Source organism: Limnohabitans sp. (assembly GCF_040401495.1).
Taxonomy (GTDB): domain Bacteria; phylum Pseudomonadota; class Gammaproteobacteria; order Burkholderiales; family Burkholderiaceae_C; genus Limnohabitans.
The window spans coordinates 35,840-90,131 of the sequence record NZ_JBBAOI010000007.1; the positions used below are offsets into that span (position 1 = coordinate 35,840).

The following is a 54,292-nucleotide window of genomic DNA, read 5'->3' on the forward strand; positions in this document are numbered from 1 at the left end:
CTTCCGTGAGCGTGAAGACTTGTTTGATATGTACGAGGCCGTATCGGGTGCCCGTATGCATGCTGCCTATTTCCGCCCTGGTGGTGTGTACCGCGATTTGCCCGACGCCATGCCGCAGTACCAAGCCAACAAAATCAAAAATGCCAGAGCTATTGCGCAGTTAAATGAAAACCGCCAAGGCTCTTTGCTCGATTTCATCGAAGACTTTACAAAACGCTTTCCAAAATACGTTGACGAGTATGAAACTTTATTGACCGATAACCGCATTTGGAAGCAACGCACTGTGGGTATTGGCGTGGTCACACCTGAGCGAGCTAAAAATTTGGGTTTCACTGGCCCTATGTTGCGCGGCTCGGGCATTGCTTGGGATTTGCGTAAACACCAACCCTACGATGTCTATGACCAAATGGATTTTGATATCCCCGTGGGCAAAACGGGTGACTGCTATGACAGGTATTTGATCCGCGTAGAAGAGTTGCGTCAATCCAATCGCATCATTGCGCAATGTGTGAAATGGCTGCGCAACAACCCCGGCCCTGTCATTACCGATAACCACAAAGTAGCGCCTCCTAGCCGCGAAGACATGAAGTCCAGCATGGAGGAGTTGATTCACCACTTCAAACTCTTTACCGAAGGATTCCACGTCCCAGAGGGTGAGGCTTATGCTGCGGTAGAGCATCCCAAGGGTGAGTTTGGTATTTACTTGGTTAGTGATGGCGCAAACAAACCCTATCGCCTCAAAATCAGAGCGCCGGGGTTTGCGCATTTGTCAGCCATGGATGAGATGACGCGCGGACATATGATTTCAGATACCGTTGCCATCATTGGCACATTGGATATCGTGTTTGGTGAGATTGACCGATGAACAGCAGACTTATGCCCATCATTGAAGCCCAGGCCTTTTCTGCAGAGGTGTTGGCTCGTTTCGATAAAGAGCTTGCCAAGTACCCCGCAGACCAAAAACAGTCGGCAGTGATTGCTTGTTTGTCCATCGTGCAACAAGTTCATGGGTATGTGAGTCCTGAAGGTGAAAAAGGGGTGGCGCAGTATTTGGGCATGCCTGTGATGGCTGTTCACGAGGTCAGCACCTTCTACAACATGTTCAATTTGAAGCCAGTTGGGCGTTACAAAATCAATGTGTGCACCAATTTACCTTGCCAGTTGCGCGGTGGTCAAAAAGCGATCCATCATTTGTCTGAAAAGCTTGAAATTGAAGTGGGCGGCACCACGACCGATGGCTTGTTCACATTGCAACCAGCAGAATGCATGGGCGCTTGTGCTGATGCACCCGTGTTGCTCGTCAATGACCGATCCATGTGCAGTTATATGAGTGACGATAAGCTTGACCTAATGATTGATGGTTTGCGTGCTGCAGCAAAGGAGCTGTCATGAGCCTAGATCACGTTTTAGCCCAGTTCCAGTCAACTGGCGCGCAATCATGTTTCCATGGCAGGCATTTGCAGCCGCAAATTTATGCGGGCTTGGATGGCAAAAACTGGCGCTTGAAAGACTACGAAGCGCGTGGTGGTTACCAAGCTTTACGCACCATTCTTGGTATGGGCGGTGCTGAGGGCATGACCCAAGACCAAGTCATTTCAACCATGAAAGACTCAGGTTTGCGTGGGCGAGGTGGCGCTGGGTTTCCTACTGGCTTGAAGTGGAGCTTCATGCCGCGTCAGTTTCCAGGGCAAAAATACCTTGTTTGTAACTCCGACGAAGGCGAGCCCGGTACTTGCAAAGACAGAGATATCCTAGAGTTCAATCCTCACATTGTCATTGAAGGCATGGCTATTGCAGCCTATGCCATGGGTATCTCGGTGGGTTACAACTACATCCATGGTGAAGTTTTTCAAACCTATGAGCGTTTTGAAGAAGCCTTGGAAGAGGCTCGTGCCGCAGGTTACTTGGGCGACAAGATCATGGGCAGCCCATTCAATTTTCAGTTGCATGCGGCTCATGGATTCGGCGCCTATATTTGCGGCGAAGAGACCGCCTTGCTGGAGTCCTTAGAGGGCAAAAAGGGTCAACCACGTTTCAAGCCTCCTTTTCCCGCCAGCTTTGGTGTTTATGGAAAACCAACCACCATCAACAACACCGAAACTTTTGCGGCTGTTCCATGGATCATCCGCAACGGTGGCCCTGCCTACTTGGCCTGCGGCAAACCCAATAACGGCGGGACCAAGATCTTTTCTGTCAATGGCGACGTAGAGCTCCCTGGTAACTATGAAGTGCCTATGGGCACCTCTTTTGCAAAACTGTTGGAACTTGCTGGTGGTGTGCGTGGCGGTCGACAACTTAAAGCCGTGATTCCAGGCGGTTCCTCTGCCCCTGTGTTGCCAGCCTCCATCATGATGGACATCACCATGGACTATGACGCCATTGCCAAGGCAGGCTCTATGCTGGGTTCTGGAGCGGTCATTGTGATGGACGAGACTCGCTGCATGGTCAAGAGTTTGCAGCGCTTATCTGCGTTTTACATGCACGAGTCTTGCGGACAATGTACGCCTTGCCGTGAGGGCACGGGTTGGCTTTGGCGCATTGTTGATCGCTTAGAAAATGGTCAAGGTAAAACCGCTGACATGGACTTGCTCGACAGCGTTGCTGAAAACATCATGGGCAGAACAATTTGTGCGCTGGGCGACGCGGCAGCCATGCCTGTGCGCGGCATGCTCAAGCACTTTCGCCCAGAATTTGAACACCATATCACGCACAAGACCTGCATGGTCTCTGCGTACATCTAAGCGCGGCACATCACATGGTTGAACTTCAAATCGACGGAAAAACAGTGCAAGTCACCGAAGGCAGTGTGGTGATCCAAGCTGCCGAACAGGCGGGCACCTTCATTCCGCATTTTTGTTATCACAAGAAACTCAGCATTGCGGCCAATTGCCGCATGTGTTTGGTCGATATTGAAAAAGCACCCAAGCCCATGCCAGCTTGTGCAACGCCAGTGACGCAGGGCATGGTGGTCCATACCAAGTCTGAGCGTGCCATCAAGGCGCAGAAGTCTGTCATGGAGTTTTTGCTGATCAATCACCCGCTTGATTGCCCAATTTGCGACCAAGGTGGCGAGTGTCAGTTGCAAGACTTGGCTGTAGGTTATGGGGGCAGTGCTTCCCGCTACGACGAAGAAAAGCGTGTGGTGTTTCACAAGGATGTAGGGCCTCTCATCAGCATGGAAGAGATGAGTCGTTGCATTCATTGCACACGTTGTGTTCGGTTTGGGCAAGAAATTGCAGGCAGCATGGAATTAGGCATGTCGCACCGAGGTGAGCACTCCGAGATTGAAACCTTTGTGGGTGAAACAGTCGACTCCGAACTGTCTGGCAACATGATTGACATTTGCCCAGTAGGCGCACTCACCAGCAAGCCCTTTCGCTACCAAGCCCGCACATGGGAATTGGGTCGACGCAAATCCATCAGTCCGCACGATGCCACGGGTGCCAATCTGATCATGCAAGTCAAAAACCATCAGGTCTTGCGTGTGGTTCCGTTTGAGAATGAAGAAGTCAATGAATGCTGGATTGCCGACCGAGACCGCTACAGTTACGAAGCCCTCAATGGCTCTGAGCGTTTGACGCAACCGATGATCAAGCAGGGTGGGCAATGGCAAACGGTGGATTGGCAAGCTGCTTTGGAATATGTTGCCAATGGTTTGAATGCCATCAAGGCTGACCATGGTGCTGCTGCTATCGGATGTTTGGCCAGCCCACACAGTACTTTGGAAGAGTTGTATCTGAGCGGTAAATTGCTGCGTGGCTTGGGCAGTGACCACATCGATTCACGCTTGCGTGCAGCCGATTTCCACCACGATGGTCATGTCAGGTGGTTAGGTACAAGCCTAGCCTCGCTTTCGCAGTTGCAAAGAGCTTGGGTGATTGGCAGTGATGTTCGCAAAGACCAACCTTTGCTTGCCTTGCGTTTGCGTCATGCTGCTCGGCATGGTGCTCAAGTACATGCCTTGACAGATGCCACACCAGATTGGGCCATGTCTTTGGCTCAGGTGCAGGTGTTGCCTCCCTCGGATTGGCTGCAAGCCATGGCCGATGTGGCCTGTGTGGTGGCTCAGCACACTGGCATAGTTTCTCCTCTGCCAGGTAATGCGCAATCATCGATTGCAATAGCTATTGCCTCTTCACTCTTATCAGGCGAACGTAAGGCTATTTTGTTGGGCAATGCAGTTGCCCACCATGCACATTGTTCTGCTTTGCTGACGCTGTCCAATTGGATTGCAAAGCAAACATCTGCCACCGTGGGTTTTTTGGGGGAGGCAGCCAACACCGTGGGTGCACAAGTTGCTGGTGCTTTGCCTCTGAAGGGTGGTCTGAACGCCCAAGCCATGTTGCATGCTTCTCAAGTCAAAGCAATGGTGTTGCTCAACACCGAGCCTGCTCATGACTGTGCCCAAGGGCTAGAAGCAGAGAAATCCTTGGCTACCAAAGACATGGTGATTACCTTGTCGCCCTTCAAGGCTAATATGGATATCAGCGATGTGCTCCTGCCTGTTTCCCCCTTCTCCGAGACAGCCGGCACTTTCATCAATACAGAGGGCAGGGCGCAAAGTTTTCATGGTGTGGTGCGTCCTTTGGGCGAGACACGCCCAGCTTGGAAGGTGTTGCGAGTTTTGGCCAATATGTTGGGCGTGAGTGGTTTTGATTACGACACTGTGGAGCAAATCCGCACTGACGTGTTGTTGCCCGACTGGTCTTCACGCTTGAGCAATGCTTGTGACCAAACCATGACCGAGTTGCCATTGATGGCCCACGCTCCAGTAACAGCGCGTATCTACCAGTTAGATGGCCTTGTGCGCCGTTCACCCTCGTTGCAACAAACCGCAGATGCACAAGCGAAGAAAGCCTCGCATGTCTGAATGGCTTTATCAGGCAGGGTTTAAATTGTTGGATGCTCCTTGGTGGCAGGCCATGGCTTGGCCTGTGGTTTGGATTTTGCTCAAGATTGTGGGCGTGGTGTTGCCTTTGCTTTTGTGCGTGGCCTATTTGACGCTTTGGGAACGCAAGGCCATTGGCTTTACCCAAATTCGATTTGGCCCTAACCGCGTGGGACCCTTAGGACTGTTGCAGCCGATTGCAGATGCACTCAAGGTCTTCACCAAGGAAATCATTCAACCCACACAGGCAAGCAAAGGCTTGTTCTTCATGGGGCCTGTGATGACCATGATGCCAGTGCTTGCTGCGTGGGCGGTGGTGCCATTTGGACCTGAAGTGGCCTTGGCCAACATCAATGCAGGCTTGCTGTTTTTAATGGCTATTACATCTTTAGAGGTTTACGGCATCATCATTGCGGGTTGGGCATCGAATTCCAAATACGCTTTACTGGGTGCATTGAGAGCTTCAGCCCAAATGGTCAGTTATGAAATCGCTATGGGCTTTGCCTTGGTCGTGGTGTTGATGGTGTCAGGCAGTTTGAATTTGACAGATATTGTGATGGGCCAAGGCAAGGGCATGTTTGCTGACATGGGCTTGACATTTTTGTCTTGGAATTGGTTGCCTCTGCTGCCAATTTTCTTGGTCTACTTTATCTCCAGTTTGGCTGAGACCAACCGTCATCCTTTCGATGTGGTCGAGGGCGAATCCGAGATCGTGGCGGGGCACATGATTGAATACTCCGGAATGTCGTTTGCGTTGTTCTTTCTTGGCGAATACGCCAATATGATTTTGGTGTCCACCATTGCTGTGTTGATGTTTTTGGGCGGATGGTTGCCCCCGATTGACAGTGTTTGGTTGACGTGGATACCCGGTTGGATTTGGTTGGCCATCAAAACTTTTGTAGTTGTCACCATGTTTTTGTGGGTGAGGGCAACCTTTCCACGCTTTCGTTACGACCAAATCATGCGCTTGGGTTGGAAAATCTTCATCCCCATCACTTTGGTGTGGTTGGTTGTGGTGGGTATTTGGATGCAAACACCATGGAATATTTGGTCATGAAGCGGAGACTTAAATGACAACGCTTGAGTCAAGCACCTACCGTACAGCTTTCTCTTGGAAAGACTTCTTCTCCAGCTTTTTGCTTTTGGAGATGTTCAAAGGCATGGCCATCACTGGCAAATACATGTTTGCCAAGAAGATCACGGTGCAGTTTCCTGAAGAGAAAACTCCTCTGAGTCCGCGATTCCGAGGTTTGCATGCTCTGCGAAGATATGAAAATGGAGAAGAGCGTTGCATTGCTTGCAAGTTGTGTGAAGCAGTGTGCCCTGCCATGGCCATCACCATTGAATCAGATGTCAGGGAGGATGGTTCAAGGCGCACATCCCGTTATGACATCGATTTAACCAAATGTATTTTTTGTGGCTTTTGCGAAGAAAGCTGCCCTGTCGACTCCATTGTCGAAACCCATATTTTCGAGTACCACGGAGAAAAGCGCGGAGATTTGTATTTCACCAAAGAGATGTTGCTGGCTGTGGGTGACAGGTATGAACCGCAAATTGCGGCAAGCAAGGCGGCTGACGCCAAATACCGCTGAGCACAGGACATCTACATCCCTATGGACATCATCTCCATCTTTTTTTATACCTTTTCAGCCGTCATGTTATTTGCGGCGTTCAAGGTCATTACGTCTCGCAACCCAGTACACAGCGCCTTGTATTTGGTGTTGTGTTTTTTTCAGGCTTCTGCTATTTGGATGCTGTTGCAAGCAGAATTTTTGTCCATCACGCTGATATTGGTCTATGTGGGCGCAGTCATGGTGTTGTTCCTCTTTGTGGTGATGATGCTTGATATCAATATCGAAGCGATGCGTAAAGGTTTTTGGAGCCACTTCCCATTGGCTGCATCTATTGGCGCGGTGTTGGCCTTGGAGTTGGCGTCTGTGCTCTTAGGTGGTTTCAGGCTGACGCAGGCACCAGCAAGTGCTGTTCTGCCAGAGGGGCAGCAGTACTCCAACACCAAAGAATTGGGTGTGGTTTTGTACACCGAGTATTTATACCCGTTAGAAATTGCTGCGGTGATTTTGCTGGTGGCTATTGTTGCGGCCATTGCGTTGACACTGCGTGAGCGCAAAGACAGCAAAGCACAAAACCCCTCTGATCAAGTCAGGGTCAAGGCTGCAGATCGAATGCAGTTGGTCAAAATGGCGCCCGTTCATCAGCCCTTGGTCGTTGAACCTGAGGAGGGCAAAACGCCATGAATGTCACGCTGGGTCACTACCTCACTTTAGGTGCTATTTTGTTTTCCTTATCGGTGATTGGTATTTTCTTAAACCGCAAAAACTTGATTGTGTTGTTAATGGCTATCGAGTTAATGCTGCTGGCGGTCAACATCAACTTCGTCGCGTTCTCGCATTACCTTGGCGATATTCATGGTCAGATTTTTGTGTTTTTTATCCTCACAGTAGCTGCTGCGGAGTCTGCCATTGGCTTGGCCATATTGGTCTTGTTGTTTCGCAATCGTGCAAGTGTTCAAGCTGATGAACTTAATACGCTCAAGGGTTGATGGATAAGCAATGAACACAACGCTTCAAGCCTCTACTTTGCTCACCATTGCGCTAGCACCTTTGGCTGGCGCCATGCTTGCGGGTATTTTTGGTACCGCTTTGGGTGGCGCATGGATGAGTCGCAAATTCAGTCATGGCCTGACCATCTTTGGCGTCTTGCTTTCTTTTGTTTTGTCTGCTCAAACATTGGTGCAAGTGGTACAAGAGGGCGCTCGATTCAATGAAACCATTTACACATGGATGGTCATTGGCGACTTGAAAATGGAAGTGGGTTTCTTGGTGGATGGTTTAACCGCCATGATGATGTGCGTGGTCACCTTTGTTTCGCTGATGGTGCACATCTACACCATCGGGTACATGGAAGAGGACGAGGGCTACAACCGCTTTTTCGCCTACATCTCCTTGTTTACTTTCGCTATGTTGATGCTGGTGATGAGCAACAACTTGCTGCAACTCTTTTTTGGTTGGGAAGCGGTGGGTTTGGTTTCTTATTTGTTGATTGGTTTTTGGTTTAACAAACCCAGCGCCATCTTCGCCAACATGAAAGCTTTTTTGGTCAACCGCGTCGGTGACTTTGGCTTCATCTTAGGTATTGGTCTCATTGCAGCTTTTGCTGGCACTTTGAATTACACCGAGGTTTTTGCCAAAGCCACTGACTTGGGGGCGCTCACCTTGCCTGGCACTTCTTGGATGTTGGTGACAGTGATTTGTATTTGCCTCTTCATTGGTGCCATGGGCAAGTCTGCACAGTTTCCTTTGCATGTTTGGTTGCCAGACTCCATGGAAGGTCCTACGCCGATTTCAGCCTTGATTCATGCGGCCACCATGGTCACCGCGGGCATTTTCATGGTGGCGCGTATGTCACCCTTGTTTGAGTTGTCTGATACCGCTTTGAACCTCATCATGGTGGTGGGTTCTATCACTGCCTTGTTCATGGGTTTTTTAGGCATTGTGCAAAACGACATCAAGCGGGTGGTGGCTTATTCCACCTTGTCTCAGTTAGGCTATATGACGGTGGCCTTGGGCGCTTCCGCTTACTCGGTTGCTGTATTCCATCTGATGACCCATGCTTTCTTTAAAGCTCTGCTGTTTTTGGCTGCAGGGTCGGTCATCATGGGTTTGCACCATAACCAAGACATTCGCTACATGGGTGGCGTTCGTAAATACATGCCCATTACCTGGATCACCTCTTTACTGGGTTCCTTGGCGCTTATTGGAACACCGCTTTTCTCTGGTTTTTATTCCAAGGACAGCATCATTGAGGCTGTCGCTGCCAGTCACTTACCCGCGTCAGGCTGGGCTTACTTTGCTGTTTTGGCTGGTGTCTTCATTACCTCTTTTTATTCTTTCCGAATGTATTTCTTGGTCTTTCACGGAAAAGAGCGGTTTACCAAAAATCCTGACGCACACCATGGCCACCATACCCACCACAAGCCCCATGAGTCGCCTTGGGTGGTCACTTTACCCTTGGTGTTACTGGCTATTCCCTCGGTGCTGATCGGCTACTTCACGATCGATCCCATGCTCTTTGGTGACTTCTTCAAAGGTGCCATCTACGTTAACGCTGATCTTCATCCTGCCATGCGTGAGTTGCAGGATGAATTCCATGGTGCTTTGGCCATGGCCTTGCATTCCTTGTCTTCTGTGCCATTACTTTTGGCGATGAGCGGATTGACTCTGTCTTATTACATGTACATGGTCAATCCTGCTTTACCTGCTGCTATTCTTCGTACCTTTGCGCCTTTGCACACTTTGTTGGTCAATAAATACTATTTAGACGACTTCAATGAAAAGGTGCTTGCCCGCGGTTCTCGTGCATTGGCATCAGTATTGTGGAAGCATGGGGACCAAGGCTTGATAGACGGCCTGTTAGTCAACGGCTCATGGAAGGTGGTGGCCTTTTTTTCTCGCTTGAGCCGCCAACTTCAAACAGGTTTTCTGTACCACTACGCCTTGGTGATGATTTTGGGCATGTTTGGCCTCATCACTTGGTTTGTTTGGTTAAACCCCTGATCTGATTGATATGCCTATCCAAACTTTACAAAGAGACACGCTATGGGGATGTTGAGTCTGGCCATTTGGACACCCATTGTGTTGGGCGTTCTTATTTTTGCATTGGGTCGGGATGAACATGCAGGCTTGGTGCGCTGGGCTGCCTTGTTTTCAGCACTCTTGAGTTTTTTTCTTTGCGTGCCTTTGTATACCGATTTTGACAATAGCAGCGCCTCTATGCAGTTTGTAGAAAACATGCCTTGGGTTTTACGCTTTAATATGTCCTACCATTTAGGTGTTGACGGGATTTCTCTTTGGTTTGTCTTGTTGACGTCTTTCATTACATTGGTAGTAATCATCTCTGCATGGGAAGTCATTACAGAGCGTGTGCATCAATACATGGGCGCTTTTTTGGTCTTAAGCGGCGTTATGACAGGCGTTTTTTGCGCACTCGACGGCATGTTGTTTTACGTGTTCTTCGAGGCTACCTTGATTCCCATGTACCTCATCATTGGCATATGGGGTGGGCCTAACAAGATTTACGCTGCCTTCAAGTTCTTCCTCTACACTTTGATGGGCTCATTATTGATGTTGGTGGCTTTGATTTACCTCTACATCCAATCGGGTGGAAGTTTTGATTTAGATGTCTGGCAAGCGCTCCCCCTGTCTTCTCGCGCTCAGACACTTCTGTTTTTTGCTTTTTTTGCTGCCTTTGCTGTCAAAGTTCCCATGTGGCCGGTGCATACATGGCTGCCAGACGTTCACGTTGAAGCACCTACGGGGGGATCGGCTGTTTTGGCGGCCATCATGCTGAAGTTGGGTGCTTATGGTTTTTTGCGTTTTTCATTGCCCATCACCCCAGACGCCTCGCATGAATGGGCTTGGTTGTTGATTGCTTTGTCAGTCATAGCTGTGGTCTATGTGGGCTTGGTTGCTGTTGTTCAGCAAGACATGAAGAAGTTGGTGGCCTATTCTTCTGTGGCACACATGGGCTTTGTCACTTTGGGCTTTTTCATGTTCAGCCCCTTGGGCATCAGCGGTGGCATTGTGCAAATGATCGCTCATGGTTTTGTATCTGCGGCCATGTTTCTGTGTATTGGCGTCTTGTACGACAGGGTGCATTCCCGTGAAATTGCCAGCTACGGTGGTGTGGTCAATACCATGCCTAAGTTTGCAGCGTTTTCCATGTTGTTTGCCATGGCCAATTGCGGCTTGCCAGGAACAGCAGGTTTTGTCGGCGAATGGATGGTCATCTTGGCCGCCGTGAAATTTAATTTTTGGATTGGCTTGGCTGCTGCCTCGGCGCTCATCTTCGGCGCAGCCTACACCTTGTGGATGGTCAAGCGTGTCTATTTAGGCCCTGTTGTGAATGAGGATGTCAGGCAACTGTCTGATATCAATGCCCGCGAATTCCTGATGCTTAGCATTTTGGCCATTGCTGTGATGGTCATGGGTCTGTACCCCAAGCCTTTCACCGACGTGATGAATGCCTCTGTCGATCAGTTGATTCAGCAAGCTTCTTTGAGTAAGTTGCCACTATGAAACCCCTCGCTCTGTACCAAGGGATGAACACATGATTGACAACTTCAGTTGGGTGGCTGTTTACCCAGAAATCGTTTTGCTCATCATGGCATGTGTCATTGCCATGGTGGACTTGTGGGTGACCTCGCCAAGGCGAGACTTGACCTACGGCTTATCGCTACTGACTTTGGCCAGTGTGGCCATTATCCAAGCCCTTTATGCCAGCAGCGGCACTACGCTTTACAGCTTTGGCAATATGGTTGTGTCCGACGCCATGGGCAATTGGCTCAAATGTTTTGCAACCTTGGCCATGATGGTGACGCTGATATACGGCAGGCCCTATGTGGCTGACAGGCAAATGCTCAAAGGCGGTGAGTGGTTTGTTCTCTCATTGTTTGCTTTGCTGGGAATGTTCGTCATGATTTCCGGTAACAATTTCTTGGTCATTTATTTGGGTCTTGAGTTGCTCACGCTCTCCAGCTATGCATTGGTGGCCTTGCGCCGGGACGACGGTAATTCAACTGAAGCGGCCATGAAATATTTTGTGTTGGGCGCTTTGGCCAGTGGCTTCTTGCTGTATGGATTGTCTATGCTTTATGGCGCAACAGGAAGTCTGGACCTCAACTCGGTCTTCAAGGCGGTGGCGACAGGTCATGTGAAGCATCAGGTGTTGGTCTTAGGTGTGGTGTTTGTGGTTAGTGGCCTTGCTTTTAAGTTAGGTGCTGCGCCTTTTCACATGTGGGTACCTGATGTTTACCAAGGCGCACCGACGGCAGTTACGCTGATGATTGGTGGCGCACCCAAGTTGGCCGCCTTTGCCATGATGATGCGCTTGCTGGTCGATGGCTTGCTGCCCTTGGCCATCGATTGGCAACAAATGCTGATGGTGTTGGCTGTGTTGACTTTGCTCATTGGCAATCTGTCTGCTATCGCGCAAACCAACTTTAAGCGCATGTTGGCTTTTTCAGCTATTGCGCAAATGGGTTTTGTTCTCATCGGTATGTTGTCGGGTGTGGTTAATGGCAACACTCTCACTGCAGCCAACGCTTACAGCTCTGCCATGTTCTACATGATCAGCTATGTCTTAACGACGCTGGGTGTATTCGGTGTGATTTTGTTGTTAGCCCGAGAAGGTTTCGAGAGCGAAGAAATTTCAGACTTGGCAGGTCTCAACCAACGCAGCCCCTTGTTTGCCGGCGTCATGGCCATTTGTTTGTTCTCGCTGGCAGGTGTGCCGCCTCTGGTTGGGTTTTTTGCAAAGTTATCAGTGATTCAAGCCTTGGTGGCGACGGCTCAGCCCGCGGCGATAGTACTGGCTATTTTTGCGGTTGTCATGTCGTTGATTGGTGCTTTTTACTATCTGCGGGTCATCAAGGTCATGTATTTTGATCCGCCTTTGACTGCGACCACTGTGTCTGCCGGTGCCGATGTGCGCTTTGTATTGGCCCTGAATGGTGGTTTGGTTCTGGTTTTAGGCCTTTTGCCTGGTGGACTAATGGCTTTGTGTGCCAATGCAGTGGTTCAAGCGCTTGGAAGTTGAGTCTTTGACATAATGGTGTCATGAAAGTTCTCGATCTCCAATGTCAACACAACCATAGCTTTGAGGGCTGGTTTGGGTCTGAGGGCGATTTTCAGTCGCAAAATGCCCGTTTATTGGTGGAGTGCCCTTTTTGCGGCGACCACCACATCACCAAGATGCTGAGTGCACCAAGGCTGAATTTGTCTGGCGCTTCTTCTTCTGAACATCTTGAGCAAAACACTCAGACAGTTCCAACAACCACGGCCGTTTCCGCCTCTGCTTCCTCTGCTGCTTTGATGCCCGTAGAGGCTCAACAAGCATGGATGCACATGGTTCAACATGTGTTAAGTAACACCGAAGATGTGGGTGGGCAATTCGCCGAAGAGGCTCGCAAAATGCACTACGGCGAAACGCCTGAGCGAGCCATACGCGGGCAAGTGTCGCGCGAAGAAACCAGCGCCTTGCTGGAGGAGGGCATTCAAGTCATGCCCTTACCCATGCCTGCAGCCATCAAAGGCCCAGTTCAATAAGCCCCTTAGCGGGCGGCGGTGGGCTTATTTGTTTTTTAGCTTGCCTCTGGGCGCCACAAAGGTAACGGGCGGTGTAGGGCGATCACCAGGAATGATGGCCTTGGGAGGAGAGGTGTCTTTTTTGGGTTTCTTAGACATCTTGTTGCTTTTTTGATCGCCTTTTGCCATGACCTACCCCTTTGTGTTTTGACAGATATGAAAATGTAAAGGTCTATGCCTTATTTGACTTCGGTGACAAACTCGCTGAAAGGACGTCGGATTTTTTTCAAGCTCTCTAACCAATCTTGTCCTTTTAAACGGTAGCCCAGTGGCAAGAGGGCAACGCTACGCAAGCCTTTGGCGTCCAGCCCCAAGATATCGTCGACCGACTGAGGGTCAAAGCCTTCCATGGGTGTGCTGTCAACTTCTTCAAATGCCGCTGCAATCATGGATGCGCTCAGGCCAATATAGGCTTGACGAGTCGCGTGTTCGAAATTCAATTGAGCGTCACGTGCAGGGTAGCTTTTCAACAGCATTTGTCGGTAGTTTTCCCAGCCCTCGTTGGTGCCGCCACGCTCTGCGTTGGTGAAATCAAACATATGGTTGATACGCTCAGCTGTGTAAGTGTCCCATGCGGCAAAAACAAGCAGGTGTGAACCTTCGGTGATTTGCGCTTGCTTGTGTGCGACAGCTTGAATTTTGGTGCGGATATCTTTGTTGGTGACAAGGATAATTTCGAAGGGTTGCAAACCGCTTGAAGTGGGTGCCAAGCGAGCAGCTTCGATGATGCGGTTGACTTTTTCTTGAGGAACAACCTTGTTGGCGTCCATTTTTTTGGCGGCATATCGCCATTGCATTCTGTCTAGAAGTTGTGACATCTGTTTTCCTTTGATGGCTATTATCTCCTCAGCCTCGGGCCAAGGTGACGCCGCCATCCACCACCAAGGTATGACCCACCACATAGTCGCTGGCGTTGCTGGACAAATAGATGGCCGCAGCTGCCATGTCTTCGTCTTTACCAATACGCCTTGCAGGAATGGTTTGCGCAGTGGCATCCCCATGGTCCCGCGCTTCGCGGTTCATCTCAGATGCAAACGCCCCAGGCGCGATGGCGTTAACGCAAATGCCGTCTTTGATCATCTCTAACGACATGCGCTTGGTAAGGTGGATGACACCTGCTTTACTCGCGGAGTAGGAGTAGGTTTCCCATGGGTTGACCGAGATGCCGTCGATAGAGGCGATGTTGATCACCTTGGCCATATGGTTTTTGGCGGCAATACGCAACATGGGCGCCAAGGCTTGGGTGAGAAAAAAGGGGGTTTTCATGTTCAAGTCCACCACCTTGTCCCAGCCACTTTCTGGAAACTCGTCAAACGGCGCACCCCACGCAGCCCCTGCGTTGTTGACCAAGATGTCCAGATGTTTTTCTTTTTCACCCAGGCGCTTGACCAGTTCTTGTATGCCTTCTTTGTTCGAGACATCCAGGGGCATGGAGATGCATGTGCCGAAAGCGCAAAGTTCTTGCGCAGTGGCGTCGCAAGCTGCTGCTTTGCGAGCGGTGATATAGACTTTTGCGCCTTGGCACAACAAGCCTTTGGCGATCATGCGGCCAATGCCGCGCGAGCCGCCAGTCACGAGAGCGACGCGGCCTTGCAGGGAAAAGAGTTCTGTTGTGTTCATGTTATTTCCTGAAATGGGAATGGGTGTTGTCGAGCTTAAATCATTTGGATGATCAATTTTTGCCTAAGCACTGGCATCACACTTCAAGCAACTGCTGCGCTTTGTCCAACCAGATGGACAGGCTGTCGATCAACTCGGTCTGGCTGAAAGAGCAGCTCTCTTCGGTGAACAAGGCGCTGGACTCCAACCTGTCTATCAACCCCAGCCAAACCGTTTGGTAGCGCTCAGGCAAAGCGCCCAGCAACACCTCTTGGGCTTTGGCCAGGTGACAGAAGTCTCGGGTCAGCAAAGACCCATCGCGCAGTTGTTCTAGAGCGTGGTGCAGTTGGTCTAGAGCCGTGCTGATTGGTGTCACTGCTTGCCCCAACTGTCCTTCAAACCAACCGCTTGATTGAACACCAAGTGCTGTGCTGAATGGTCCACCCGGTCCGCCACAAAATAGCCCAACCGCTCAAACTGAAACTTTTGGTCTGGCGCAGCTTTCAGAAGCGAAGGTTCAACAATGGCCTGAACAACCTTTAGGCTGTCGGGGTTGAGGGCTTCCAAAAAATCTTTGCCGCCAGCGTCGGGCTGCGGGTCGCTGAACAAGCGGTCGTACAAACGCACTTCGGCTTTCACGCCATCGGCCACGCCCACCCAGGTGATCACGCCTTTGGCTTTGACGCTGTCAGAGCCTGCCGTGCCACTTTTGGTTTCAGGGAAAACTTTGGCGTGAACTTCGGTCACCACGCCTTGGGCATCCTTGGCAAAGCCTGTGCACTCCACCACATAGCCGCCTTTCAAGCGCACCACTGCGCCCGCGCTTATCGACCCGTCAGGGTTGCTTTGCGGAGGGCTCAATCGCTTGTAACCCTTGGGCGGCACTTGCGCGAAATCGTCCCGCTCAATCCACACCTGTTTGCCGATGGTGAACAGCCGCGCAGCGGGTTCGGGTTGGCCTTCGGGTGGGTGGGGCAAGGCGGGCAGGGTGCAAGGCTCTAAATGGCCAGCGCCAAACGCTTCGTCCCAGTTGGTGAGCACCAGTTTGACGGGGTCGAGCACCGCCATGGCGCGGTGGGCTTTGAGTTCCAAGTCTTCGCGCAAGCAGCCTTCCAAGGTGCTGTAGTCGATCCAACTGTCCGATTTGGTCACGCCGATGCGGTCGGCAAACAAGCGCAAGCTCTCAGGCGTGTAGCCGCGGCGGCGCAGGCCGACGATGGTGGGCATGCGCGGGTCGTCCCAGCCGCTCACCTTGCCTTCATTGACCAGTTGAGCCAGCTTGCGTTTGCTGGTGATGACATAGGTGAGGTTCAAGCGGGCAAACTCATACTGTTTGGGGCTGGGCGCGTCTAGAAGGCCTCCTTCGCACAAGCGCTCCATCAGCCAGTCGTAAAACGGGCGCTGGTCTTCAAACTCCAGCGTGCAAATGCTGTGGGTGATTTGCTCCAGCGCATCTTCAATCGGGTGGGCAAAGGTGTACATCGGGTAGATGCACCACTTGTCCCCCGTGTGGTGGTGGGTGGCGCGGCGGATGCGGTAGATGGCTGGGTCGCGCATATTGATGTTGGGCGAGGCCATGTCGATCTTGGCACGCAGCACAGCGGCGCCGTCGGCGAGCTTGCCATCACGCATTTCACGAAAGCGCGTCAGGTTGTCAGCGGGGGTGCGGTTGCGAAACGGGCTGTTCACACCGGGCTTGCCAAAGTCGCCACGGTTGTTGCGCATCTCATCCGCCGTTTGTTCGTCCACATAGGCGTGACCGGCTTCGATCAAATGCTCGGCTGCGCGGTACATGAAATCGAAATAGTCGCTGGCTTGGTAGGGCGCACTTGTTTCAGGTATTTGGCCCGATTGGCTCCAACTAAAGCCCAGCCACTTCACCGCATCGATGATGGCGTTGACGTATTCGGTGTCTTCTTTTTCCGGGTTGGTGTCGTCAAAGCGCAGGTGGCACACGCCGCCGTACTCTTGGGCCAGCCCGAAGTTGATGCAAATGCTTTTGGCGTGGCCCACATGCAAATAGCCGTTGGGCTCGGGCGGAAAACGGGTGCGGATTTTGGCAGGGTCTGGCTGGCCCTTGGCGTGGTGCACTGCATCCCCGGGGCTGCCTGCCCAGCGGCGGCTGGCATAAGTGCCTTTGTCCAAATCGGCTTCGATGATCTGGCGCAGAAAGTTACTGACTTTGTGTTCTTCGGGTGTTGCAGGGGAGGCGGGTTTGGTCATGCGGGGATTTTAGGGGGGTGTCGGGCATGATTGACAGCGACCATCGTGATATGTATCATGAGACATATCAAAAAGTAACTGAGGAAAAAATGACATCCACCGCCAAAATTTTCACCACCGGCCGCAGCCAAGCGGTGCGCTTACCCTTGGAATTCAGATTTGACGTGCCAGAAGTGTTCATCCGCCATGACCCGACCACGGGCGACGTGGTGCTGTCACGCAAACCCAGCGACTGGCAAGGTTTGTTGGATGCAGTGGCTTTGAACGCCAGCGAAGACCTGTTGATCGAACGCCGCCAAACCAGCGCTCGCCGCGATCCATTTGACACGGCGAAAAAATGACCCAGCGTTATTTGTTGGACACCAATGTCATCAGCCACATCATGCAAGGGCGAGACAGCAAATTGCTGGCGCGTTTGTCCAAACTGGGGGTGGGGCAAGCCGCCATCTCCAGTGTCACCTTGGCTGAAATTGAATATGGCATTCAGCGCAGAGGGCCGTCCCTCAAACTGAGAAACGCACTCACGCAAGTGATGCTACATATGGACGTCTTGCCATGGGATGCCGCTGCCGCGACTTGCTATGGCGAACTGTGCAGCAGCTTGGAAACACTAGGCATCAACTTGAGTGACTTTGACATGATGATTGCATCTCATGCAGTGGCCTTGAAGGCCACCTTGGTGAGTCGGGACAAGGCGTTCGCGCATATATCCAAGCAGCGTTTGAAACTTGAAGTTTGGTAAGCGTTCGCTTTAGGTTTGAATCAAGCCTACCCCAACCATTCATGCCAAACCAAGTCTAGCAATAAAACAAGCACTGGCAGCTGCGAGCAGCATCAGGGTCGTATAGGCATAGCCCATGGCGCGGTGCAGCCAAGGGCGCTGCACAGACCCCCATACGCGCCCATAGCGCAAAGGGGCCAAGGATGACCGCACCCATGGTGGCGGTCATGTGAATGGCGATCAGGGGAGTGAGTTGCATGTCAAAGTTTCCGTCCCAAGCGTTTCTCCACTTGTTGCTTTTCCCAATCCGCCCCAAACGGACTGAATCGCTCGAATACCACCAAAGCGTGAAACAACAAGCCCAAGCCCCAGCCCAATGCAGGATAAAAAGCCCAGTAGTAATCAATGCCTTGCCATATATTGAGGGCAAAAAGGGCGGGGATGATGATCAGGTATTGGACTAAGTGGATATAAAACCCCTTGAGTTTACGCACATGGTTGAAAGCCAACATCTCTTCATGGCTGATGCCGGGGCTCGTTGGGGGATGGGTGTCAGCGGCGGTGTTCATATCGGTCCTTTGCAGTTGTGAAAAATCAATTTCAAAAACGGCTGCCAAGGATTTCAATGATTCTGTACTGGCGTCATGCCCTTTTTCCATTCGCTGGATGGTGCGCACGCTCAGGCCACTGAGGTCTGCCAACTGTTGTTGCGACCAACCGCGTTGCAGCCTTAATTTTTGAATCAACATGAAATCTCCTAGATTGCCGAACTGCTTAATTTAGGACTCTTCTTGGGTATTGAACACGTCAGCCGTACGACAAAGGAGTGACAGAGGAGTGACAAGCTGTGATTTTGCAGGGTAGTAGCCCAGCCTAGACAAATATCTCATTTGAGAAACAAAAATGAGCGCTCAAAAGCAGGGGTCCAGATGACAGCACAAACTTCCATGTTCCACATCCGTATGGACGACGACATCAAAGAGCAGGCCACCGTGAATGCAACATGGGCGGAGTTTTTTGCTGATTTACCAAGTGCTTAAGAACCGCATCAACTTTGTTCGGGCGGGCACGCATTCTGAGTTGTTCTCTTGAGCCCGATAATTCATTAACTTTTTGTGACTTGTTTTTATACGGAATACGTCGGCGATTCTTCATGTGCCTCAAACCTTGCAATTGGAATGCCCCGATACACCTGATCCATCAGTTCACGCGGCGTGACGATGCGCATGTTATCGACCTTGTACATGCCCAGTAACACTTTGTCGCCGGTTACAAAATAATCTGCACCGGTTTGCACCGCATCGGCCAGCACCCAGCCGTCATCGGGGTCAGGACAAGGGATGGGGGCAGAGGACCGAGGAGCGACTTGCAGCAACTCTGCCACTTGTGCTAATTGGGCAGCAATCACCTCTGGCGGCACGCCCATTTTGTGGCGAAGAATTCGGGCGGTCTCACTCAACACGGTTTCACTGATGAACAGCTCTTGCCTTGTTGCTTCTTGAACCTGAAACAGCAACTGCCGACACAGCGCTGAACCTCGCAAAGCAGAAATCAACACATTGCTATCGACAAATACTTTCACAGCTTGGTGTTGCGGCTGTGGTTGATCTCGCGGCGCTCTTGCCGGTAGGCATCGCACAGCTTCATCACATCGTCATCCGAGTACACACCTGCGGCCAAGAAGTGAGGAGCCAAAGGTGTGGCGGCAGCCTCCCATTGCAGCTTGAACACATGGGCTTGCAGGGCTTGCCTTGCCAGCTCGCTTTTACTGGTGCCGGTCAGTGCTGCCAAGTTGGTTAATTGGGCCTCAAGTTCAGCGTCTAAACGTAGTGTGAGCATGCTCATGGGAATTCCTTGGTTTGTATGACATATTAATACAAATCAAGGCTTGCGCCTTGTGTATGAGGCTTCAGTTTTTGATGAGTTTAGAATAAACCCAAATTAATCAAAAGGATACGTCGTGGATTTCATGTTGCTTTTGAAAGCCGCTGTCATGGGCATCGTGGAAGGTCTGACCGAGTTTTTGCCCATCTCGTCCACCGGCCACCTCATCTTGGCGGGCGCATTGCTGGGCTTTGACGACGAGAAAGCCAAGGTGTTTGACATCGCCATTCAAACCGGCGCGATCCTCGCCGTCATCATTGTGTATTGGGAAAAAATCAAAAGCACCGTCATTGCACTGCCCACGCAACGCTTGGCACGTCGCTTTGCTTTGAATGTGCTGATTGCCTTTCTTCCTGCCGTGGTCTTGGGCCTCTTGTTTGGCAATGCCATCAAAGCGCATTTGTTCACCCCCACCGTGGTGGCGTCCACCTTCATCATCGGCGGCTTCATCATTTTGTGGGTGGAAGGCTGGGGGCGAAAACCTTTGCATGAAGGCCACCCTGACGACCATGCGCGCATCGTCAATGTGGAAAGCATGTCGCCTTTAGACGCCTTGAAGGTGGGCTTGGTGCAATGTTTGGCCATGGTGCCTGGCACCAGCCGCAGTGGCGCCACCATCATTGGCGGCATGTTGTTGGGACTCAGTCGAAAAGCCGCTACCGATTTTTCTTTTTACTTGGCCATTCCCACTCTGATAGGTGCAGGCGCATACAGCCTTTACAAAGAACGTGCCTTGCTCAGCTTGGCGGACCTGCCATTGTTTGCCGTGGGCTTGGTGTTTTCGTTCTTAAGCGCATGGGCCTGTGTGCGTTGGCTGTTGCGCTATATCTCCACGCACAACTTTGTGGTGTTTGCTTGGTACCGCATTGCGTTTGGCGTGGTGGTGTTGGCCACGGCTTACAGCGGTTGGGTGGTCTGGCAGCCTTAGGTTCTCACTACCATGGGCCCCAGCATATTCAGAATGGCAGCTTCTACGGCAGCAGCCGTGGCCAAAGGGCTTTCCATGGGAACCAAATGCGTGCCGTCAATGATGGTGACGCGGCCTTTGGAGATGCGCTTGGTGAAATCCATACCTGCCAGCTTCATCTCTTGCGAATGCCGAGCAGCTACCAAGCTGACGGGGCATTTCAGCGGATGACGTTTGATCAGCCGCTCCAAGTTGTGCGGCACGGTGTTATAGATGAGGGTTTCAATCTCGCGTGAAAAACTCAACTCTCGGCGTACTTGTCCCTCCACCGTCACTGCGTAGGTGCCGTGGGTGATGTAGTCCTCTAGCACCTGAGGTTGCCAACGCGCAAAGTTTTTCTTAGAGGCGAAATGCTGGCGCACTTCGTCCAAAGAGCCCCATTGGTTGCGACGTTTTTGACTGACGGCGCCAAGGGAATACTTGGCGGTGAATGACAACTTTTTCGATAAGTGCAACAAATTCGCCTGCCAACCCGCCACCGCAGGTGCGTCCACCATCACCACTGCATGGGCCAAGTCGGGGTACTGCGCCGCCAACATCAAACTGAGCATCCCACCCAGTGAATGGCCGACCAACACCACGGGACCGCTGTGCGCATCCACCAGCGGTTGGGCAAAGGCTTTGACCTCTTCCACCAAATGCGGCCAGTTGCTGGTCACTGGGAAAGCTGGGTTATGGCCAATTTTTTCTAAAGCATGAACTTGCAAACCACGGCGGCGCAAGTCGTTGAGCATGACGTTGTAGGTGCTTGCAGGAAAACTGTTGCCGTGGAAAAAAAGCACCAACGGGGTTCCGCTGGGCGTGGGTGGGGCAAGGGCTGGGGTCATGTGAGTTTCTTCAAGGTGTAAAGCGCATCCAGCGCTTCACGCGGAGTGAGGCTATCGGGATCGAGTTGGTTCAAGGCGGCTTGCAAAGGGCTGGGGCCGCTGTCCAAGCTTTCAGGGGGTGGGGCGAACAAATCCACTTGGGCGCGGCTGGCTTGGGCATCCGTCTCCAGCGCAGCCAAAGCGTGTTTGGCATGGTTAAGCACCGCAGTGGGCATCCCCGCCAAGCGAGCCACTTGAACGCCATAGCTTTTGCTGGCGGGGCCCGGTTGAATTTCATGCAAAAACACCACATCGTTACCGCTCTCGGCGGCGCTCACATGCACGTTCACAGCAGCGCGGTGGTTGGCTGCGAACTCGGTGAGCTCAAAGTAATGCGTGGCAAACAGGCTGTAGGCCTGCGTTTTATCGTGCAAATAGGTGGCGATGCCGCTGGCCAATGCCAAGCCATCAAAGGTAGAGGTGCCGCGACCAATCTCGTCCATCAGCACCAAGCTTTGCGGTGTGGCATTGTTCAAAATTTGCGCCCCTTCGGTCATCTCCAACATGAAGGTGGACTGGGCGTTGGCCAAGTCATCAGCTGCACCAATGCGGGTGTGGATCGCATCTATCGGCCCTAATCGGCACGCAGTAGCAGGCACATGGCTGCCCATGCTGGCCAACAACACGATGAGTGCTACTTGCCGCATATAGGTGGACTTGCCGCCCATGTTCGGCCCCGTGATGATTTGCATGCGTTGTGCGGGCCCCAACTGCGTGTCGTTGGCGATGAAACTCCCCCCCGTTTCGGCCAAGCGAGCTTGTACCACCGGATGGCGACCTTGGGTGATGCTGATGCCTGGCGTGTTCACCAACTCTGGGGCGCACCAGTTGAGGGTGAGCGAGCGTTCGCACAGCGTAGCCAACACATCCAAAGTGGACAAACCCCAAGCCACTTGGCCCAAGGCTGGTACAAAGCTTTGCAAGCTGTCGAGCAGTTGTTCGTAAAGAAACTTCTCACGTGCCAAAGCGCGGTCTTGCGCGGACAAGGCTTTGTCTTCAAAGGTTTTCAGCTCGGGCGTGATGAAGCGCTCGGCGTTCTTCAAAGTCTGGCGACGACGGTAGTTGTCGGGGACGCGGTCGAGTTGACCCTGGGTCACCTCGATGTAAAAACCATGCACCCGGTTGAATTGCACTTTGAGGTTGGCAATGCCGGTGCGCTCGCGTTCACGGGCTTCAAGCGCCAGCAAATACGCATCGCTGTTGTGCTGAATGCCTCGCAGTTCGTCCAACTCGGTATCAAAACCGTGGTTCATCACATTGCCGTCGCGCACCATGGCAGAGGGTTCAGGCAACAAAGCCGCTTGCAGCAAGGCCGCGCATTCGGGCGGAGCCAGCAAGGAGGTGGACAAGGTGTTCAGCCAAGGTGTTTGCAAAGCGGGTTCAAGCAAAGCAGGCAGGGCGCTTGTACGTTGCAGCGCTGCGCCCAGCGCCACGAGTTCGCGGGGCCGCACTTGCCGCAAAGCGATGCGAGCGCTGATGCGTTGCACATCACCCAAACCTTTGAGGGCAGTGCGAAGTTCCCGCCAGACACCCGCACCGTGTTCGCCTTGTAAAGCGGCTATGGCGTCCAAGCGTTGCTGGGCAATACTTCGTTCTCGTGGCGGCTCCAACAACCAGCGTTTCAACAAGCGACCGCCCATGCCGGTCATGCAGGTGTCCATTAAGGAAAACAGCGTGGGGCTGTCTTCACCGCGCAGGGTTTGCGTGAGTTCCAGATTGCGCCGCGTGGTGGCGGGCAGGTCTATGCGTTCTTCGTTGCGTTCCACCCGCACCTTTTGCACATGGCTCAGGCTGCGCCCTTGGGTGTGTTCAGCGTAAGCCAGCAGGGCGGACGCGGCGGCGTGGGCTTGTGTCAGGTCTTGCGCTTGCCAAGCAGTCAGGCTAGCTGCATGGAGCTGCGCCAGCAATTTGCGTTGCCCCAAGGCGCTGTCAAACTCCCATGCAGGGCGTTCGCTTTTCACAGTGGCAGAAGTCAGCAAGGCTTGCAGGTGCTTGGGGAAGTCGCTGCTGTAAATCACTTCGCTGGGGGCGATGCGGGCAATCCACGCGGGCAGTTCATCTGAGGCGCATTCGGCCAAGCGAAGCTCGCCCTCGGTCACGCTCAGCCACGCCAAGCCGCAGCCTTGCGCCTTGCCTGCTCGCTCGCTGGCGTGAACGGCCAGCACATAAGCCTCGGTTTTGTCGTTCAAGAGTTCAGCATCAGTCAGCGTGCCAGGCGTCACCACCCGCACCACTTTGCGTTCTACAGGTCCTTTGCCACCCACTTCGCCCACTTGCTCGCAGATGGCCACCGACTCACCCAGTTTGATCAGCTTGGCCAAGTAGTTGTCCACCGCGTGAAACGGCACTCCAGCCATCACCACCGGCTTGCCCGCCGATTGGCCGCGTTGGGTGAGCGTGATGTCCATCAGCCGTGCGGCTTTTTCGGCGTCTTCAAAAAACAGCTCGTAAAAATCCCCCATGCGGTAGAACAGCAAGGTGTGGGGAAAGTCCGCTTTGAGGCCCAGGTACTGGGCGATCATGGGGGTGTGACCTGAGGGGTCTGACATGCGTGTTAATCGGTAAGAAGAATTTTTTGTTAGAAACAGCTTGCTAATCTGCGCATTATCTGACCATAGACTTAGATTCAAGCTTTTTGTATAAATTGTGCGCTGTTCACCAAAGTCTTTTCACTTTTTAGACTTCACCACAGAATGAATTTAGCAAGGGTCAACTGGAGAAAACTGTGGTTAAAAGAATGGACGTCATGGGCAGTGAAATCACCGTCACTTCCCAAAACGGGCAAGACTATATTTGCTTGACAGACATGGTGAAAGCCAAGGACGGCGAGTTTTTCATATCGGATTGGTTACGCAACAGGAATACGATCGAATTCTTAGGTATCTGGGAGACGGTTTACAACGCCAGTTTTAATCATGGCGAATTCGCCACAATTAAAACTCAAGCGGGATTGAACAGTTACAGGCTGAGTGTGAAAGAGTGGACTCAAAAGACCCGCGCCATCGGTATTGAAGCCACTGCGGGGCGCTATGGCGGTACTTATGCCCACAGGGATATTGCCTTTGAATTTGGCATGTGGATCAGCCCCAAATTCAAGATTTACCTCATCAAAGAATTTCAGCGCTTGAAGGATGATGAGTCTCGTGCTGCTTCTTTGGAATGGAATTTTCAGCGAACACTGTCCAAAGTGAATTACAAAATCCACACTGATGCGATCAAGGAACACCTGATTCCACCTTTGATCACCTCAGCCCAAGCCCAAAGCGTTTATGCCAGCGAAGCAGACCTTTTGAATGTGGCTTTATTCGGGAAAACGGCTTCTCAGTGGCGAGAAGCCAACCATCATCTTGAGGGCAATATGCGAGACCACGCAGGACTGGAGCAGCTGGTGGTGTTGTCTAACTTGGAAAGCATCAACGCTGTATTTATTCACCAGGGCCTAACTGCCGCCAATCGCTTGAAACAACTTAACGTAATCGCCATATCGCAAATGCGCTCACTGGTTGGCGTCAAGTCGATCCAAAAGCTTCAAAATTAACTACTCGCCGTCAGCCAAATCTTTGCGCAGCTGCCCAATCAACTCGGCGGCCTCGGCTTTGTCTTCGACGCTGGCGAACTTGGAGTACTTATGCAGCAGCGTCACCAGTTGGGCATAAATTTTCGGGTTGGCCGCCATACATTCACGTTGGTGCAAATAGTCGGCGTCACCGGTGAAGTTGCCCACCAAACCACCCGCTTCGGTGATCAGCAAGCTGCCGGCTGCCATGTCCCAAGGGTGCAAACCGGTTTCAAAAAAACCATCGCAGAACCCTGCAGCCACATAGGCCAAGTCAAGGGCAGCAGCGCCTGGGCGGCGCAAGCCAGCCGTGCGTTTCATCACCTCGGACATGAGCTTCAAGTAAGTAGCGTAATCGTCGTCAGGGCGAAACGGAAAACCCGTGCTGATGAGGCACTCTTGCAAGCGTATGCGTTTGCTCACCCGCAGTCGTCGGTCGTTCATGAAGGCACCGCGTCCGCGTGTAGAGGTGAACAAATCGTTGCGGGTGGGGTCGTACACCACGGCTTGCTCGATGCGACCTTTGCTTTGCAAGGCGATGCTGATGCAATAAAACGGAAAACCGTGAATAAAGTTGGTGGTGCCGTCCAAAGGGTCGATGATCCAAATGTGCTCGGACTGCGGGTTGCCACGTGTTTGACCGGACTCCTCGGCCAAGATGCCGTGGTCGGGGTAGGCCGTCAGCAAGGTGTCGATGATGATGTTTTCGCTGGCTTGGTCGACTTCGGTGACAAAGTCATTGGCCATTTTTTGCGAGACACGAACCGACTCTACGTCTAGCGCCGCGCGGTTGATGATGACACCCGCAGCACGGGCAGCCTTGATGGCCACGTTCAGCATGGGGTGGATAGACGAGGAAGAAGCGATCATGGGAGTGGGCAGCAGGCCTGTGTTGTGCGCAGAAGTGCTGCGTGAGAAACCAAAAAAACACGCCCGGCAAAGCGGGCGGCGACAATAGCCTTCATTTTAGACCCTATGCACACCCGCTTCATCCTGATCGAAACCAGCCACGCCGGCAATGTCGGTGCGACAGCCCGCGCCATGCGGGTCATGGGCTTTGACGACTTGGTGTTGGTGGCCCCGCGCTGGGCCAATGTGCTGCGCCGCGAGGAAACCATCCAACGTGCCAGCGGTGCTTTGGATGTGTTGGAGAGAGCCCGCATCGTTGCCACCTTGGACGAGGCCTTAGACGGCATGACACACATGTGCGCTACCGCCATGACGCCGCGGGACTTCGGTCCACCCACCCGCTCGCCGCGTGAGCACTTCGCCAACATCGCCACACCCCAAGGGGGGGGAGGGATGGCGTTTTTGTTTGGCTCCGAACGCTTTGGCATGAAAAACGAGGACGTCTACCGCTGCCACGCGGCTTTGAGCATCCCGACGGACCCGCGTTTTGGTTCTTTGAATTTAGCCAGCGCCGTGCAGGTGGTGGCTTACGAGTGGCGCTTGGCCTTGGGTGGTTTTGCGGTGCAAGACGCGACCACTCCACCCAGCCATGCAGACGCCGCTCAGGTGGCAGGGATGCTGAAGCACCTTGAGAAGTCGTTGGTAGACATTGGTTTTTTAGACCCCGCTGCCCCTAAAAAACTCATGCCGCGCTTGAACCAGTTGTTTAACCGCGCGGGTTTAAGCGAAGAAGAAGTCCATATCTTGCGAGGTATTGCCAAGGCCATGGCGCAGTCTGCCAAAGGAAAAAGTTAGACTCTTTGTATGTTTTCAAGAATACGTGCCGACGCCCAAACCATCCTCGACCGTGACCCCGCTGCCCGTGGTTGGTTGGAGGTGCTGACCTGCTACCCAGGCCTACACGCCTTGTTGTTTCACCGCATAGCCCATGCTTGCTGGGAGGGTGGACTGTTTTGGCTGGGGCGGTTTATTTCGCACCTTTCACGGTTTTTCACCGGTATTGAAATTCACCCAGGGGCTGTCATTGGCGAGCGGGTGTTTTTCGACCATGCTATGGGCGTGGTGGTGGGTGAAACCGCTGAAATAGGCGACGGCTGCACGATTTACCAAGGCGTGACCTTGGGCGGCACCTCCCTCTACAAAGGTGCCAAGCGCCACCCCACTTTAGGCAAAGACGTGGTGGTCAGCGCTGGCGCCAAAGTCTTGGGCGGCTTCACCGTGGGCGACGGCGCCAAGATAGGCAGCAACGCGGTGGTCATCAAGCCTGTGCCTGCGGGTGCCACGGCGGTGGGCATTCCAGCTCGCATCATTCAAAGCCAAGTTGGCGAAAGCGCTGATGTGGCCAAACCCAAAGCCACATTCAGCGCTTATGGCATCACCCAAGACGATGACCCTGTCAGTCAAGCCCTGCGCGGGCTTATTGACTACACGGTAGAGCAAGACAAACAAATCGCCTTGCTTTGGCAGGCTTTGGCGAAATTGGCCTCATCCGCCCCCGGAGTTGAAGACTTTGTCCCTAAAGAAGCGGCAAAATTTGCCCATTTAGAAATTGAAAAACTCAATAAATTGATAGATTAATCACGATTTAGAAGTTTAAATAAAGACTTTGTTAATTTTGACGATATTTGGGCATGGCTAATTTCATCAAACTTCACCCCCACTATCTGATGTTGGTGAGGCACCACCCAGAAACCTTTGTGGGTAAGCTGTCCTTTAGCGTGGAGCAATACGGCTTGATCCTTCACGACTTCGTGTTTGATTTACAACTCACCCCTCCCAACGAGCACTACGAGCATTGGCGCTTTATTTGCGAAGAGCCTGCCCAACTCAATGTGCCCAACTTTGTGCTGTTTTTAATGTCTATTGAGCACTATATTTTCACGACCTTGAAGTTTTCGCCTATAGAAGCTGTCCAAGTTGCTGAAGCTCCCAAGAAGGGCATCATGAAGGTCTTTTCACCGAAGAAAGAGCCGTTTCGCTTGTTTTTCAAAGATATCTTCTTTGATATCCACACAAACGACCTCAAGCAAAAACACAAGTAGACCCTGTCAGTGACTTAACGGTCATTGTGCAGGCGGTCTTATGGCCGACTTAGGTCTGAAGGCCTTGCAAACTTCATCTTGCGTTTGCAGATAAGGACCACCTATCAGGTCTATGCAATAAGGCACGGCGGCAAAAATTCCATTCACCAGCACCTGCCCCTGCGCGTTTTTCAAGCCTCCCAAGGTCTCGGTGATGGACTTGGGCTGGCCGGGCAAGTTGATGATCAAGCTTTTGCCCCGAATGACCGCTACTTGCCGAGACAAAATAGCTGTTGGCACAAAGTGCAGACTGATTTGCCGCATTTGCTCGCCAAAGCCTGGCATTTCTTTGTCTGCCACGGCCAGCGTCGCCTCGGGCGTGACGTCGCGTGGCGAGGGACCTGTTCCACCGGTGGTTAAAACCATTGCACAGCCTGCATCCACCAACTCGATCAAGGTTTGGCTGATTTGCGCTTGCTCGTCGGGAATCAAGCGTGACTCAAATTCCAAGGGGTTGTGCAGCGCCGAACGCAGCCAAGCCTGCAAGGTGGGCAAGCCCTTGTCTTCGTAGACCCCGCTGGAGGCGCGGTCGCTGATGGAGACGATGCCGATGCGAACCTTGTCTAAACCGTCAACGGTGGTCATACACACGCTCTTCTTGGGCTTGTTGCGACTGCAGCAAATGCTGCCTGAGGATTTGAAAAATATCGCGGTAAGCACGACCTTGTCGTGGGTGCAGACCTTGTGAAACCGCAGCTTTGTCGGGCAGGCCATCTTTGCGTGCTTGGCGCAGCAAGGCACGCAATTGCTGACTGTCGGTGCCAGGGTAGCTGCTCTGCCACTCTTCCATGGCGCTGTCATCTTTGAGCAAGCGCTCCCTCCAAGCTTCTGCCAGATGCAGCAACTGGGTTTCTTCGGCGCTGCCGTTGTGCTGCACGCTCAGGGCGTCACGCATGGCCTCCACTTGGGTGCTGTCGAGCTTGCGCATGAGCTTGCCCACATACTGCATTTGGCGGCGTTTGCCCTCGAAATCGGTGATTTTTTTGGCGCTCAGCACTGCTTCGTGCAACAAATCAGGCAGGTGACCCAGTGTCAGCAACTGTTGCATCAAGTCGGTGCGCAAGTCCAGCAAGTCCTCACCGAGTTTTTGTAACTCGTTACTTTCTCGTTTTAAATCGGTTTTGCTAATGAGGTCGTCGCCCTTGACCTCGCGTTTGAGTGCCAAGTCGAGTTCGCTGCCTTCAGCAACAAAATGACCTTTAACGTAATAACCTTTGGTGGGCTTGCGCGACATGAAGACTTCCTCTGCCAAGTATCATAGCCGCCGATATGAACCCATCTTCTAAAACCTCTACCCCAACGTCCTCAGCTCTTTCTGGCTTTAGCCACAGCCGAGCCCAGTTTGAACATTTGGTTGACAGTGCCATCGCCCATGCCAAGCACCTGGGTGCCACCGATGCTGCTGCTGAAGCCTCCGAGGGCTGCGGTCTGAGCGTGTCGGTGCGCAAGGGCGAGCTTGAAAACGTCGAGCGCAACCGCGACAAATCTTTGGGCATCACTGTCTATGTCGGACAGCGCCGTGGCAACGCCAGCACCTCCGATTTTTCGCAAGCGGCCATCGAGCGTACCGTGCAAGCGGCGTTTGACATTGCCCGCTTCACCGCCGAAGACCCTTTTGCCGCTTTGCCCGAAGAGGGCTTGATCGCCCATGAACATCGCGATCTGGATTTGTTCCACCCTTGGGCGATTGACAGCGAGGGTGCCACCGAGTTGGCGCTGCGTTGCGAAGCCGCTGCCCTGGCTACCGACAAGCAAATCACCAACAGCGAAGGCGCTAGCGTCTCCGCGCAGCAAAGCCATTTTTTCAGCGCCCACACCCATGGTTTTCGCGGCGGTTACGCCAGTTCTAGGCACAGCCTGTCAGTTGCTCCCATCGCTGGCAAGGGCGACGATATGCAACGAGACTATTGGTACAGCTCGATGCGCCACGCAGGCGATTTGGCCTCTCCCGAAGCGGTGGGACGCTACGCTGCGCATCGCGCTTTAAGTCGCTTGCATTCGCGAAAGTTGGCTACCACCAGCTGCCCCGTGTTGTTTGAGTCCCCCCTGGCTTCGGGTTTGCTGGGTGGTTTGGTCCACGCCATAAGCGGCGGAGCGCTTTACCGCCAAAGCAGTTTCTTGATGGACTCATTGGGCAAACAAGTAGCCGCCAAGCATCTGCAGGTCAGTGAAGACCCGTTTGTGATGCGCGGCAAAGGCAGTTCGCCCTTTGACCAAGAAGGCGTCAAAGTGCAGGCGCGGCAGGTTTTGCACAACGGGCAGGTCGAGGGCTACTTCCTCTCTAGCTACTCCGCGCGAAAACTGGGGATGCAAACCACGGGCAATGCGGGTGGCTCGCACAACTTAGTGATGACCTCAAGCCTTACCCGCCACAGCGACGACTTAGACGCCATGTTGCGCAAACTCGGCACAGGCTTGTTTGTGATTGAGCTCATGGGGCAGGGCATCAACTATGTCACCGGCGATTACTCTCGCGGAGCGAGCGGATTTTGGGTGGAAAACGGTCAAATTGCCTACCCTGTTCAGGAAATCACCATCGCGGGCAACTTGAAAGACATGCTGCTGGGCATAGAGGCGGTGGGAAGCGACGCCTACACCTATGGAGGCAAGACCGTGGGCTCGGTGCTGATCAACCGCATGAAAGTAGCGGGCGCCTAAAAACTGCCTGACTGGCTTACTGGGTCAGGACCACCAAGGCGTTGTCTTCCCAATGCGCCCATAAGCGTTGGCCCTCTTCGAGGTTTTCGTGGTCTTGGTCACGGTCGGTGTTGGTCACCGACACCTTGAGCCTGCGGTTGCCCTCTATGCGCAAGCTGTAGCTGGTGTGGCTGCCAAAGTAAGACCAATCTTCTAAGACACACGGCATGGCGTTGTTTTTCTTTTGGGGGTCTTCAAGGCTTAGCACGACTTTTTCAGGGCGCAAGGCGATGCTGACTTGCATCCCTAAGCTACCGCTGATGCCATGACTGACATAGAAGTCGCCGCTGGCGCTGCTGATGACCACGTGGTCGGCTTCGTACTCAGTGACCTCGCCATCGAACAGGTTTACATTGCCCACAAAGTCGGCCACAAAGCGGCAATTGGGGCTTTCGTAGACTTCATTGGGCGTACCCACTTGCAGCAAGCTTCCCTCGCTCATGACGGCGATGCGATCGGCCATGGTCATGGCCTCGTCTTGGTCATGGGTGACCATCACACAAGTTACACCCACTTGTTTGATGATGTTGACCAACTCCACTTGGGTTTGCTCACGCAACTTTTTGTCCAAAGCGCCCAAGGGTTCGTCGAGCATCAAAAGCTGAGGACGTTTGGCTAAGCTGCGTGCCAAAGCCACGCGTTGCTGTTGCCCTCCAGACAGCTGATGAGGACTGCGTTGGGCAAATTTTTGCAATTGCACCAGTTGCAGCATATCTTCTACGCGCTGGTTCAATTCGTCTTTGGCCACCCCATCGCGGCGCAGACCAAACGCCACGTTGTCCCATACATTCATGTGGGGAAACAGAGCGTAGGACTGGAACATCATGTTCATGGGGCGCTCGTAAGGGGGCAGGTCGGTGACATCTTGGTCCGCCAACCATACCCGCCCTGCGGTGGGCGTTTCAAAACCCGCCAACATGCGCAGCAAAGTGGACTTGCCGCAACCGGATGCGCCCAGCAAGGCAAAAATCTCACCTCGGTGGATGCTCAGGTCAATATTGTCGACAGCCAAGGTGTAACCAAAGCGTTTAGTCAGACCTTCTATGCGCAAAAAAACATCTGTCTCGTTCATGGCCTGCGACTATAGAGCAAACGCTTTAGCCAGCCAGCGCGGCCTTCACCGCCGCGCTCACCAAACCCATGTCTGCTTTGCCAGCCAAGCGGGTTTTGACAGCCCCCATGACCTTGCCCATGTCGCCGGGGCCTTTGGCCCCCACATCGGCCACGATGGCGGCCACTTCGGCTTGGATTTCTTCAGCACTTAAGCGCTTGGGCAAATAGACCTCTAGAACCGCTATTTCGGCGATTTCCACGTCGGCCAAATCTTGGCGCTGGGCACTTTGGTAGGCGGCCACCGAGTCTTTTCGTTGCTTAATGAGTTTGTCAAGGATGGCAATGATTGCGGCGTCATCGAGTTCGATGCGCTCGTCAACCTCTTTTTGCTTCATCGCCGCTTGTAACAGGCGAATGGTGCCCAAGCGAACGCTGTCTTTGGCACGCATGGCGGTTTTCATGTCTTCGGTGATTTGGGCTTTGAGGCTCATGACGGCTTTCTAAAAGTCAGACAAAAAAAAGGCCCGCGCGGTTGAAGCCGGCGAGCCAGGTCTTGCGCCAAGGCAGACCGAGATCAGTACAGTTTCTTGGGCAACTGCATGCTGCGAACACGCTTGTAGTGGCGTTTCACGGCAGCGGCTTTTTTGCGCTTACGCTCGGCGGTGGGTTTTTCGTAGAACTCGCGGGCACGCAAGTCGGTGAGCAAGCCCAGCTTTTCGATGGTTCGCTTAAAGCGTCGTAAAGCGACGTCAAAGGGTTCGTTTTCTTTTACACGGATGGTGGTCATTGACAACAATTTTCAAAATGTGCTTCCAAACTTTGAAGAAGATCGGACTTCAAAATCTGGGTAAGCGGTGGGTTCCCAACTTGGATGGGGCTGTTGGGGCTTGAGCCAAAAAGTTTGTCATTATATCGGTTTCAGCCGTTGAGCCAAGGCTTGAGCGCAAGCAAAGCCGCTGGACCATGCCCATTGGAAGTTGTAGCCGCCCAGCCAGCCGGTGATATCGACCACTTCGCCAATGAAGTAAAGGCCTGGCTGGCGTGACTCCATGCTTTGCTGGGACAGCTCTTTCGTGTCCACGCCGCCGGCTGTCACCTCCGCCTTGGCGTAGCCCTCGGTGCCGGCTGGCATGAGCGTCCACTGGCTCAGGGCTTGAGCCAGTTGCTGCAGGGCTTTGTCGGGCGTGTCGGACAAGGTGCGTTGCCAAGCGCTGTTTTGCGCCGTCCAGGTGTCGGCCAAGCGGGCAGGCAGCCAAGCGGAGAGGGCGTTGGCGAGTTGTTTTTTGGAGGACAGCTTGGCTTCAAGCAAAACCGCAGCAAGGTTGGTTTGGGGGGCTAAGTTCAGCTCAATGGGGCGGCCAGCATGCCAGTAGCTGGAAATTTGCAGCACCGCGGGACCCGACAAACCGCGGTGGGTGAACAACAAATCTTCCTCGAACACTGTGCGTTGCTTGCCCACGCCGGTGCTGATATCCACAGGTAAGGACAAGCCCGCCAAGGCCGCAAAAGGCTGCCAGTCGGCGGGATTGAAAGTAAGCGGCACCAAAGCGGGGCGGGGCATCACCACGTTCAGCCCGAACTGTTTGGCGAGTCGATAGCCGAGGTCAGTTGCCCCAATTTTGGGGATGGACAGGCCGCCAGTCGCCACCACCACGGCCTTGGCTTGCACCTCGCCGTGGCTGGTGTGCGCGGTGTAGGGGAAGGGTGAGGCATCACTGAAGCGCAACGCCAGCAAACTGCAGGGCTGCCAGCGGGTGACCGCGCCACCCTTGGCGCCCGCTTCACATTCACGCAGCAGCATGTCGATCAGGTCTTGGGCGCTGCGGTCGCAAAAAAGTTGCCCCTTGTGTTTTTCGTGGAAAGCGATGCCGTGTTTATGCATCAAAGCCACAAAGTCGGCGGCGGTGTAGCGGCTTAAAGCGCTGCGGGCGAACTTCGGGTTTTCACCCAAAAAGTGTTTGTGCGGCGCACGTGGGTCGATGTCACTGTTCGTGAAGTTACTGCGGCCGCCGCCCGATATGCGGATTTTTTCAGCCACCTTGGGGCTGTGGTCGATCAGCAGCACCTGCAAACCCTGTTGTGCTGCCACCCCTGCGCAAAACAGCCCTGCGGCCCCCGCGCCGATGATGAACACATCTGTCTGGGTCATGCTTGGTTCAAAAACGCCTCGATATGCTGGGCTAATTTGGCGGGTTGGTCGTGGTGCATCATGTGGCCAGCGTCTGCAATGACTATGCTGTGAACATTCTTGACCGACTTCAATCGTTCATGGTATTCGGCCAAGGTATAGCGCCCCTTCCACCATTGGTCCATGCTGTTGTCGCTGGCTTCTACATTCAGCACCGGTGCAGTGATGCGTTGGTAGAGCGCCAATATTTCCTCCACCCTGAACAAGTTGGCATTGGTCACTTTGTGCGCAGCGTGACCCAAAATTTCCCATTCGCCTTGCGGGTTGGCTTTTGCCCAATGCTGGGCTAACCAATCGGCTTTGTCGGTGGTCAGGCGCGGGTTGGTTTTCATCAGCCGTTGTGCAACCGACCTTGCATCTGGGTAGGTTCTGAGCGACTTCTCGCCTTGGCGCATGGCCTTGAGGTCGTCCAACCACTGCGCATAACGGGTGGGTGCTTGCTCGGCTTGGGTGGCGGCCAGTCCAAAGCCTTCAAGGTTGATGAGGCGGCGAATGCGGGTGGGACGAATACCAGCGTATTGCATGACCACATTGCCACCCATGCTGTGACCTAAAAGGTCAATCGAACCCTCGGGTTGGTAGTGGTCGATCAAAGCGTCCAAATCGGCTAAGTAGTCGGGAAACCAAAAATTGTCGACCTCGCCGGGGTGGGTCAGTCCATAGCCACGCCAGTCGGGCGAAATGATGTGGCGGTCTTGTTCAAGAGCGTCGATGACGAATTGAAACGATGCGCTGACATCCATCCAACCATGGACCATAAAGAGCGGCAGTTGATCGGAGCGGGGTGTACCCCATTCGAGGACGTGGTAGTTCAGGTGGCGCAGCGGCACGAAACTGCTGCGCGAGGGGCGTTGGACTTGGTACATTGCACTGATCATAAGGACGTCTTGCATGACCACCCGTCACCCTTTGGACAACCACGCACACATGCTGGCGCAATTTCGCTGGCATGTGCCTGCCTTTTTCAACATCGCTGAGGTGTGCGTCAGGCGGTGGGCTAGAAAATCGCATACTGCTCAAAGAGTGGCCGTCATCACCCATCGCTTGGATGCACCTGCTGAGCCACACAGTTTTGCCCAAGTGCAAGCTGCAGCCGATGCCTTAAGCCATGTCTTGGCAGCGCAAGGCGTCAAAGCGGGTGACTGTGTGGCGGTGGTGCTGCCCCAGCGTTTCGAGACCGTGGTGGCCTACATGGCGCTGTGGCAAATGGGCGCGGTGGTCATGCCTTTGTCGCAATTGTTTGGCCCCGAGGCGCTGCAATACCGTTTGCAAGACTCGGGGGCGGTGCTGGCGGTGGTAGACGCCGTGTCCTCCACCACAGTGGCTGAATTGAAAAGCAGTTGCCCCGCGCTGCGCTTGTGCATAGGCGTGGATGCAGGCAGTGGCGATGTAGCTTTTGATGCTCCGACGATGAGCGAGTTCGAAGCGTGGCCTCTTTATCCCAGCTTGGCCCACGACCCTGCAGTGCTGATTTACACCAGTGGCACTACGGGGCCACCCAAAGGGGCATTGATTCCTCACCAAGCCTTGGTTGGCAACCTGACAGGTTTCATTTGCAGCCAAAACTGGTTTGGTTTTTCACCTAACAGCAAGCCCGTGCAAGGCGATGAACTGCCCTCTGGAAGCCACGCTGTGATGTGGTCCCCCGCCGACTGGACCTGGACCGGCGGCCTGATGGACGCTTTGTTGCCAAGCCTGTATTTCGGGCGCCCCATCGTGGCGTGGGCAGGGCGGTTTTCGGCCGATTTGGCTTTTGGCCTGATGCAGCAGCACCGTGTGACGCACACGTTTTTGTTCCCGACGGCTTTGAAAGCCATGATGAAGGCCTATCCCCATCCAGCTTCGCAGTTTCAGTTGGATTTGCAAGCCATCATGAGTGCAGGTGAGGCGGTGGGTGACGCTGTGTTTGCCTATTGCCAAGACCAACTTGGCGTGACCGTCAACGAGATGTTTGGGCAAACTGAGATCAACTACATCGTCGGCAACTGCGCCATGAATGGCGATACCGCGGACGGTGTAGGTTGGCCCGCTAAGCCCGGCAGCATGGGCCGCGCCTACCCTGGGCACCGTGTGGCGGTGATCGATGAGGAGGGTGTGGAGTGCCCCGACGGCGTTGCGGGAGACGTGGCCTTGCACCGCCTAGACCCGAAGGGCGACCCCGACCCGATTTTCTTTTTGGGCTACTGGAAGCAGCCCGAAGCCACCGCCAACAAATTCACCGACGATTGGTGCCGCACCGGCGACCTCGCTACCCGAGACGCAGACGGCTACCTCTGGTACCAAGGCCGCGCGGACGATGTGTTCAAGGCGGCGGGTTACCGCATAGGACCGAGCGAAATTGAAAACTGCTTGGTTAAACACCCAAGCGTAGCCAACGCCGCCGTGGTGCCCAAACCCGATGCCGAGCGCGGCAACTTGGTCAAGGCTTATGTGGTGCTGGCAGCTGGTTTTGCCGCAACAGATGGCTTAGTGCAAGAACTGCAACAACATGTGCGCGGCCTGCTGGCGCCTTATGAATACCCCAAAGAGATTGAGTTCATCGAGGCCTTGCCCATGACCACCACGGGCAAGGTGCAAAGGCGGGTGCTCAGGTTGCAGGAAGAGGAGCGGTTTGCCCGTTTCAAGCAGACCAAGGGTTGATTACTTGCAGGCCTGCGGCCACAAAGGGCCCCGTGTCTCGACTGGCGACGATGAATTGCTTGGCTGCTGCGATGGCGGCAATGTAGCCATCTGCAGTTGGAAAACCTTGGCCTTTGGATTTTGCCAAGACGGCGAGTTGAGCGTATGTCTTGGCCGTGTCTAGGTCGAAACCCAAGATTCGCCCTTTGAAAATGTCTGCCAGTCCATCCACGGTTTCTTCTAGCCTCAGTTTGCGTTGTCCTTTAGGCATTGAAGCAACACCAAACCACAATTCAGCGAACGTGATTGAAGACACAAACAAAGTTTCAGCGGCTTGCGCATTCAGCCAACCCAAAACCTGGCTGTTGGGCAAAGGTTTCATGGCTTCTGAAACTATATTGGTGTCGAGTAAGATCATTCGAAACGCATAGGTTCGGCGGCGATTCGTGGTCGAATTTCCTCCAAAGCTTCGACGTCTTCATTGGTCAAACCCATTTGCTGACCCAAAGCAGACATGGCATCTCCCATCTTGACTCGGTTCGGTGGATTGACCGCATTGGCCAGTATTTGGCGAACTTCGGCCTCGGTGCTTTGGCCGTTTTCGGCTGCTCGAATCCGCAGGGCGCGGTGTACATCGTCAGGTAGGTTTCGAACGGTCAGCATGGCCATGGCTTCACCTTAGGTTGTATGCAGTCAATGCATTCATTTTATACATATGAATGCATTTTGCAATGCTTATGCCCTGAGCGCTGGCAATCCCACGCCTGTCGCCTCAAAGCCGCCGTCCACCGCCACCACTTGGCCGGTGAGGTAACTGGCTTCTTCGGACGCCAAAAACACAATCACACGGCCAATTTCCGCTTCGCTGCCGTAGCGGTTCAGGGGGATGGCGTCGTGGTAAGCGCTGATGATTTCGGGGCTGTGTACCGCCATGGCGAGCTTGGTTCTCACAGGGCCGGGGGCCACGCAGTTGACCCGAATGCCGTATTCGCCCAACTCCACCGCCTGCTGTTTGGTCATGTGAATGACTGCTGCTTTGGAAGTGCCGTAGGCCACGCGCAGGGTGGAGGCTCGCAGACCCGAGATGGAGCCAATGTTGACAATCGCACCACGGCTTTGGCGAAGTGCGGGGATGACCGCTTGCGAGCATAAAAACACGCCATCCAGATTGGTGCGCATCACGGTTTGCCAGCGGGCAAACGTGGTTTCTTCAATCGGGCCGAAGTCGGCCACCCCTGCGTTATTCACCAAAGCGTCGACACGACCTGACCAATCCAACACAGCGTGCACCATGGCGGCAACTTGGGTTTCGTCAGACACGTCGCAGTCCAAGGGCAGCACGCCGTGCAACTCATTCGCTGCGCGGTGCAGTTCTTCGCTGTCGCGGTCGACCATGGCCACTTGGTAGCCCTTGGCTAAGAAGAGTTTCGTGGTGGCCAAACCAATGCCGCGAGCGGCGCCGGTGACGATGGCTGTGCGAGTTTGGGTGGGGATGCTTTTGTTCATGGCGTCATTCTCGGCCAAAGACTTCCATTAAGCTGTCGCATTTGTCTCATCCCCACCCCACGTAAACTCCGCCTCATGAACAAACTTGACCTCACCCCCGTTCGCTTGGGTCAAAGCGATTTGCACGTCACCCCCATCTGCTTGGGCACCATGACTTTCGGCCAGCAGGTGGACGAAGCCACCAGCCACACCATCATGGACCACAGCATGGCGCGGGGCGTGAACTTCTTCGATACCGCCGAGATTTACGCCGTTCCTCCCACCGCCGAGTCGTTTGGCAAGACCGAAACCTATATGGGCAACTGGCTGGCCAAGCGCCCCGGCATGCGCCAAAAAATGGTGCTCGCCTCTAAGGTGGCGGGACCTTCACGCGGTATGCCTTGGGTTCGCACAGGTGAGGGCATGACGGCGGCAGACATCGTGGCCTCCTGCGAAGCCAGTTTGAAGCGTTTGCAAACCGATGTGATTGACCTCTACCAAATCCATTGGCCCGAGCGCCATGTGCCCATGTTTGGCGGCTTGTATTACGACCCTGCCAAGGAAAACAGCTCTACCTCCATCCATGTGCAGTTAGAGACCTTGGCCAAGCTGATCCAGCAAGGCAAGGTGCGTTACATCGGCTTGTCCAATGAAACCCCGTATGGTGTTCATGAATTTGTGCGATTGGCCGAGCAGCACCATTTGCCGCGCATTGTCAGCGTGCAAAACGCCTATTGCTTGGTGAACCGCTTTTTGGAAAACGGATTAGACGAAACCATGCACCGCTTGGATGTGTCCTTGCTGGCTTACTCTCCATTGGGCTTTGGCTTGCTCACCGGTAAATACGATGCCTCGGGCTTTCTTGGCGCTGGCGCACCCCCCGAGGGACGCATCACCAAGTATGAAAGCGTTCGCAAACAACGCTGGTCACGCCCCGAAGCCTTGGCGTCGGCCAAGCGCTACAACCAACTCGCCCGCGACCACGGCATGACGCCCACGCAAATGGCGCTGGCGTTTTGCTATACCCAATGGCGTGTGGCCAGCACCATCATTGGCGTGACCTCGGTGGCCCAACTCGATGAAGATTTGGACGCTTGGGGCACCACGTTATCGCCCGAGGTCTTGAGCGCCATGGACGCCATACGTTGGGACATGCGCGATTTGGCGTTTTGACATGCTGGACTTTGATCCTGCACTTCTTTACCCCTTAGCGGCGGCGCTGCTGGCCTACTTGGTGGGCTCTTTGTCCTTCGCCGTGGTGGTGAGTCGCTTCATGGGCTTGGCCGATCCGCGAACCTATGGCAGCAACAACCCAGGGGCCACCAATGTGCTTCGCTCTGGCAACAAGCTGGCGGCGGTGCTGACCTTGCTGCTTGACGCAGTCAAGGGGTGGTTGCCGGTTTGGTGGGTGGTGCATTTTGGCGCGGCGTATGGCTTGGGCGAGGGCACTGTTGCCATGGTCGCTTTGGCGGCTTTTGTGGGCCATGTGTGGCCTGTCTTTTTCCGCTTCCAAGGCGGTAAAGGCGTTGCAACGGCAGCAGGTGTACTCATAGGCATACAGCCTTTTTTGGGCTTGGCGACTTTGGCCACTTGGCTCATCGTGGCGTATTTTTCACGCTATTCCTCACTGGCCGCCTTGGCCAGTGCATTGTTTGCACCCGCATACTATTTTTTGGGGCATCGCGTTGCTTGGTATGTGGACAACCGCGTGTTGTTAGCGGCCACAGTGATGAGCGCGGTGCTGATCTGGCGTCACCAAGCCAATATCGGCAAGCTCATGCGTGGCGAGGAAAGCCGTATCGGTAATAAAAAATTGGGGTCAGATCCCAATTAATCGCGGAAGTTATCGAAGCTCAGCGGCAAGTCGGGGATGTCTTTGCGAATCAAGGCCATCGCCGCTTGCAAGTCGTCTCGCTTGGCGCCTGTCACTCGCACCGATTCGCCTTGGATGGCGGCTTGTACTTTCAGCTTGCTGTCTTTGATGATGCGCTGAATTTTTTTGGCATCTTCGCTGGCAATGCCGTTGCGCACTTTCACCACTTGCTTGACTTTGTCGCCGCCCATTTTTTGCACGTCGCCTTTGTCGAGAAAGCGCACATCGACATTGCGTTTAGCCAGTTTGTTGCGCAAGATGTCGTCAATTTGCTGCAACTGAAAGTCGCTGTCACCGATCAAGGTGATGTCTTTGTCTTTCAGTTCGATGGCCGCTGAGGTTCCTTTGAAATCGAAACGGGTGCCGATTTCCTTGGCGGTGTTATCGACAGCATTTTTCACTTCAACCAGGTCGGCTTCGCAAACAGTATCAAAAGAGGGCATGGTTGGTACTTCAGAAGTTCAGGGTGCGACAATTCTCACATGATTATCGAGACCAATGTCCCTTTGCAGCCGCACAACAGCTTTGGCATCGCCGCCCGCGCAGAGCGTTTGTTGCGTCTGCGTTCTATGAACGACGTCCAAGCCTTGTTGGTCGACCCCTTGCGCCTAGAGCCGCATTTCGTCTTGGGAGGCGGTAGCAACATCGTCATCACGGGCGACATCAAGCGCTTGGTCATCAAGGTCGAACTGCTGGGCCGTCAACTTGTTGCCGAGGATGACAAGGCTTGGGTGGTGCAAGCCGCCGCTGGCGAAGATTGGCACGACTTTGTGGCCTGGACCCTCCAGCAAGGTTGGCCTGGCTTGGAAAATTTGGCCCTGATTCCCGGCTTGGTGGGAGCCTCGCCCGTGCAAAACATAGGCGCTTATGGCGTGGAGTTGCAAGACCGGTTTGAGTCTTTGGACGCGGTGGATTTACACACTGGACAGCACTTCACCCTGGATGCAGCGCAGTGCGCCTTTGGTTACCGAGACTCTGTGTTCAAATACGGCGCCAGCGACAGCCGTGACATGGGTTTATTGGGCCGAGCGCTGATCACCCAAGTGCGGTTTCGCTTGCCCAAAAAATGGAAGGCTGACATCAGCTATGCGGATTTGGAAAAAAAGCAGGCCCAAAAAGGCATAGCCAACCCCACAGCGCAACAAGTGTTCGATTGGGTCTGCGAGATACGCCGCGCCAAGTTGCCCGACCCTGCGGTGATCGGCAATGCCGGCAGTTTTTTCAAAAACCCCACCGTCAGCCCCGAGCAATGCCAAGACATCATCGCCCGCGAACCTCGCTTGGTGCATTACCAATTGGCCGATGGTCGCTTCAAATTGGCTGCAGCTTGGTTGATTGACGCCTGTGGCTGGCGCGGTAAATCGGTGGGCAATGCGGCGGTCTATGAAAAACAAGCTTTGGTGATTGTCAACAAAGGTGGCTTGTCCCAGCCCTGCACAGGCGGCGAAGTTGTGACCTTGGCACAAGCCATTCAAACCAGTGTGTACGAGCGTTTTGGCATTCGACTTGAACCTGAACCGGTGGTGGTATGAAAAAAATCTGTTTGTGGTGGTTGGTGGTTGGCAGTTTGGTCAGTTCACAGGCATGGGCGCAAAACTACCCCACTAAACCCCTACGCTTGGTCGTGCCGTTCGCGGCAGGCGGAACCACCGACCTGATGGCACGAATTGTTGCGGAACCCTTGGGTAAGTTGCTCGGGCAAGCGGTGGTGGTGGACAACAAAGCGGGCGGGGGTGGTGTCAATGGTGCGGCTGAGGTTGCCCGCGCTGCACCCGACGGCTACACCTTGGGGTTGGCCACTGCGTCGAGCAATGCGACCAATCCTGCTATCAACCCCAAAGTCCCCTACGACCCATTAAAAGATTTTTCCCCCATCACCAACATGGCCGCCACACCCAATGTGCTGGCAGTCAACCCCTCTTTTCCTGCCAAAGACTTTGCTGTCTTCTTAGCTGAATTGCGCCGCAAGCCTGGACAGTACGACTACGCCTCGTCAGGCACAGGCGGCATTGGGCATTTGCAAATGGAGTTGTTCAAAAACCTGACCAAAACTTTTATCGTTCACATTCCCTACAGCGGCGGCGGCCCCGCTTTGCGTGATACCGTGGGTGGTCAGGTAATGGTCATTTTTGATAACTTGCCTTCAGCCTTGCCTCACATCAAAGACAAGCGACTCATCGCCATGGCGGTTGCTGCCCCCGAGCGGTTGGCCGATTTGCCGGCTGTACCCACTTTCAAAGAACTGGGCTTGGAGCCCGTCAACCGGCCCGCTTTTTACGGCATTTACGGCCCCAAGGGCATGCCCAAAGAGTTGGTGAAAAAGCTCAACGCTGCCCTGCTCAAAGTGTTGCAAGACCCCGCGGTGATCAAGCGCATTGAAGCCACGGGGTCTAAGGTGATTGGCAATACCCCAGAGCAGTTTGCCCAACAGTTGAAGGGGGAGTTTGAGGTTTACAAAAAGGTGGTCGATGCCCAAAAACTCAAGCTCGATTGACCCTCACCCTTTGGTGGGTGCTTTCGTTGAGGCCTTGTGGCTTGAAGATGGGTTGTCGCCCAACACCTTGGCCGCCTACCGACGGGATATGCAGGGCTTTTCTGATTGGTTGCAGGCGCAATTTTTGACGCTAGAACATGCGGGTGAAAACGATGTTCAGGCCTATTTTGCAGATCGCTTTGACCAAACCCGTGCCAGCACCGCCAACCGGCGCTTGACGGTATTGCGGCGTTTTTACCAATGGGCTTTGCGTGAAAAGCACATCAACACTGACCCTACCTTAAAGCTGTTGACGGCTCGACAAGCCCCTCGTCTGCCTCAAACACTGAGCGAAGCGCAGGTCGAAGCCTTGCTTGCGGCCCCCAACATCGACACACCCTTGGGTTTGCGTGACCGCGCCATGTTGGAGTTGCTCTATGCCAGTGGTTTGCGGGTCAGCGAGTTGGTCGACCTGCCCGTGCTGTCGTTAAATATGCGCGAAGGCGTGTTGCGCATCACTGGCAAGGGCAACAAAGAGCGCTTGGTGCCCTTTGGCGAAGAGGCGGCTGACAGCTTGCAAAACTATTTAAGCCAATCCCGCCCCGAGTTATTGGGTAAGAAAAACTCGCCTGCTGTGTTTGTGACCCAGCAAGGTACTGCGATGTCGCGGGTGATGTTTTGGAAGCTGATCAAAAAATACGCGCTTTTGACAGATGTCCATGTGCCTTTGTCGCCCCACACCCTGCGCCATGCCTTTGCAACGCATTTGCTCAACCATGGCGCTGACCTTAGAGCGGTGCAAATGCTGCTGGGGCATTCCGATATTTCCACCACCACCATCTACACCCATGTGGCCCGTGAGCGACTCAAAGCGCTGCATGCGCAACACCACCCACGTGGATAATTTTTTTCAAGGTGTAACAGGCGTCAAGCGTTGCGCCATCAACCAATCAATTTCTTCTTGGGTGAACCCCGCAGCTAACCGAGCAGGAGTGTTGAAGGGCGGCTTCAAGCGCGGTGCTGCATGGCGCTTCACCAGCATGGGGTAGTGCGTCAGTGGGTCTAGGCCTTGCTCTGCACAAAGGTACCTGAACCAATGGTTGCCAATGGCCACATGGCCCACCTCATCACGCAATATCGTTTCAAGGACTGGCAGGAAGGCTGCCGCGTGGGGGGAAGTGGAGAGCAATAATTTGGCTTGAATGAGGGGCGTGGCGTCCAAGCCTCGGGCTTCCAAGGTGCGTGGCACCAAGGCCATGCGTGCCAGTACATCGTCTGCAGTTTTCTCGCACATGGACCATAAACCATCGTGGGCGGCAAAGTCGCCATAGGCGTAGCCCATCTGGCTTAGCAAGTTTTGTAGCAAATCGAAATGGGTAGATTCTTCATAGGCCACACGCAGCCAGTCTTGGTAATACGCTGGCGGCAAGCTGGAGAACCGCCACACCGCGTCCAGCGCTAAATTGATGGCATTGAACTCGATATGGCACACCGAATGCACCAAAGCGGCCAAACCTTTGTCAGTATGGACCGAACGTTGAGGCACTTGCTGGGGGTTTTGCAGCAGGGGTTTGTCGGGTCGACCAGGGGCTTTGTGGTCAACGTCTTGCAGCGGGGCTTGAATATCAAGAGAAAGATGCGCCCGCTCTAACCAAAGCTGTTGCACCGCCTGTACTTTGTCAGTGGCTTGGGTTTCACATAACGCCTGGTAGGCGGCTTCTCGCAATTCCATCTCTACAATTGTAGAAACCTCTAAGAACGGCAAACATATGGCTATTTACCAGCTCGACGACCACACCCCCCAGATTGACCCCAGCGCTTGGGTGGCAGACTCTGCCCATGTGATGGGTGCCATTACTTTGGAGGCCAATACCAGTGTGTGGTTTGGCGCGGTTTTGCGCGGTGACACCGAGACCATCCATATTGGTGAAGGCAGCAATGTGCAAGATTTGGCCGTCATCCATGCGGACAACGGCTTGCCCGTGGTAGTTGGCAAGAACGTGACGGTAGGTCACCAAGTCATGCTGCATGGCTGCACCATTGGTGACGAAAGCCTGATTGGCATCGCAGCGGTGGTGTTGAATGGTGCTCGCATCGGCCGCCATTGCGTGGTGGGTGCAGGCTCGGTGGTCACCGAGGGCAAAGAGTTTCCCGATGGCAGCCTCATCATGGGCACACCGGCCAAAGTAGTGCGAGAACTCACGCCCGAGCAAATCGAAGGCTTGCGCATGAGTGCCAAGCACTACACCCAGAACGCTTTGCGCTTCAAAAACGGGCTGAAAAAAATCGCATGAGTGAGTTGCACAAGTTTTTGTTTGAAGGGCTGCCAGTTCGGGGTGTCTTGGTGCGATTGACCGACAGTTGGCAAACGGTGCTGGCCAAACGTGCCGCCAATGCCGAGACGGGTGCTTACCCGCCACCGGTTCGTGCGTTATTGGGTGAGATGACCGCGGCCGCTGTGCTGATGCAAGCCAACATCAAATTCAATGGCGCTTTGGTCTTGCAAATGATGGGCGAAGGCCCCTTGAAGTTGGCTGTGGTTGAAGTGCAATCCGATTTGCGCTTTCGCTCCACCGCCAAAACCATTGGCGAGGTATCTGAGGGCATGGGCTTGGCCGATATGGCCAACCAACGCAACCTAGGGCGCTGTGCCATCACGCTTGATCCCTTGGGTCGTCGACCCGGCCAGCAGCCCTACCAAGGGGTGGTGCCTTTGTATGACGATCACCGTGAACCGCTGAACCGCTTTAGCGATGTGTTGGCGCATTACATGCTGCAAAGCGAGCAACTCGACACCACTTTGGTTTTGGCGGCCAATGACGACATCGCCGCAGGTTTGTTGATACAACGCTTACCCATGCATGGGGCGGCAAATTTGGCCGGCAAAGAAAGCATGGCCGACGAAGCCGACATTGGTCGTAATGAAGACTACAACCGCATCGCTATTCTGGCGCAAAGCTTGACCAGCGAAGAACTGTTGACGCTGGCCACTGACAAAATCCTGCACCGCTTGTTTTGGCAAGAAACTTTGCGCCGCTTTGAGCCAGCGCCGGCGGATGAGGCACCACGCTTTTCTTGTTCTTGCAACAGAGATAGGGTCAGCAATATGTTGCGCGGCTTGGGCCAAGATGAGGCCAACAGCATCTTGGCAGAACGCCCCTTGATTGAGGTCGGGTGCGACTTTTGTGGCCAGCAATACCGCTATGACGCGGTGGACGCTGCCCAATTGTTTGCTCAAGCACTCACCCAGCCGCCTGGCCCATCAGCCTTGCAATAAGCCAGAGAAAAGCCGCAGTTCACAGTCGGGGTCGCTGCAGGTTTCGCACACGCCTTGCCAGCGTATGGGTAAACCTTCTCGCGCCAAGCCTTTGGCGGTTTCGGGGGGTAGTAGGGCCAGCAAGCATTGCTTTAGCAGTTCCTGTCCAATGCCATGGACGACTTGGAAAGACAAACCCTGGCCCAACAGGATGGCTCGCCAAGCTTGGGCGATGGGGGCATCTTCAGAACTTGCGCACAGCAAAATGCGAGAAGACAAAGAGGGCGGAGTCCAAGTCGGGTGGCTTTGGGGGGTATGAAGAGTCGAACTTGGTGCAAATTCCTTTAACGCTTGCCCAAGCGCTGTAGCCAAGTGTTGCAAGCGAGGCTGCGAAAGCCCAAGCAAAACAATGTCCATGTTCGCCTTATTTGGCGATTTGGACGAAGATTTCGTTGGGTTTGACCATGCCGATTTCAGAACGTGCGCGTTCTTCCACCATCTCCATGCCGTCGCGTAAATCGCGAAGTTCGGCACGCATACGCTCTAGTTTCAATTCGGTTTGGGTGTTGAGCGCGAGCTGAGTTTGGTATTGCTGCCGCAGTCGCCAAACATCGGGGATGCTGCCACGCCCAAACCACAGCTGCAGCTGGAAAACTATCAGCAGCGTGAGCAACATGATGGGAACGGGACGACGCATGGGTACGGCTTGAGGTCGGTTTCAGTGGCGTAGATTGTAAAAGGCAGATCGGCCAGGGTAGGTGGCGATGCTACCGAGGTCTTCCTCAATGCGCAATAACTGGTTGTATTTAGCCAAACGGTCAGAGCGACTGAGCGAGCCTGTTTTGATTTGACCGGCGTTGGTGCCGACCGCTATATCGGCAATGGTGGAGTCCTCTGTCTCCCCCGAGCGATGGCTGATCACGGCGGTGTAGCCTGCACGTTTGGCCATTTCAATGGCGGCAAAGGTCTCGCTCAAGGTGCCGATTTGGTTGATTTTGATGAGGATGGAGTTGGCTATTCCCTTGTCAATACCTTCTTGCAAAATTTTGGTGTTGGTGACAAACAAGTCGTCTCCCACCAGTTGCACTTTTTTATTCAGACGTTCGCTCAGGTGCTTCCAGCCGTCCCAGTCACCCTCGGCCATGCCGTCTTCTATGCTGAGAATAGGGTATTTGTCCACCCAAGTTGCCAGCATGTCGGTCCACTGGCCTGCATCGAGGACCAAACCTTCACCTTCTAAATGGTATTTGCCGTCTTTGTAAAACTCGCTGGCCGCGCAGTCCAAACCCAGCACAATTTGCTCACCCGCGGTAAAGCCAGCTTTGTCGATGGCATCCAAAATCATTTGAATCGCCGCTTCATGGCCAGGAACATTGGGCGCAAAACCGCCTTCATCACCCACGGCAATGCTCATGCCTTTGTCGCTCATGATTTTTTTCAAAGCATGAAAGACTTCGGCGCCATAGCGCAAAGCTTCACGAAAATTGGGGGCGCCCACAGGGATGATCATTAACTCTTGCAAATCCAGATTGTTGTTGGCGTGGGCGCCGCCATTGACCACGTTCATCATGGGAACAGGCATTTGCATGCGGCCCATGCCGCCGAAATAGCGGTACAAGGGCAGGCCAGACTCTTCAGCCGCCGCACGGGCGACCGCCATGGACACCGCCAAAATGGCGTTGGCGCCCAAGCGGGCTTTGTTGTCTGTGCCATCAAGCTCGATCATGGTGTGGTCCAGAAACGCTTGTTCACTGGCGTCTAGGCCAATCACGGCTTGGGTGATTTCGTTGTTCACATATTCCACAGCCTTCAAGACACCTTTACCGCCATAGCGTGCAGGGTCGCCATCGCGCAATTCGATAGCTTCACGGCTGCCGGTTGATGCCCCAGAAGGGACGGCGGCTCGACCCATGATGCCGCTTTCCAACAAGACATCGCACTCCACCGTGGGGTTGCCACGGCTGTCCAAAATTTCACGACCAACGATGTCGACGATTGCACTCATGTTCTGACTTTCTTCGAGGGGAGGATCAGGCTATCAAAGCCTATGGTTTAACAAAACTAAACGGAAAAATGGGTTTCAAGCAGTGGGCCTTGTTTAACGACTTTGTCAATCGCTAACAAACTCTCTAGCAGGGCTCGCATGTGTTTCAAAGGTACGGCGTTGGGGCCATCTGACCAAGCTTGGGCAGGGTTGGGATGCGTCTCCATGAAAACCCCTGCCACACCGGCAGCCACGCCGGCGCGGGCAAGCACAGGCACCATCTCTCGTGCACCGCCACTGCTGGTACCTTGCCCACCAGGCTTTTGTACCGAATGTGTCACATCAAATACCACGGGCGCGCCCGTGTGGCGCATTTCAGCCAAGCTGGTCATGTCAGCCACCAAATTGTTGTAACCAAAGCTGACACCACGCTCACATGCCAAGAAGTTGTCTTCGTTCAGGCCTGCCTCGCGGGCTGCGGCACGGGCTTTATCGACCACGTTTTTCATGTCCCAAGGCGCAAGAAATTGGCCTTTTTTGATGTTGACTGGTTTGCCCGACTGCGCCACGGCGCGTATGAAGTCGGTTTGGCGGCATAAAAAGGCGGGGGTTTGCAACACATCGACCACGCTGGCCACGGTTTTGACTTGTGACTCATCGTGAACGTCGGTCAGCACGGGAATATTTAACTGACGACGAACTTCGTCCAAGATTTTGAGTCCCGCGTCCAGCCCCAAGCCGCGTTGGGTGCTGCCAGACGAGCGGTTGGCCTTGTCGAAAGAGCCTTTGTAAATCAGGGGGATGCCCAAGGCCATGCACATGTCTTTGAGTTGTCCAGCCACATCCAAGGACATGTCCAAGCTCTCGATAGAACATGTGCCTGCTATCAGAAAGAAAGGCTTGTCTAAGCCTACATCAAAGCCGCACAGTCTCATGCCACCACTTTCAATTTTTTTCTCTCGCTTTGGTAGCTTAATGCTGCACGCACGAATGCAATGAACAAGGGATGGCTGCCCCAAGGGGTGGACTTGAACTCAGGGTGAAATTGCACACCCATGTACCAAGGGTGTACCGCTTGAGGAAGTTCCACAATTTCAGTGAGTTGCTCGCGTTGGGTCAAGGCTGAAATCACCAAACCGGCATGGCGCAACTGGTCTAAGTAATTCACATTTGCCTCGTAGCGGTGACGGTGCCTTTCACTCACGTGGTCGCCGTAAATGTGGTGAGCCAAGGTGTGGGGCGCGACATTGGAGGTTTGTTCGCCCAATCGCATGGTGCCGCCAAGATCAGAATTGGCATGGCGTGTTTGTACCTTGCCATCGGCATCTTTCCATTCGGTGATAAGCGCAATCACCGGGTGATGTGTGTCTGGTTCAAACTCGGTGCTGTTAGCGCCAGGTAAGCCCGCCACATGCCTAGCGTATTCGATTGTGGCGACTTGCATACCCAAGCAAATACCTAAATAAGGCACTTTGCCTTCGCGTGCAAAACGCGCTGCACAAATCTTGCCTTCAATGCCTCGTTTGCCAAACCCGCCAGGCACCAAGATGGCATCAAAGCGAGACAACTGGGCGATGTTGGCGGCTTCTAAGCTTTCTGAGTCGATGTACTCAATATTGACTTTGGCATGGTGGTGAATGCCTGCATGACGCAAGGCTTCGTTGAGTGACTTGTAGCTGTCAGACAGGTCGACATATTTGCCGACCATAGCGATGTGTAACTCGTACTGCGGGTTCTCGACCTCTTGCACCAAATCATCCCAACGCTTCAACGACGCGGGCGCGGTGTTGATGCGCAGTTTTTCGCAAATGAGTGCGTCTAAGCCTTGCTCGTGCAACATGCGCGGCACTTTGTAGATGGTGTCGACATCCCACATGGAGATGACACCCCACTCAGAAACGTTGGAGAAGAGTGAAATTTTGGAGCGCTCTTCTTGGGGAATAGGCCTGTCGGCACGGCACACCAAAGCATCGGCTTGGATACCGATTTCACGCAGTTTTTGAGCGGTGTGTTGGGTGGGTTTGGTTTTCAGTTCCCCAGCAGCGGCAATCCAAGGCACGTAGCTCAGGTGAACAAAAGCGGCATTGTGGGGCCCCATGCGCAAGCTCATTTGCCGCACGGCCTCTAAGAAAGGCAGGGACTCAATGTCGCCGACAGTGCCGCCAATTTCAACGATGGCGACTTCTACCGCGTCAGCAGTTCCCACACCTGCACCGCGTTTGATGAAGTCTTGGATTTCGTTGGTGATGTGGGGAATGACTTGTACGGTGGTACCCAAGTAATCGCCGCGGCGCTCTTTTTCGAGCACGCTTTTGTAAATTTGTCCGGTGGTGAAATTGTTGGTGCGCCGCATGCGCGTGGTGATGAAGCGCTCGTAGTGACCCAAGTCCAAATCGGTTTCTGCCCCATCTTCGGTGACGAAGACTTCGCCATGTTCGAAGGGTGACATCGTGCCGGGGTCGACATTGATGTAAGGATCGAGCTTGATTAAAGTGACTTTGAGGCCTCGCGATTCAAGAATCGCAGCGAGGGAGGCTGAGGCGATTCCCTTGCCAAGGGAGGACACCACACCGCCGGTGACGAAGACAAATTTGGTCATGTCGGGAGGGGAGGGCCTAGGCTCCCTAGAGGTGGTAATGCCAAATTATAGGGGCTCTGCTACATTGCGCCCCATGAGTGACCTGTCCAACAAACATATCGTGCTGGGGTTGAGCGGCGGAATCGCATGCTACAAAGCTGCAGAATTGTGCCGTGCCTTGGTCAAAGTGGGGGCGACGGTGCAAGTGGTCATGACCGAGGCTGCGGCCCAATTCGTCACCCCAGTGACGATGCAAGCCTTGTCTAACCAGCCTGTTTATGTGTCGCAATGGGATCCTCGCGAGCCCAACAACATGGCGCACATCAACCTCACCCGCAATGCCCATGCCATCTTGGTAGCACCCGCCAGCGCGGACTTCATGGCCAAACTTTTGCATGGCCGCGCCGATGATTTGCTCAGCCTGATGTGCTTGGCCAGACCCGTGGAGACGGTTCCCTTGCTACTTGCACCTGCCATGAACAAAGAAATGTGGGCACATCCCGCCACGCAACGCAACATGTCGCAACTGCGCCAAGATGGCGCCACGGTGTTGGGTGTAGGCCAAGGCGACCAAGCTTGCGGCGAGGTGGGTGACGGCAGAATGCTTGAGCCTGATGAATTGCTATACGAGCTGACCGCCTTGTTTCAACCCAAAGTTTTGCAAGGTAAAAAAGTGCTCATCAGCGCAGGGCCTACGTTTGAGGCAATAGACCCCGTGCGTGGCATCACCAATTTGTCCAGCGGGAAAATGGCTTTTGCTTTGGCGCGGGCTGCCCATGAAGCTGGTGCAGATGTTCATATGGTGGCGGGGCCCGTGAGTTTGTCCACCCCTTTTGGTGTAAAGCGTACCGATGTTCGCTCTGCGCTACAGATGCATGCCGCTGTCATGGCGCAGGTGGAGCGTGCCGATGTGTTCATTGCCACCGCAGCAGTGGCTGATTGGCGGCCAGCACAGGTGGCAGGTGAAAAGATCAAAAAAGGCCAAGACGGTCTGCCAAATTTTGAGTGGGTTGAAAACCCCGACATCCTGGCTGATGTTGCGTCCAGCAACCGTGCCCAAGCGGGCGCTTTGTATTGCGTGGGCTTTGCTGCAGAAACCCAGTATTTGCAAGCTCAGGCGCAAGCCAAGCGGGTTTGCAAAGGTGTGCCTTTGATGGTGGGTAACCTTGGCCCAGCCACCTTTGGCCAAGATGACAATGCTTTGCTGGTGATTGATGAGCATGGCATCAAAGAGTTGCCCCGTGCCTCCAAATTGACGCTGGCGCGGCAGTTGATGGCAGAGATCGCCAGTCGCATCAGCACTAAGGAGTAGTTATGAAGTTGGATGTGAAAGTAATGGACCAGCGCTTGCGCAGCATGTTGCCCCATTACGCCACTGCCGGTAGCGCGGGTTTGGATTTGCGAGCTTGTTTAGATGTTGCGCTGACTTTGCAGCCCAATGCGTGGCAGTTGGTGCCCACCGGCATGGCGATTCATTTGAAAGACCCGAATTACGCCGCCCTGATATTGCCGCGTTCCGGCTTGGGGCATAAGCACGGCATCGTGCTGGGTAATTTGGTGGGCTTAATTGACAGCGATTACCAAGGTCAACTCATGGTGAGTGCATGGAATCGCAGCGATGTGGCATTCACCATTGAACCTATGGAACGTATCGCACAATTGGTGATCGTGCCGGTGGTACAAGCCCAATTCAATCTGGTCGATGAATTTGAGGTCTTCACCGAACGCGGCGCAGGCGGCTACGGCTCCACTGGCAAGCAATAAGCCCTCAGTGCAGCGTGTCGTTACCTGACAGAGTGGGTGCCGAGAAAAAACCAGAGCCACAAGTGCCGTGGCTTTTTTCTTTTTCGGTGGCAGCCCTGACACCCGTGATGGTGAGTGAAATTCGCAAAGCCATGCCCGACAGTGGATGGTTGCCATCCAACACCACATGCTCTGGGTACACATCAGTGACGGTATAGATCACGTCTTTGGGCGCATCGGGACTGCAGTCTTGCGAAAGTGCGTGTCCCTCAATGGTCATGCCTTCTTCAAGCTCAGCCGGAAATGCATGCCGAGGCTCTAAAAAAATAAGCTCTTCGTTGAAATCCCCAAAGGCTTCCTCTGGCTCCAAGTGCAAATCCAATTGATCGCCAACCTGATGGTCGTGCAAAGCTAATTGGATTTTGTCGAGCAAATCGTGTCCGCCCAAGTAAAACTCCACGGGGTCTTGCAGTTCATCCAAGATTTGACCTTGGGCATCCTTGAGCACCCATGTGAGGGCAACAACGCAGTCTGGTGTTATGTTCATGGGGCGGAATTGTCGCAGTTTGGAGAAGTACCTTGAAAAACCCATTGCCCCACCCCTTGCTGGGCGCCTTAAGCGCTGAGGCTTTCATGCGCAGTTATTGGCAAAAACAACCTTTGCTCATTCGACAAGCCGTAGCCGGTATCCAGCCAATGCTCAGTCGACTGCAGTTGTTCGCTTTGGCGCAATCCGAGGATGTTGAGTCACGCTTGGTCATCAAAGACGCTGGTACAGGGCAATGGTGCTTGAAATCGGGACCTTTTGGCAAGCGAAGTTTGCCGAGTTTGAAGCAAAGCCATTGGACGCTGTTGGTGCAAGGGGTAGATTTGCATGACGACAAAGTCGCGCAATTGCGCGACCAGTTTCGTTTTATTCCCGACGCTCGGCTAGACGATGTCATGATCAGTTACGCAACTGACAAGGGCGGCGTGGGCCCGCATTTTGACAGCTACGATGTTTTTTTGTTGCAAGTGCATGGACAGCGCCGCTGGCGCATCAGCCAACAAAAAGACCTCTCTTTGCGAGATGACGTCCCGCTGAAAATATTGCGTAAGTTCAAGGCAGAAGAAACGTGGGTGCTCAACCCGGGGGACATGTTGTATTTACCGCCCCAGTACGCCCACGAAGGGGTGGCCTTGGGGGAGTGCATGACATACTCTGTTGGATTTAAAGCGCAAACCCCACAGGCTTTGGCGCAACAGTTGCTACCCCGTTTTGCTGATATGGATGTTGTCAAAGACTCTGCTCGCTACCAAGACAAATCGCAATCTGCAACCGATCATCCCGCCCGCATACCAGATCATCTTCAGGCTTTTGCCCACCATGCGCTTGAAAGTGCATTGCGACAAAAGCACGCCAGTGAGAAGGTTTTGGGCGAGTGGTTAAGCGAACCCAAAGCGCAGGTTTGGTTCGAAACCCAAGACACTAAAGACTTGAAAAAAGGCGTTGTGTTGGATCGAAAAACCAAAATGCTCTACGACCAGCGATACGTTTACATCAATGGAGAAAGTTGGCGTTGTGCCGGTGCAGATGCCCGAATACTGCGTTCATTGGCAGACCAAAGAGCTCTTAATCAACTGCAAATTCGAAAATCTAGTGCAACACTCTTGGCAGTTTTGCAAGAGTGGGTGCAATCTGGTTGGTTGCACCCGCAAGGCGATTAAATAATCTTAAAAAGTTTAAGGATAAGGCATACGGGAATTCACCTATAATAAATGGCTGAGTTGAAGGAGCTTGAGTCCATCGGCTCGGTTGCATGTGGAGGTTCAGACCAAAGCATGTGGCATCCCTCGAAATTTTTCGAACCATTCTTTAAGGAACCCCCATGAAAAAATCACTCCTCTTGGCAACTTTGTTGGCTGCTGCTTTGGTCGCTTGCGGTAAAAAAGAAGCTCCTCCTGCACCTGCTGCTGCTCCCGCACCTGCTGCTGAAGCTCCTGCTGCTGCACCAGCACCTGCTGCTGCTCCCGCACCTGCTGCCGAAGGCGAGAAGAAGTAATTTTTTCTGCTTTTACCAAAAGCCACCCTCGGGTGGCTTTTTTTTACCCTAAGATTTCTTGATGACCTCCAGCCACCTGCCCCCTTCACTCCCTGCCATCCCTTTGGCTCGCAGCCAAACCTTGGGGGATATTTTGAGACGCACCGCTCAACGACTACCTGACAAAACGGCAGTCATTTGTGGCAAAACCCAATGGAGCTAAGCCCAATTTGACGCACTGGTAAGCCGACTGGCAGTCGGTTTGGTGGCGAGGGGAATAAAAAGCGGCGACCATGTGGCCATGTTGGCACGTAATTCCCATGGTTTTGCGGCCATGCGTTTTGCTTTGGCCAGGATGGGTGCAGTTTTGGTTCCCATCAATTTCATGCTCAAAACGGATGAAGTGGCTTACATCCTCAGGCATGCCCAAGCCAAGGTGCTGGTCACCGACACCGAACTCACACCC

General features: G+C 53.8%; 61 protein-coding genes and 1 pseudogene (1 of these 62 only partly in view). 33 read left to right on the plus strand and 29 right to left on the minus strand.

The window, feature by feature from the left end:
• The 12 genes from AC9UEO_RS06830 to AC9UEO_RS06885 all read left to right on the plus strand — a co-directional run.
• Positions 1-865 (plus strand): NADH-quinone oxidoreductase subunit D (locus AC9UEO_RS06830; RefSeq protein WP_509531347.1); only part of this gene is annotated, 865 nt, incomplete at its 5' end.
• Positions 862-1,392 (plus strand): NADH-quinone oxidoreductase subunit NuoE, encoded by a 531-nt coding sequence (gene nuoE / locus AC9UEO_RS06835; RefSeq protein ID WP_509531349.1) that lies wholly within the window; start codon positions 862-864, stop codon positions 1,390-1,392. The genes AC9UEO_RS06830 and nuoE, both read left to right, overlap by 4 nt.
• Positions 1,389-2,741 carry an NADH-quinone oxidoreductase subunit NuoF gene (gene nuoF / locus AC9UEO_RS06840; protein ID WP_509531351.1) on the plus strand — a complete coding sequence of 451 codons (1,353 nt, stop codon included), beginning with the start codon at positions 1,389-1,391 and terminating at the stop codon, positions 2,739-2,741. The genes nuoE and nuoF overlap by 4 nt, the downstream gene beginning before the upstream one ends.
• 14 nt (positions 2,742-2,755) lie before the next feature.
• Entirely contained in the window at positions 2,756-4,870 is a 2,115-nt protein-coding gene (gene nuoG / locus AC9UEO_RS06845) for an NADH-quinone oxidoreductase subunit NuoG (RefSeq protein ID WP_509531353.1), read from the plus strand.
• Positions 4,863-5,945, plus strand: a complete 1,083-nt coding sequence (gene nuoH / locus AC9UEO_RS06850; RefSeq protein WP_509531355.1) for an NADH-quinone oxidoreductase subunit NuoH — start codon at positions 4,863-4,865, stop codon at positions 5,943-5,945. Before nuoG ends, nuoH begins: the two co-directional genes overlap by 8 nt.
• Positions 5,946-5,958: 13 nt before the next feature.
• Positions 5,959-6,480 carry an NADH-quinone oxidoreductase subunit NuoI gene (gene nuoI, locus AC9UEO_RS06855; RefSeq protein WP_509531357.1) on the plus strand — a complete coding sequence of 174 codons (522 nt, stop codon included), beginning with the start codon at positions 5,959-5,961 and terminating at the stop codon, positions 6,478-6,480.
• A gap of 21 nt (positions 6,481-6,501) precedes the next feature.
• The gene (locus AC9UEO_RS06860) at positions 6,502-7,143 is read left to right on the plus strand and encodes an NADH-quinone oxidoreductase subunit J (protein WP_509531359.1); all 642 of its coding nucleotides are present in this window, start codon (positions 6,502-6,504) and stop codon (positions 7,141-7,143) included.
• Positions 7,140-7,448, plus strand: a complete 309-nt coding sequence (nuoK, locus tag AC9UEO_RS06865; protein WP_509531361.1) for an NADH-quinone oxidoreductase subunit NuoK — start codon at positions 7,140-7,142, stop codon at positions 7,446-7,448. Before AC9UEO_RS06860 ends, nuoK begins: the two co-directional genes overlap by 4 nt.
• Before the next feature lie 10 nt (positions 7,449-7,458).
• Entirely contained in the window at positions 7,459-9,462 is a 2,004-nt protein-coding gene (gene nuoL / locus AC9UEO_RS06870) for an NADH-quinone oxidoreductase subunit L (RefSeq protein WP_509531363.1), read from the plus strand.
• Between the two features lie 42 nt (positions 9,463-9,504).
• Complete coding sequence (locus AC9UEO_RS06875; protein WP_509531365.1) at positions 9,505-10,983, plus strand: NADH-quinone oxidoreductase subunit M; 1,479 nt, start codon at positions 9,505-9,507, stop codon at positions 10,981-10,983.
• A 31-nt stretch (positions 10,984-11,014) separates the two neighbouring features.
• Positions 11,015-12,502, plus strand: coding sequence for an NADH-quinone oxidoreductase subunit NuoN (gene nuoN / locus AC9UEO_RS06880; RefSeq protein WP_509531367.1), 1,488 nt, complete (start codon positions 11,015-11,017; stop codon positions 12,500-12,502).
• A gap of 20 nt (positions 12,503-12,522) precedes the next feature.
• Positions 12,523-13,011 (plus strand): DUF1178 family protein, encoded by a 489-nt coding sequence (locus AC9UEO_RS06885; RefSeq protein ID WP_509531369.1) that lies wholly within the window; start codon positions 12,523-12,525, stop codon positions 13,009-13,011.
• Between the two features lie 218 nt (positions 13,012-13,229).
• Here AC9UEO_RS06885 and AC9UEO_RS06890 read toward each other — a convergent pair whose 3' ends face one another.
• The 4 genes from AC9UEO_RS06890 to AC9UEO_RS06905 form a co-directional block, all read right to left on the minus strand.
• A complete protein-coding gene (locus AC9UEO_RS06890) occupies positions 13,230-13,868 on the minus strand; it encodes a nitroreductase family protein (RefSeq protein WP_509531371.1) in 639 nt (212 codons plus the stop codon).
• A 28-nt stretch (positions 13,869-13,896) separates the two neighbouring features.
• The gene (locus AC9UEO_RS06895; RefSeq protein WP_509531373.1) at positions 13,897-14,670 is read right to left on the minus strand and encodes an SDR family oxidoreductase; all 774 of its coding nucleotides are present in this window, start codon (positions 14,668-14,670) and stop codon (positions 13,897-13,899) included.
• Between the two features lie 76 nt (positions 14,671-14,746).
• Positions 14,747-15,025, minus strand: a complete 279-nt coding sequence (locus AC9UEO_RS06900; protein ID WP_509531375.1) for a hypothetical protein — start codon at positions 15,023-15,025, stop codon at positions 14,747-14,749.
• On the minus strand, positions 15,022-16,872 hold the full coding sequence (locus AC9UEO_RS06905; protein WP_509531377.1) for a glutamine--tRNA ligase/YqeY domain fusion protein: 1,851 nt from the start codon (positions 16,870-16,872) through the stop codon (positions 15,022-15,024). Before AC9UEO_RS06905 ends, AC9UEO_RS06900 begins: the two co-directional genes overlap by 4 nt.
• A gap of 89 nt (positions 16,873-16,961) precedes the next feature.
• Here AC9UEO_RS06905 and AC9UEO_RS06910 point away from each other — a divergent pair, with 89 nt between their 5' ends.
• Positions 16,962-17,213 carry an antitoxin gene (locus AC9UEO_RS06910; RefSeq protein ID WP_509531379.1) on the plus strand — a complete coding sequence of 84 codons (252 nt, stop codon included), beginning with the start codon at positions 16,962-16,964 and terminating at the stop codon, positions 17,211-17,213.
• Positions 17,210-17,614 (plus strand): type II toxin-antitoxin system VapC family toxin, encoded by a 405-nt coding sequence (locus tag AC9UEO_RS06915; RefSeq protein ID WP_509531381.1) that lies wholly within the window; start codon positions 17,210-17,212, stop codon positions 17,612-17,614. The genes AC9UEO_RS06910 and AC9UEO_RS06915 overlap by 4 nt, the downstream gene beginning before the upstream one ends.
• 55 nt (positions 17,615-17,669) lie before the next feature.
• Here AC9UEO_RS06915 and AC9UEO_RS06920 read toward each other — a convergent pair whose 3' ends face one another.
• The 4 genes from AC9UEO_RS06920 to AC9UEO_RS06935 all read right to left on the minus strand — a co-directional run bounded on the left by AC9UEO_RS06920 (position 17,670) and on the right by AC9UEO_RS06935 (position 19,438).
• Positions 17,670-17,852 carry a hypothetical protein gene (locus tag AC9UEO_RS06920; protein WP_509531383.1) on the minus strand — a complete coding sequence of 61 codons (183 nt, stop codon included), beginning with the start codon at positions 17,850-17,852 and terminating at the stop codon, positions 17,670-17,672.
• Position 17,853: 1 nt separating this feature from the next.
• Entirely contained in the window at positions 17,854-18,342 is a 489-nt protein-coding gene (locus AC9UEO_RS06925; RefSeq protein WP_509531385.1) for a 2TM domain-containing protein, read from the minus strand.
• Between the two features lie 377 nt (positions 18,343-18,719).
• The gene (locus AC9UEO_RS06930; RefSeq protein ID WP_509531387.1) at positions 18,720-19,175 is read right to left on the minus strand and encodes a putative toxin-antitoxin system toxin component, PIN family; all 456 of its coding nucleotides are present in this window, start codon (positions 19,173-19,175) and stop codon (positions 18,720-18,722) included.
• Positions 19,172-19,438: a ribbon-helix-helix protein, CopG family gene (locus tag AC9UEO_RS06935; protein ID WP_509531389.1), complete on the minus strand. Its 267-nt coding sequence runs from the start codon at positions 19,436-19,438 to the stop codon at positions 19,172-19,174. The genes AC9UEO_RS06930 and AC9UEO_RS06935 overlap by 4 nt, the downstream gene beginning before the upstream one ends.
• A 115-nt stretch (positions 19,439-19,553) precedes the next feature.
• Here AC9UEO_RS06935 and AC9UEO_RS06940 point away from each other — a divergent pair, with 115 nt between their 5' ends.
• The gene (locus AC9UEO_RS06940) at positions 19,554-20,405 is read left to right on the plus strand and encodes an undecaprenyl-diphosphate phosphatase (protein ID WP_509531391.1); all 852 of its coding nucleotides are present in this window, start codon (positions 19,554-19,556) and stop codon (positions 20,403-20,405) included.
• Here the strand turns inward: AC9UEO_RS06940 and AC9UEO_RS06945 are convergent.
• Positions 20,402-21,271: an alpha/beta hydrolase gene (locus tag AC9UEO_RS06945; RefSeq protein WP_509531393.1), complete on the minus strand. Its 870-nt coding sequence runs from the start codon at positions 21,269-21,271 to the stop codon at positions 20,402-20,404. The genes AC9UEO_RS06940 and AC9UEO_RS06945 overlap by 4 nt on opposite strands.
• Positions 21,268-23,859, minus strand: coding sequence for a DNA mismatch repair protein MutS (gene mutS / locus AC9UEO_RS06950; RefSeq protein ID WP_509531395.1), 2,592 nt, complete (start codon positions 23,857-23,859; stop codon positions 21,268-21,270). The genes AC9UEO_RS06945 and mutS overlap by 4 nt, the downstream gene beginning before the upstream one ends.
• Before the next feature lie 176 nt (positions 23,860-24,035).
• Between mutS and AC9UEO_RS06955 the strand changes: the two genes are divergently transcribed.
• Positions 24,036-24,848, plus strand: coding sequence for a KilA-N domain-containing protein (locus tag AC9UEO_RS06955; protein ID WP_509531397.1), 813 nt, complete (start codon positions 24,036-24,038; stop codon positions 24,846-24,848).
• Here the strand turns inward: AC9UEO_RS06955 and AC9UEO_RS06960 are convergent, their stop codons facing one another.
• Positions 24,849-25,736 (minus strand): inositol monophosphatase family protein, encoded by an 888-nt coding sequence (locus AC9UEO_RS06960; protein ID WP_509531399.1) that lies wholly within the window; start codon positions 25,734-25,736, stop codon positions 24,849-24,851.
• Positions 25,737-25,841: 105 nt separating this feature from the next.
• Here AC9UEO_RS06960 and AC9UEO_RS06965 point away from each other — a divergent pair, with 105 nt between their 5' ends.
• Genes AC9UEO_RS06965 through AC9UEO_RS06975 form a run of 3 tightly spaced genes read left to right on the plus strand, consistent with a single transcriptional unit; the run spans position 25,842 to position 27,817 of the window.
• A complete protein-coding gene (locus tag AC9UEO_RS06965; protein WP_509531401.1) occupies positions 25,842-26,570 on the plus strand; it encodes an RNA methyltransferase in 729 nt (242 codons plus the stop codon).
• A 9-nt stretch (positions 26,571-26,579) separates the two neighbouring features.
• Positions 26,580-27,353 (plus strand): serine O-acetyltransferase, encoded by a 774-nt coding sequence (gene cysE, locus AC9UEO_RS06970; protein ID WP_509531403.1) that lies wholly within the window; start codon positions 26,580-26,582, stop codon positions 27,351-27,353.
• Positions 27,354-27,406: 53 nt separating this feature from the next.
• Positions 27,407-27,817 carry a hypothetical protein gene (locus AC9UEO_RS06975; RefSeq protein WP_509531405.1) on the plus strand — a complete coding sequence of 137 codons (411 nt, stop codon included), beginning with the start codon at positions 27,407-27,409 and terminating at the stop codon, positions 27,815-27,817.
• 21 nt (positions 27,818-27,838) lie between these two features.
• Here AC9UEO_RS06975 and mog read toward each other — a convergent pair whose 3' ends face one another.
• Positions 27,839-28,441: a molybdopterin adenylyltransferase gene (gene mog, locus AC9UEO_RS06980; RefSeq protein WP_509531407.1), complete on the minus strand. Its 603-nt coding sequence runs from the start codon at positions 28,439-28,441 to the stop codon at positions 27,839-27,841.
• On the minus strand, positions 28,428-29,090 hold the full coding sequence (yjgA, locus tag AC9UEO_RS06985; RefSeq protein WP_509531409.1) for a ribosome biogenesis factor YjgA: 663 nt from the start codon (positions 29,088-29,090) through the stop codon (positions 28,428-28,430). The genes mog and yjgA overlap by 14 nt, the downstream gene beginning before the upstream one ends.
• Positions 29,091-29,125: 35 nt before the next feature.
• Between yjgA and pmbA the strand changes: the two genes are divergently transcribed.
• On the plus strand, positions 29,126-30,514 hold the full coding sequence (pmbA, locus tag AC9UEO_RS06990; protein WP_509531411.1) for a metalloprotease PmbA: 1,389 nt from the start codon (positions 29,126-29,128) through the stop codon (positions 30,512-30,514).
• 16 nt (positions 30,515-30,530) lie between these two features.
• On the opposite strand, the gene AC9UEO_RS06995 is transcribed toward pmbA, so the two are convergent.
• The 5 genes from AC9UEO_RS06995 to AC9UEO_RS07015 all read right to left on the minus strand — a co-directional run bounded on the left by AC9UEO_RS06995 (position 30,531) and on the right by AC9UEO_RS07015 (position 34,660).
• Positions 30,531-31,625 (minus strand): ABC transporter ATP-binding protein, encoded by a 1,095-nt coding sequence (locus AC9UEO_RS06995; RefSeq protein ID WP_509531413.1) that lies wholly within the window; start codon positions 31,623-31,625, stop codon positions 30,531-30,533.
• A gap of 25 nt (positions 31,626-31,650) precedes the next feature.
• Positions 31,651-32,097: a GatB/YqeY domain-containing protein gene (locus tag AC9UEO_RS07000; RefSeq protein WP_509531415.1), complete on the minus strand. Its 447-nt coding sequence runs from the start codon at positions 32,095-32,097 to the stop codon at positions 31,651-31,653.
• A gap of 83 nt (positions 32,098-32,180) precedes the next feature.
• Entirely contained in the window at positions 32,181-32,393 is a 213-nt protein-coding gene (gene rpsU / locus AC9UEO_RS07005; RefSeq protein ID WP_007833691.1) for a 30S ribosomal protein S21, read from the minus strand.
• Between the two features lie 120 nt (positions 32,394-32,513).
• Entirely contained in the window at positions 32,514-33,755 is a 1,242-nt protein-coding gene (locus tag AC9UEO_RS07010; RefSeq protein WP_509531418.1) for a BaiN/RdsA family NAD(P)/FAD-dependent oxidoreductase, read from the minus strand.
• Positions 33,752-34,660 carry an alpha/beta fold hydrolase gene (locus AC9UEO_RS07015; protein WP_509531490.1) on the minus strand — a complete coding sequence of 303 codons (909 nt, stop codon included), beginning with the start codon at positions 34,658-34,660 and terminating at the stop codon, positions 33,752-33,754. Before AC9UEO_RS07015 ends, AC9UEO_RS07010 begins: the two co-directional genes overlap by 4 nt.
• A gap of 25 nt (positions 34,661-34,685) precedes the next feature.
• Between AC9UEO_RS07015 and AC9UEO_RS07020 the strand changes: the two genes are divergently transcribed.
• On the plus strand, positions 34,686-36,434 hold the full coding sequence (locus AC9UEO_RS07020; protein WP_509531421.1) for an acetate--CoA ligase: 1,749 nt from the start codon (positions 34,686-34,688) through the stop codon (positions 36,432-36,434).
• On the opposite strand, the gene AC9UEO_RS07025 is transcribed toward AC9UEO_RS07020, so the two are convergent.
• From AC9UEO_RS07025 to AC9UEO_RS07035, 3 genes are all read right to left on the minus strand, one after another.
• The gene (locus AC9UEO_RS07025) at positions 36,415-36,831 is read right to left on the minus strand and encodes a type II toxin-antitoxin system VapC family toxin (protein ID WP_509531425.1); all 417 of its coding nucleotides are present in this window, start codon (positions 36,829-36,831) and stop codon (positions 36,415-36,417) included. The genes AC9UEO_RS07020 and AC9UEO_RS07025 overlap by 20 nt on opposite strands.
• Positions 36,828-37,082 (minus strand): FitA-like ribbon-helix-helix domain-containing protein, encoded by a 255-nt coding sequence (locus AC9UEO_RS07030; protein WP_509531427.1) that lies wholly within the window; start codon positions 37,080-37,082, stop codon positions 36,828-36,830. Before AC9UEO_RS07030 ends, AC9UEO_RS07025 begins: the two co-directional genes overlap by 4 nt.
• Positions 37,083-37,148: 66 nt before the next feature.
• Positions 37,149-37,919 carry an SDR family NAD(P)-dependent oxidoreductase gene (locus AC9UEO_RS07035; RefSeq protein WP_509531429.1) on the minus strand — a complete coding sequence of 257 codons (771 nt, stop codon included), beginning with the start codon at positions 37,917-37,919 and terminating at the stop codon, positions 37,149-37,151.
• A 75-nt stretch (positions 37,920-37,994) separates the two neighbouring features.
• Between AC9UEO_RS07035 and AC9UEO_RS07040 the strand changes: the two genes are divergently transcribed.
• Both AC9UEO_RS07040 and plsY read left to right on the plus strand, forming a co-directional pair.
• Complete coding sequence (locus AC9UEO_RS07040) at positions 37,995-39,071, plus strand: aldo/keto reductase (RefSeq protein ID WP_509531431.1); 1,077 nt, start codon at positions 37,995-37,997, stop codon at positions 39,069-39,071.
• 1 nt (position 39,072) lies between these two features.
• On the plus strand, positions 39,073-39,732 hold the full coding sequence (plsY, locus tag AC9UEO_RS07045; RefSeq protein WP_509531433.1) for a glycerol-3-phosphate 1-O-acyltransferase PlsY: 660 nt from the start codon (positions 39,073-39,075) through the stop codon (positions 39,730-39,732).
• Here the strand turns inward: plsY and AC9UEO_RS07050 are convergent.
• Entirely contained in the window at positions 39,729-40,214 is a 486-nt protein-coding gene (locus AC9UEO_RS07050; RefSeq protein WP_509531435.1) for a YajQ family cyclic di-GMP-binding protein, read from the minus strand. The genes plsY and AC9UEO_RS07050 overlap by 4 nt on opposite strands.
• Before the next feature lie 39 nt (positions 40,215-40,253).
• Here AC9UEO_RS07050 and murB point away from each other — a divergent pair, with 39 nt between their 5' ends.
• Genes murB through xerD form a run of 3 tightly spaced genes read left to right on the plus strand, consistent with a single transcriptional unit; the run spans position 40,254 to position 43,148 of the window.
• Entirely contained in the window at positions 40,254-41,303 is a 1,050-nt protein-coding gene (gene murB, locus AC9UEO_RS07055) for a UDP-N-acetylmuramate dehydrogenase (protein ID WP_509531437.1), read from the plus strand.
• On the plus strand, positions 41,300-42,265 hold the full coding sequence (locus tag AC9UEO_RS07060; RefSeq protein WP_509531439.1) for a tripartite tricarboxylate transporter substrate binding protein BugE: 966 nt from the start codon (positions 41,300-41,302) through the stop codon (positions 42,263-42,265). Before murB ends, AC9UEO_RS07060 begins: the two co-directional genes overlap by 4 nt.
• A complete protein-coding gene (xerD, locus tag AC9UEO_RS07065; RefSeq protein WP_509531441.1) occupies positions 42,240-43,148 on the plus strand; it encodes a site-specific tyrosine recombinase XerD in 909 nt (302 codons plus the stop codon). The genes AC9UEO_RS07060 and xerD overlap by 26 nt, the downstream gene beginning before the upstream one ends.
• A 6-nt stretch (positions 43,149-43,154) precedes the next feature.
• On the opposite strand, the gene AC9UEO_RS07070 is transcribed toward xerD, so the two are convergent.
• The gene (locus AC9UEO_RS07070; RefSeq protein ID WP_509531444.1) at positions 43,155-43,976 is read right to left on the minus strand and encodes a ferritin-like domain-containing protein; all 822 of its coding nucleotides are present in this window, start codon (positions 43,974-43,976) and stop codon (positions 43,155-43,157) included.
• A 37-nt stretch (positions 43,977-44,013) separates the two neighbouring features.
• Here AC9UEO_RS07070 and AC9UEO_RS07075 point away from each other — a divergent pair, with 37 nt between their 5' ends.
• Positions 44,014-44,538, plus strand: coding sequence for a gamma carbonic anhydrase family protein (locus AC9UEO_RS07075; protein WP_509531445.1), 525 nt, complete (start codon positions 44,014-44,016; stop codon positions 44,536-44,538).
• Entirely contained in the window at positions 44,535-45,521 is a 987-nt protein-coding gene (hslO, locus tag AC9UEO_RS07080) for an Hsp33 family molecular chaperone HslO (protein WP_509531447.1), read from the plus strand. The genes AC9UEO_RS07075 and hslO overlap by 4 nt, the downstream gene beginning before the upstream one ends.
• Here hslO and AC9UEO_RS07085 read toward each other — a convergent pair.
• From AC9UEO_RS07085 to pyrG, 5 genes are read right to left on the minus strand one after another with little or no spacing between them, the layout of a single operon-like run.
• Positions 45,507-45,917, minus strand: coding sequence for a hypothetical protein (locus AC9UEO_RS07085; protein WP_509531449.1), 411 nt, complete (start codon positions 45,915-45,917; stop codon positions 45,507-45,509). The genes hslO and AC9UEO_RS07085 overlap by 15 nt on opposite strands.
• Positions 45,918-45,924: 7 nt before the next feature.
• Positions 45,925-46,197, minus strand: a complete 273-nt coding sequence (locus AC9UEO_RS07090; RefSeq protein WP_509531451.1) for a septum formation initiator family protein — start codon at positions 46,195-46,197, stop codon at positions 45,925-45,927.
• A 21-nt stretch (positions 46,198-46,218) separates the two neighbouring features.
• Positions 46,219-47,505 carry a phosphopyruvate hydratase gene (gene eno / locus AC9UEO_RS07095; protein ID WP_509531453.1) on the minus strand — a complete coding sequence of 429 codons (1,287 nt, stop codon included), beginning with the start codon at positions 47,503-47,505 and terminating at the stop codon, positions 46,219-46,221.
• A 56-nt stretch (positions 47,506-47,561) separates the two neighbouring features.
• Entirely contained in the window at positions 47,562-48,419 is an 858-nt protein-coding gene (gene kdsA, locus AC9UEO_RS07100) for a 3-deoxy-8-phosphooctulonate synthase (protein WP_509531455.1), read from the minus strand.
• On the minus strand, positions 48,416-50,083 hold the full coding sequence (gene pyrG / locus AC9UEO_RS07105) for a CTP synthase (protein WP_509531457.1): 1,668 nt from the start codon (positions 50,081-50,083) through the stop codon (positions 48,416-48,418). The genes kdsA and pyrG overlap by 4 nt, the downstream gene beginning before the upstream one ends.
• A gap of 73 nt (positions 50,084-50,156) precedes the next feature.
• Between pyrG and coaBC the strand changes: the two genes are divergently transcribed.
• On the plus strand, positions 50,157-51,374 hold the full coding sequence (gene coaBC, locus AC9UEO_RS07110; protein WP_509531459.1) for a bifunctional phosphopantothenoylcysteine decarboxylase/phosphopantothenate--cysteine ligase CoaBC: 1,218 nt from the start codon (positions 50,157-50,159) through the stop codon (positions 51,372-51,374).
• Between the two features lie 2 nt (positions 51,375-51,376).
• Positions 51,377-51,826 (plus strand): dUTP diphosphatase, encoded by a 450-nt coding sequence (gene dut, locus AC9UEO_RS07115; protein WP_509531461.1) that lies wholly within the window; start codon positions 51,377-51,379, stop codon positions 51,824-51,826.
• A gap of 4 nt (positions 51,827-51,830) precedes the next feature.
• On the opposite strand, the gene AC9UEO_RS07120 is transcribed toward dut, so the two are convergent.
• On the minus strand, positions 51,831-52,352 hold the full coding sequence (locus AC9UEO_RS07120) for an FKBP-type peptidyl-prolyl cis-trans isomerase (RefSeq protein ID WP_509531463.1): 522 nt from the start codon (positions 52,350-52,352) through the stop codon (positions 51,831-51,833).
• A 32-nt stretch (positions 52,353-52,384) separates the two neighbouring features.
• On the opposite strand from AC9UEO_RS07120, the gene AC9UEO_RS07125 reads away from it, so the two are divergent.
• From AC9UEO_RS07125 to AC9UEO_RS07135, 3 genes and pseudogenes are all read left to right on the plus strand, one after another.
• The gene (locus AC9UEO_RS07125; protein ID WP_509531465.1) at positions 52,385-53,512 is read left to right on the plus strand and encodes a JmjC domain-containing protein; all 1,128 of its coding nucleotides are present in this window, start codon (positions 52,385-52,387) and stop codon (positions 53,510-53,512) included.
• 161 nt (positions 53,513-53,673) lie between these two features.
• On the plus strand, positions 53,674-53,847 hold the full coding sequence (locus AC9UEO_RS07130) for a hypothetical protein (RefSeq protein WP_509531467.1): 174 nt from the start codon (positions 53,674-53,676) through the stop codon (positions 53,845-53,847).
• A 61-nt stretch (positions 53,848-53,908) separates the two neighbouring features.
• A pseudogene (locus tag AC9UEO_RS07135) lies at positions 53,909-54,292 on the plus strand (acyl-CoA synthetase); it runs 1,200 nt beyond the window's last position.

Bases quoted from the DNA above. Each gene is read 5' to 3' on its own strand.
- nuoE (WP_509531349.1), top strand. From the start codon at position 862: ATGAACAGCAGACTTATGCCCATCATTGAAGCCCAGGCCTTTTCTGCA.
- nuoF (WP_509531351.1), top strand. From the start codon at position 1,389: ATGAGCCTAGATCACGTTTTAGCCCAGTTCCAGTCAACTGGCGCGCAA.
- nuoG (WP_509531353.1), top strand. From the start codon at position 2,756: ATGGTTGAACTTCAAATCGACGGAAAAACAGTGCAAGTCACCGAAGGC.
- nuoH (WP_509531355.1), top strand. From the start codon at position 4,863: ATGTCTGAATGGCTTTATCAGGCAGGGTTTAAATTGTTGGATGCTCCT.
- nuoI (WP_509531357.1), top strand. From the start codon at position 5,959: ATGACAACGCTTGAGTCAAGCACCTACCGTACAGCTTTCTCTTGGAAA.
- AC9UEO_RS06860 (WP_509531359.1), top strand. From the start codon at position 6,502: ATGGACATCATCTCCATCTTTTTTTATACCTTTTCAGCCGTCATGTTA.
- nuoK (WP_509531361.1), top strand. From the start codon at position 7,140: ATGAATGTCACGCTGGGTCACTACCTCACTTTAGGTGCTATTTTGTTT.
- nuoL (WP_509531363.1), top strand. From the start codon at position 7,459: ATGAACACAACGCTTCAAGCCTCTACTTTGCTCACCATTGCGCTAGCA.
- AC9UEO_RS06875 (WP_509531365.1), top strand. From the start codon at position 9,505: ATGGGGATGTTGAGTCTGGCCATTTGGACACCCATTGTGTTGGGCGTT.
- nuoN (WP_509531367.1), top strand. From the start codon at position 11,015: ATGATTGACAACTTCAGTTGGGTGGCTGTTTACCCAGAAATCGTTTTG.
- AC9UEO_RS06885 (WP_509531369.1), top strand. From the start codon at position 12,523: ATGAAAGTTCTCGATCTCCAATGTCAACACAACCATAGCTTTGAGGGC.
- AC9UEO_RS06890 (WP_509531371.1), bottom strand. From the start codon at position 13,868: ATGTCACAACTTCTAGACAGAATGCAATGGCGATATGCCGCCAAAAAA.
- AC9UEO_RS06895 (WP_509531373.1), bottom strand. From the start codon at position 14,670: ATGAACACAACAGAACTCTTTTCCCTGCAAGGCCGCGTCGCTCTCGTG.
- AC9UEO_RS06905 (WP_509531377.1), bottom strand. From the start codon at position 16,872: ATGACCAAACCCGCCTCCCCTGCAACACCCGAAGAACACAAAGTCAGT.
- AC9UEO_RS06910 (WP_509531379.1), top strand. From the start codon at position 16,962: ATGACATCCACCGCCAAAATTTTCACCACCGGCCGCAGCCAAGCGGTG.
- AC9UEO_RS06915 (WP_509531381.1), top strand. From the start codon at position 17,210: ATGACCCAGCGTTATTTGTTGGACACCAATGTCATCAGCCACATCATG.
- AC9UEO_RS06920 (WP_509531383.1), bottom strand. From the start codon at position 17,852: ATGCAACTCACTCCCCTGATCGCCATTCACATGACCGCCACCATGGGT.
- AC9UEO_RS06925 (WP_509531385.1), bottom strand. From the start codon at position 18,342: ATGTTGATTCAAAAATTAAGGCTGCAACGCGGTTGGTCGCAACAACAG.
- AC9UEO_RS06935 (WP_509531389.1), bottom strand. From the start codon at position 19,438: ATGAGCATGCTCACACTACGTTTAGACGCTGAACTTGAGGCCCAATTA.
- AC9UEO_RS06945 (WP_509531393.1), bottom strand. From the start codon at position 21,271: ATGACCCCAGCCCTTGCCCCACCCACGCCCAGCGGAACCCCGTTGGTG.
- mutS (WP_509531395.1), bottom strand. From the start codon at position 23,859: ATGTCAGACCCCTCAGGTCACACCCCCATGATCGCCCAGTACCTGGGC.
- AC9UEO_RS06960 (WP_509531399.1), bottom strand. From the start codon at position 25,736: ATGATCGCTTCTTCCTCGTCTATCCACCCCATGCTGAACGTGGCCATC.
- AC9UEO_RS06965 (WP_509531401.1), top strand. From the start codon at position 25,842: ATGCACACCCGCTTCATCCTGATCGAAACCAGCCACGCCGGCAATGTC.
- cysE (WP_509531403.1), top strand. From the start codon at position 26,580: ATGTTTTCAAGAATACGTGCCGACGCCCAAACCATCCTCGACCGTGAC.
- AC9UEO_RS06975 (WP_509531405.1), top strand. From the start codon at position 27,407: ATGGCTAATTTCATCAAACTTCACCCCCACTATCTGATGTTGGTGAGG.
- mog (WP_509531407.1), bottom strand. From the start codon at position 28,441: ATGACCACCGTTGACGGTTTAGACAAGGTTCGCATCGGCATCGTCTCC.
- yjgA (WP_509531409.1), bottom strand. From the start codon at position 29,090: ATGTCGCGCAAGCCCACCAAAGGTTATTACGTTAAAGGTCATTTTGTT.
- pmbA (WP_509531411.1), top strand. From the start codon at position 29,126: ATGAACCCATCTTCTAAAACCTCTACCCCAACGTCCTCAGCTCTTTCT.
- AC9UEO_RS06995 (WP_509531413.1), bottom strand. From the start codon at position 31,625: ATGAACGAGACAGATGTTTTTTTGCGCATAGAAGGTCTGACTAAACGC.
- AC9UEO_RS07000 (WP_509531415.1), bottom strand. From the start codon at position 32,097: ATGAGCCTCAAAGCCCAAATCACCGAAGACATGAAAACCGCCATGCGT.
- rpsU (WP_007833691.1), bottom strand. From the start codon at position 32,393: ATGACCACCATCCGTGTAAAAGAAAACGAACCCTTTGACGTCGCTTTA.
- AC9UEO_RS07010 (WP_509531418.1), bottom strand. From the start codon at position 33,755: ATGACCCAGACAGATGTGTTCATCATCGGCGCGGGGGCCGCAGGGCTG.
- AC9UEO_RS07015 (WP_509531490.1), bottom strand. From the start codon at position 34,660: ATGTACCAAGTCCAACGCCCCTCGCGCAGCAGTTTCGTGCCGCTGCGC.
- AC9UEO_RS07020 (WP_509531421.1), top strand. From the start codon at position 34,686: ATGACCACCCGTCACCCTTTGGACAACCACGCACACATGCTGGCGCAA.
- AC9UEO_RS07025 (WP_509531425.1), bottom strand. From the start codon at position 36,831: ATGATCTTACTCGACACCAATATAGTTTCAGAAGCCATGAAACCTTTG.
- AC9UEO_RS07030 (WP_509531427.1), bottom strand. From the start codon at position 37,082: ATGGCCATGCTGACCGTTCGAAACCTACCTGACGATGTACACCGCGCC.
- AC9UEO_RS07035 (WP_509531429.1), bottom strand. From the start codon at position 37,919: ATGAACAAAAGCATCCCCACCCAAACTCGCACAGCCATCGTCACCGGC.
- AC9UEO_RS07040 (WP_509531431.1), top strand. From the start codon at position 37,995: ATGAACAAACTTGACCTCACCCCCGTTCGCTTGGGTCAAAGCGATTTG.
- plsY (WP_509531433.1), top strand. From the start codon at position 39,073: ATGCTGGACTTTGATCCTGCACTTCTTTACCCCTTAGCGGCGGCGCTG.
- AC9UEO_RS07050 (WP_509531435.1), bottom strand. From the start codon at position 40,214: ATGCCCTCTTTTGATACTGTTTGCGAAGCCGACCTGGTTGAAGTGAAA.
- murB (WP_509531437.1), top strand. From the start codon at position 40,254: ATGATTATCGAGACCAATGTCCCTTTGCAGCCGCACAACAGCTTTGGC.
- AC9UEO_RS07060 (WP_509531439.1), top strand. From the start codon at position 41,300: ATGAAAAAAATCTGTTTGTGGTGGTTGGTGGTTGGCAGTTTGGTCAGT.
- xerD (WP_509531441.1), top strand. From the start codon at position 42,240: ATGCCCAAAAACTCAAGCTCGATTGACCCTCACCCTTTGGTGGGTGCT.
- AC9UEO_RS07070 (WP_509531444.1), bottom strand. From the start codon at position 43,976: ATGGAATTGCGAGAAGCCGCCTACCAGGCGTTATGTGAAACCCAAGCC.
- AC9UEO_RS07075 (WP_509531445.1), top strand. From the start codon at position 44,014: ATGGCTATTTACCAGCTCGACGACCACACCCCCCAGATTGACCCCAGC.
- hslO (WP_509531447.1), top strand. From the start codon at position 44,535: ATGAGTGAGTTGCACAAGTTTTTGTTTGAAGGGCTGCCAGTTCGGGGT.
- AC9UEO_RS07085 (WP_509531449.1), bottom strand. From the start codon at position 45,917: ATGGACATTGTTTTGCTTGGGCTTTCGCAGCCTCGCTTGCAACACTTG.
- AC9UEO_RS07090 (WP_509531451.1), bottom strand. From the start codon at position 46,197: ATGCGTCGTCCCGTTCCCATCATGTTGCTCACGCTGCTGATAGTTTTC.
- eno (WP_509531453.1), bottom strand. From the start codon at position 47,505: ATGAGTGCAATCGTCGACATCGTTGGTCGTGAAATTTTGGACAGCCGT.
- kdsA (WP_509531455.1), bottom strand. From the start codon at position 48,419: ATGAGACTGTGCGGCTTTGATGTAGGCTTAGACAAGCCTTTCTTTCTG.
- pyrG (WP_509531457.1), bottom strand. From the start codon at position 50,083: ATGACCAAATTTGTCTTCGTCACCGGCGGTGTGGTGTCCTCCCTTGGC.
- coaBC (WP_509531459.1), top strand. From the start codon at position 50,157: ATGAGTGACCTGTCCAACAAACATATCGTGCTGGGGTTGAGCGGCGGA.
- dut (WP_509531461.1), top strand. From the start codon at position 51,377: ATGAAGTTGGATGTGAAAGTAATGGACCAGCGCTTGCGCAGCATGTTG.
- AC9UEO_RS07120 (WP_509531463.1), bottom strand. From the start codon at position 52,352: ATGAACATAACACCAGACTGCGTTGTTGCCCTCACATGGGTGCTCAAG.
- AC9UEO_RS07130 (WP_509531467.1), top strand. From the start codon at position 53,674: ATGAAAAAATCACTCCTCTTGGCAACTTTGTTGGCTGCTGCTTTGGTC.